Source organism: Psychrobacter piscatorii (assembly GCF_001444505.1).
Lineage (GTDB): Bacteria > Pseudomonadota > Gammaproteobacteria > Pseudomonadales > Moraxellaceae > Psychrobacter > Psychrobacter piscatorii_B.
In genome coordinates this window covers 1-57,671 of record NZ_LNDJ01000096.1, presented here as the reverse complement: position 1 = coordinate 57,671, position 57,671 = coordinate 1, and the positions used below count along the sequence as shown (strand labels likewise).

Below are 57,671 nucleotides of genomic sequence, written 5' to 3'. Positions count from 1 at the left end.
CTTTGTGAAATCCGATATATAGATTGCTATCGAGATTTTCATGCAGCAGTATCATTACCCAAGTAATCAGCAATAACAGTGCGCTGATCCAATGAAATATACGACTGCTGAGCGACCATTTTGATACGTTAGAATTATTCATGAGCGGCTCTATAGTTTTTATTAAACGTTATTTATAATTGATATTAGGGCAGCAACTCATTCAATAACAAAAAGTAATCAGCATTGCTCGGGTACTACCTATGAGGTGAAGCATAACTGAAACTTAGACGAGAATCTAGTCATCTAAATTCACCAAATGATGCGCAATTTTGTCCAAGTCTGGTACCAAATAAACATTGTCGTCAATCATAACGGTTTGATACAGATAAGAGAGCACAACGTTTTCGTCAGACTGCCCTTCTATTTTATCAACGCTAGTATCCGCAAACTGCTCGGGAAGCTCTGTATCTTTGACGTCAGAAATACGGGCTTGTAATTGGCGCAACTCACCTGCCGTTTGCAAAGCAAATCGATGCTCGGTGGTATTGCCCTCTAGTATGATGACTTTCTCTGGTGTTCTATCCTGCGGTAACAAGTGAAAGACAGCAAGATTTTGCTCTTGCCACTGATACTTGGATATACGCTCTTGATAATCGTCGACGCTCAAAATCAAACTGCTCGGAATAATCCAATCGGGTTGGTTAGATGCTGGCACGATAGTCACATCGAGCATACCATTGTTCGTGGTCAATAAACTTACCGCTTCAAACGAGTGTTTCAAAATTTGTTTCATACGTCGCTCACAATCAGTTAGCGTGAATGGCTTGCTGCCCTTTCACCAATATAATCAGTCAGTTTTTTTGCCAAATCTGTCGGACTACCAACGAAACCACAATACCCTGAGTCAATAATAGCCTGAGGTTGACTCGGACATGCACTCAGACTAGGGTCTTGCGCCCACAACTGGCTGTTGTTGTCTTGAACCATATCCAAATACTGAGAGCCATCATTGCCCATACCCGAAAATATAATATTGATTAGATCGCTACCATAAACATCACTGGTGTTTTTTAGAATCTGACCAATAGCAGGCTTATATTCACCGCTCCATGCTTGATCTAACAAGATGACCCTACCAGCTGAATCACAAACTATTTGCTTATCAATAGGGGCTATGAGGCAATGCCCTGCTCGCAAACGCTGCGAGGACGCGATAACCTCACAGCGCCAATCATTATGGCGATTGAGTATCCGTGGTAACGTACCAATCATGGTCTGATTGAAATGATGCGCCAATAAAATACACACTGGCAGTGTCGCTGGCACATTGTCTAAAAATTCTTTTACCGCACTAGGACCGCCCATAGACGCACCCAAAAATACGACATACTGCCAGCTTCTTTCAGTGTCATCGCCCTTGTATTCGGGAGTATCGATCAGGGCTGGTAGTGCTAAAAGCTTTGCAAGTTTACGTTTTAACTTACGCTGCCATTTACCATATTGCTGTGCCTCATTGAGATACGGTGCTTGGCTAAAGCCCACCAAGACAGCCGCTGATTTTGACGCGATTGTTGCGGTTGCTACACTGTCGTCGTAATCACTATCTATCAGCCAAATATCAATATCTACATTAGACAGCTCACTTTTTGCTTGCCACTGTGCTCTTGACACACAACCTACAAGGGTAAAGCCGCAACTACGTACGGTATCTGAAAAAGCCAAGCGCTGGCGATGATCCTCTGCCATCACCAGCACTTTGATATCATGATTGCTTTTTTGTCGCAGTGCTAAAACACGTGCATTATCCGTCATTAGTTAGGCTAACCTCTTCACCTAGTAGTCTTTGAATTTTTTCAAGAAGCTCTTTTTCTTGGAATGGTTTACCCATATAGTCGTTCACCCCAATCTCTAGAGCACGCTCACGATGTTTTTCTCCAGTACGTGAGGTAATCATAATAATTGGGATATGCTGTAATCGACTATTGAATCTGACCTGAGTCGCCACCTCGAATCCATCCATACGCGGCATTTCGATATCTAACAAGATCATATCTGGTGTTGTATCTTGTAGTATCTCGATTGCATCGATGCCATCTTTTGCAACCGCCACATTGAACCCTTGACGCTCCAAGAAACGAGAGGTCACTTTACGTACGGTCACGGAGTCATCGACTACTAACACCGTCGATTTGGACTCTATACGTCCTCGCTTGGCACTAGCAGATTTCGAGCTGTTCTTCACCAACTGCGCATTTCGCATTAGCGCAATCAAATCCAAAATGAGCATTACCGAACCATCGCCCATAATAGTAGCAGCTGAAATACCTGGTATATTCGATAATTGCTGGCCTAGAGGTTTCACAACCACTTCGATACGCGATCCTGCAATTTGATCAACTTGTAGTGCGATGTTTTGTCCCGTACGGTTTTTAATAATAATCAGCGGCAAACTGGTGTTGGTATTGACGACCAGTTCATTCAGTTTATTACCTGATAGAATCTCATTTAGATAGCGAACTCGGTATTCCGTATCTTCAAAGTTCAATGTAGCAGCATCTGACTGATAGTAATCATATAGCTTTTCTGGGTTAACCCGTACCACGCGCTCGATCTGTACCAATGGTATGGCGTAGTAGCGATCTGCGGCGCGCACGACCAAAGCATCAGACACAGCGACGGTTAATGGCAAACGCATCGTAAAATTAGAGCCTTTGCCAAGCTCGGAGACAACAGAGACCGCACCGCCTAACTGACGAATTTCACTAATAACAACGTCCATGCCAACGCCGCGTCCAGAGATCTGTGTCACCTGCTTACTAGTACTCAGCCCAGCATTAAAGATATATTGCATAATATCAAGATCAGAGAGAATGTCATCGTCTGCATCAATAAGACCTTGAGAGATCGCTTTATTTCTTACCGCTTCTACATCGATACCACGGCCATCATCTGATAGTTGGATGACAATCTCACTACCTTCACGATGTACCTCAAGCGTAATATTACCATTACGCTCTTTACCTGCTTTTAGACGTGCTGATGTGGTTTCGATACCGTGATCGACAGCATTTCGTAGCATATGCTCAAGCGGTGAGGTAATCCGCTCTAGAATGGTTCTGTCCATCTCATCATCAGCGTTGATGATGGTCAGCTCAACCGATTTATTCAACTCATTAGCCGTCTGCCGAACAATACGCTCAAGACGCGGTGTCAGACGCGTGAATGGTACCATACGCGAATTCATCAGCCCATCTTGCAACTCAGTCTGTGTCCGCGATAGCTGTAGCAACAGGCTTTCACTATCACGAGTCTTTTCTAATAAAGTATGGTTAATATCCACCAAATCCGAGGCAGATTCTGTCAATGATTTTGATAATTGATTCAGTGAAGAATACTGATCCATCTCGAGAGGATCGAAATCCTCATTATCAATCAGCTCATCATCTATTTGTGACAAAATCTGAGCTTCAAGCTCAATCTCCATACGGCGTAACTGATCTGCCAGTCGCTGTACCGTTGTACCCATCTCTTCGATACTGTTGGTCAAGCTACTAATACCCATATCAATACGGGCGCGGTTAATCGCTGACTCACCAGATAGATTAATCATATGTTCAATAAGACCACCTGAGATACGAATCATTTCATTACTACTAGTGCTGTCGTCCTCCTTATTGGTGTTACTGAACATAGATGGCATCTCGCTGATATCTTTTGCAAGATAGTGAGAGTCTTGATTTTCTTTGGCAATCAAAATTGCTTCACGCTGAGACTGTAGGGATTCTTTAGGAACTTGTTTGAGACTATCAGGATTTCTCCCAAACTGCTCTAACGCCTCGATCAATAGTGCAGGCGTTGGTGGATTGACATGTTGCTGAAGAATAAATACGGCATCAGCAAGCCAATCATGACTGGCAACTAGCAATTCTAATACTTTCTGAGTAGGGGGACGACGGTTACTCACAAAATCCGTATAAACCGACTCCATTTCATGAGCCAAATCAGCGATACCGGACGCAGTCACCATTCGGGCACCGCCCTTAATCGTATGCAGATCTCGCTGAAGTGCTTGTAATGCTGTGGTATTATTTGTGTCGTTCAAGAACAAATGCAGGTATTTATTACGATTGGTAAGCTCCTCCGCCTCTTCTAAGAACACCGATAATATGTCTGGATCAGGCAACCCATTAGCCCATGATTGCTTAATCATGGTATCTAGGCTGAGCAATTCTGATGTTTCGGTATTGCTAATGGCCTCATCCGCCATTACGTTTTGAATGTCTGGTTCAAAATAGTTTTTCGGTACTGGTATGATCAGCTCTACCGTTTCTGGTAAGGTTTTTTCCCTTTCAAGTACTTTTAACTGCTCAATAAGCTCTGAGGTGAAAAAGGATTTTTTATGATTCACGATATGCATCACTTGTTGCGACATCGTGTCTTGCACCATTTGCATAATCTCAAGCCACTGTGCCGTCGGCTCTCGTCTGTTTTCTACAAAAGACTCATAAACACTTTCTGCTTCGTGAGTTAGATCACCAATACTACGAATACCAGCCATCCGTGCGCCACCTTTAATAGTGTGCAAATGACGCTGTAATACTTTTAGCGAGTTGATATTAGTAATATCGTCACGCCATTTATTGAAACTCTCATCTAGGGCGTTATCAAGTTCTTGAGCTTCTTCTAAGAAAATCTCTAATAGCTCAATATCCGTATCAATCGTTTCAAATTGGATTTCAGGTGCTGAAATAGCTCGAACGACAAAGCCTTCGTCGTTATCGTCAAGGTTATCATTTTGATAGATACCTTGTAGCTCACTCATTACCTGCTGGTCTATTTTCAATGACGTACTACCAGCTAGGGCATCGAATAGCCCAATCAACTGGGCATGACCTGATAGCAGAATAGATTGAATATCTCTATCTCTCGCTTTATCAATATTATCACTCAGGTAACTATAGGCATTACCTAGCTCATTCAGAACGGTAATGAATTTTGGAAATGCTTGAGCTTTATCTATTAAACAGGTGATTTGTGAAATTTGCTGCGCGATATAGTCTTGACTGTGTTCTTTTTCAGCATGACCAAGCGCCTCCTCTAACTCCCATTCTGCATCTAATAATGTATCGATATTATTGTCTAGGAGCTCTTCAATCGTTGGCTTTCTATCAGTATTGGCGGTCGTATCAGCATCTTTAGTGGTGTATTGCTCAGCCAACATCGCTTGTAATGACGCGATGTCTTGCTGACTTTGCGAGTCTTCTACCGCAGAACTGCGCTGCTTGAGGTTTTGTTTATAATTATTCAAGTAGCCATTCATCAATTTGGCAGATTGCGCCAAAGCCTCTAAATGCTGAGCATTCATGGCCGTGTCTTGCTGTTGTAATAGCTCCAAACTATGCTCTATCGTTGCACTAACCTCACTAATAGCAGCTAAAGCACTTGAACCAGATGCCCCTCGCAACGTATGGAATGCACGTACTATCTCATCTGTTATTTCAATGGAGCGCTCATCTTGATTGTCGCTGACAAATTGATCAATATGATGAAGTAGCTCTTCTGCCTCATCAATAAATATCTTACAAAATGCTTTTTCCTCTTCACTTTGAGGCGTCAAAACAAGCTCTGCCTCTGCCATTTTTTCATTGACAGAATGAAAGCTCTGTAGCGTTGTGCTGATCACTTCGGCACTATCATCATAGACAGAATCGGTCTCGTCTATACTAGATGACAATGCTGGCTCTTGAGCTGCGTCATCTTCAGAATAACTTGTTGCTTGCTCATATAAGCGAGAGTAACTAAACGCATCACCCTGTTGCTTACTATAGGCATTGGCGCAGGCAATCCATAAGGGCACTAAAGCTGGGTAATCTTGGCTGTTATTTTCAAATGCTACTAACATTTCAGGATAAGCGGCCAATACATCTGACATCAGCTGACACATATCACTTGAGACAACAACACTATGATCCAATACGCGATTAAGCATATTCTCTATCGCCCATGCTAGCTCGGCGGTGTAGTTAGCGCCCACCATGCGACCAGAGCCTTTTAGAGTATGAAAACCGCGACGGATATCTTTTAGAGCGGCAAGGTCAGTCGATACTAGCTGCCAACCTTCATATAAAGGTACGATTTCGGCAAGTACTTCCTCGGCCTCTTCTATAAATATCTCTTTAATATCAGGATCTGCATCATTCGCATCGGCTGCTAATTGCTCAGTTTCTTGCATAAACGGAACAAGTACTGCTGGAATCTCTAAACCAGATAGCGATGCTGGTGCATTTGTATTATTGCTTTCAGAATCTGTTCCTACAGCAGCATCAACGCTCGAAAGTAATGTTTCTAACGATACATCATTCATTGAATCAGAGTCATTGATACCTAACGCTACTTCAGCTGATGTTTCAGTGATTCCAGTCTCAAACGTATCTAAACCAGCATTGACAGGCTGCTGCGCCATTAGGTTACTACTTTGTAGAATAGTAATAGCAGGATCAAAGCTTGGTAATTGTTGAGCGGCAAAATCTGTAAGTAGCACTGGCAAACGTTTCGCCGTCTCTATCACCAGACGTACGACATCGTCTGTTACAGGGAGTGTCTTATCCAACAGACGGTTAAGTAGGTTTTCTATTGACCACGCCATCTCACTGATGCTAAAGGCACCAACCATGCGGCCTGAGCCTTTTAAGGTATGAAAGCTTCTACGGACTTCGGTCAAGGGTGTTAGATTTTGTGAATCCTGCTGCCAAATAGGAAGAAAATCTTCTAAATCAGTAATGACGTCGTTCACTTCTTCGATAAAAATATCACGAATCTCTTCATCAACTTCAAAGTTGTCAGGCTTGAGTTGTTCACGAGCACGCAGCAATGCATCACTCTCTACATTAGGATTAGTATCAGTGGTATCTTGCGTTGCTATCACCGTTTCATTATCTGAACTGGTCACAGGTGCGATCTCACCACTATCATCATAACGAAGCACATTCATCGCGACTGGCTTTTGCGTCAGCCATGTATCGTTAGTTGTTTCTGGTGATTTCGCATACGCATTAAGAAGCTGTGATGCTTTCGCTGCATACTCATTTGCCTGCGTCAATAAGTTTTGATCAAAGACTTGCTGCGCAAGATAGTCGAGTAACAATTCAATCGAGGTCAGACTCTCTGCCAAGGCTTGGGTCACATCCCAGCTAAGTACAGCAACCTCATGAGTGAGCAGTTGTGTGAATATACTACCTATATTTTCTATCGTCTCACTAATGACTGGCAGTCCCATAACATCAAAAGCATGGGCAATCTTGTCAAAGTCAGCAATGACTGGTAAAGACTGGATATCTTGACGTTGTATATACTCGTTAAAGCTTTCCTTGATCTCTTCAACGGCAATACGTAGCTCACGTAAGTCACTGTCAGTAGAAACTGACTCATGTCTATCTTTATCCTTTACATCACTGCTATCAAACGCTTCAGGTATAATAGCAAAAGAAGAAGCGCCAATTTTGAGTGATATTGCCTGCTCGGTATCGTAAATAGCACTATATAGCTCTTGTAACTTGCGCTCTATGTGCCATTGCTGCTGCGTAAACTCTGTCTCTGATAAGCGTGCTTGCTCTAAATCTGTAAGGATCGATTCAACTTGCGACGCATATTGCACCCAACCTCGACTCTCAAGCTGGCTCTTTATATGTCGTAGAGGGTTTATTAGCGTATCTGGCTTATCTAGATTGAAGATAAGAGTCTCAATCTCACTGAGCAATCGCGTTAAAAAACGTGAGGTCGCAGGCTCACGCTGTGATATCTCATTAAGGGTAGATTGAGTTCGCTCGCTACTATTCTCTAGGTAGATGAGCTGAATATAGACACTGTTGATTAAGCCTTTAACAAGGCTCGAAGATAAGTGCGTGGGCTGAGTAGCAGATTCTATGACGCGATCAAGCTGACCTAATAGTGGCGCATAATATTCAGGTGATGGCGCTTCATTATGGGCAAGATCACTCAGCCACAACTCGCTCAAATACCATAGACGCTGTAAATCATTGTCTTGAGTATTCTGCCATAGATATTGACTAACTTTTTCTAAAATTTGTAGAACATGTGCCTGATTGATATTGGCAACCAGCAATTTTTGTACTTGCTGTCGCCACACCAGTAACATCTGCTGATAGTGTTGATCTTCTAAATTGGTCGTGACATTACTCGTGGGTACTGCGATCTGAATGCTATTGACAATATCTTCATGAACCATATCTTCATGAGTATCATCATTGTTTAGATGCGCATGCTGGGTATCAGTAGCATCTATAAATGCATCTGCTTCCACACCTCGTTGCGATAGTATCTGGGCAAGCTCATTAGTAGCCTTATTTATTAGAGCAGGGTTGTATTTGCCTAGATGCGTATATTGATTGAGCGCATGTTGCAATAACTTATGAGAAAACTTGCCTATTTGACAGTCTCTAGCAGACAGATTGTGACTAGCCCCCAAGCTCGCCATAAAACTCAACTTATTGGCAAGATCTGCTAGTAGAGGCAAGCGAATCATAGTCAGCGCACCACTAACTTGATAGTAGTGCGATGTCATCTGTTGATAACTGTCGATATCAGCACCTGATTGCCAGCCATCAGATATCTGTGATAATTGCTGATTGAGCAGTGGCGACAACCACTCAAGCGTCACTATGTCATTGGGCTGCTTTTTCATAGGTTTATCCTAACTCGTCTAGGCACTAATTTAGGCACTAATTTTTTGCCACACATTCACTTGTGGGTGCGCAATACGGCGCATATTCGAAGGGCGCCAAAACAACGCCTCACCTGGAGCCAATATAATATATCCCTCTACTTCACACTGCTCTGATAGCCATGCCAAAATATCACGCTGATCAAACTTGCGAAAATACAGAAGCATGTTTTGGCAGATAATCACATTTTGGAGATGCGAAGTGGGTGATTTTTGTTCAATAACATTGTGTAGAGCAAAGCTAACATAAGGTCGTAAAGCTGGCGCTACTTGCCAGTCAAACTGAGTATTGATAGACCTTTCTACTTTACTAGAAGTATCAGCCATACTCAGCTCATTACCTGCATTCTTGGTGATCAAAGGGTAAACAAACTGCTGACAATTTTGAGGAATTAATGAATACTGCCGTTGATCATATTGTCCTAATCGCGCGTTTGTAATCGCTTGCTCGCTCACATCTGTTCCCAGTATCACATGATTGGATAACTGCGCTGCTGTCAGACTCATGGCCAGTGACCAAGTCTCGTGCCCACTTGCACAACCAACGCTCCAAATGCGAAAGGGCTTACTCCTGTCATCTGTACACTTGTCTATTGCATATCGTGTGATGAAATCGATAGAAGGTTTATGACGAAAAAAGCGACTCTCATGAATGAGCACTTTGTCTAATAGCTGCTGACGAATCTCATTATTCTTTGGTAATTGGTACCAGAGCTGCTGAGTAGTGAGTCCATTTAATGTTGCTGTGTGGTCAATGGCATTGGTCAACCACTGCAGCTGCGTATTTGGCAATATAAAGCCAATCTCTTGTTCTATATATCTCTGCCATTGCTGTAAATTAGCACTATCGCCCTGTATCATCTCATCACCCCATACAGGTTCAAATATATTAGATAGAGCCTTTTCTGCTTGTATATGATTGTTCACGTCGCCTGCTATTATTAATGCTGTACGGCGTCAGAACCTATACAGCATTTTAATTAAAATCTTATACAAAAAGACGTATCGATACCGATTCAATATTCAAGCTAAAAGGTTAGACAATTTCTGATAAGGTTTGTTCAGAGTTAATCATTTCATCATCTAACAATTCATCATCGTTCGATACTTTAAAGCCAGTAACAGATTCTTGTAGTGCGGCAGCCATTTCACTCAACTCACCAATAGAGCGTGCTGTGGCCAACGTACCAGATGAGGTTTGTGAAGTAATATCTTGAATGATATTCATAGTATGAGAAATATGGCCAGCAGATTCAGCCTGCTGTAATGCAGCATTTGAGATGTTCTGAATCAAGTCAGCCAACGTGTTAGAAACGCTCTGTACCTCTTCTAGTGCTTCACCAGCATCTTTTGCCAAACGAGCACCACGTACTACTTCAGATGTCGTCGATTCCATCGACATAACAGCCTCATTAGTATCTGCCTGAATGGTTTTTACCAATGTTTCAATCTGTTTGGTCGCATTCGCTGAACGCTCAGCCAGACGCTGAACCTCATCAGCAACAACTGCAAAGCCTCGACCAGCCTCACCTGCCATCGATGCCTGAATGGCGGCGTTCAATGCCAGAACGTTGGTTTGGTCTGCAATATCGTTAATCAAGCCAACGATATCACCAATCTCTTGAGAAGACTCACCAAGGCGCTTGATACGTTTCGATGTCTCTTGAATCTGATCACGAATAACGTTCATACCTTCAATCGAACGCTGTACAACTTCTGCCCCATTATAGGCAATGGCAACTGAACGCTGAGCAACCGTCGCAGACTCTGACGCATTATTCGAAACTTGGTCAATTGACACGGTCATCTCATTAATAGCGGCTGATACACCAGCAATTTCTTGCGCTTGATGTTCAGAAGCTTCAGCAAGCTCAACAGCGTTCATCTGCGTTTGATCTGAAGACTGTGCAACTCGGTCGGCAGTACTGTTAATAACCAAGACCAATTGACGTAATTGGTCAATTGCGAAGTTTACTGAGTCAGCAATTGCCCCTGTAAAGTCTTCTGACACGGTAGCATTGACCGTCAAATCACCTTCTGCCAAATCCCCTAACTCATCAAGTAGGCGTAGAATAGCGATCTGGTTACGTTCATTTTCTTCTTGAATTTGACGAGCTCGTTCAGACTCTGCTTCTGCTTCTTGACGGCGGCGTAAGGTTTCTTTTTCAATCAGCAAACGCTCCGATCCACCACGTTGCTTAAGCAACTGATACGAGGCAAACATAATACCCAAAGCACCGATAGCAAAGACAAGTGCTGGTAAAACAATTGTTTGATTAAAGTTAGTAAAGTCTTGACTCACCGATAACACCGCGTTAGCCAACCAAACGACACAGACCACACTCAGCAGAATAAAAAATCCTAATAATAGCTTCCACGTATTATTGGTCTCTTTGCCTTCTACAGTTGTGTTGCCTGTACCAGCTACAGGTTTTCTTTTAACATCACTCATCTTGCGTATCCCTTTCAAACAATCGTCAAAGTCTTATCGTGACTGACTTTGACAATCTTGTTGTTATCAAAACAATGATTAGCAAAGCCTGTATAAATACTGACATCCCACTGTATCGTGTCAGCCGCTATTAATCTGTCGTTACCGAATAAATAGATGTTTTATTGTCGATTACTATATCGCAGCATCTGAATACTGCAGATCTTGTGCCAGCAAGCTTGGCATGAAAACGTACCACTCCTGCTCGTCTTTCAAAAACTTACCATGGTTATAAGGTGCAAATGGTGAATTGGAATCAATCGCTTCTGGGCGGTATTGTTCCTGAGTGAACTGTTCGATACCAAGCACTTGATCGACCAGTAGCCCTGAAAAGTTATTATCGTGATCGATCACAATAACTTTGCGCTGGCTTAGCTGTGGCAAGCGGCTTGGCACTTGTAAAAAGCGTGACAAATCCGTCAGAGGTAGTAGTCGTCCGCGAATATTGGCAATACCTAGCATCCAAGGCTTTACTAGAGGTAAGCTAGTATATTCTGGCATGGATAATACCTCTGATACCTGACCCATAGGAGCAACTAAGCGCTGCCCACCAATCTCAAATACCACCCCCTGCCAATCAAACTCTTGACCACCGCGGCGACCACTTTTGCGCGCACGTGCCAAGTCTGCTAGACGCAGAAGCTCAATAAATCCTCTAGAGGCCACAAGTTACTCCATCACTTTACGAATCATATTGACCAATCCATTTTCATCGACTGGTTTATTCATATACTCTTTGGCACCTTGACGCTTACCCCACACTCTATCGGTTTCTTGATTTTTGGTACTAATCATAATGACAGGTATATGAGCGGTGGTTTTACCACGAGTGATTTTTCGTGTAGCCTGAAAACCGTTCATTTCTGGCATGACCACATCCATTAAGATGACATCTGGCAGGTGATCAGCTGCCATCTGACAGCCCTGCTCGCCATTTGATGCTTCTAATACTTGAAAATTATTTTTGGAAAGCATGTCGCGAAATTTCGCCATTTCTGATGGCGAGTCGTCAATGACTAAAACGGTAGCCATAGGATTTTCCTTTATTTTCTAAAATATCTATGAGGATATATTGTTGATAAAACGACTGAAAATAATGCCCAACAACTTATTCGGGATTTATTTTTATGCTAGTCACTTAAATAGTGAGTCATTATTTTTAATCTTAGCAATCACTATATTTGAGTCTATAGAGCTGATTAACGGTACTGGTTAATCGCATCAAAAAGCTCATCTTTACTAAATGGTTTGGTCAAATACTCATCAGATCCGACGATGCGGCCACGGGCTTTATCAAATAAGCCATCTTTAGATGACAACATAATCACGGGTTTATTAGCATAATCAGGGTTATTTTTTATGAGTGCACAAGTCTGATAGCCATCTAAGCGCGGCATCATGATGTCGACAAAAATAATATCTGGGTTGTTATCAACAATTTTTGCTAAGGCATCGAAGCCATCTATAGCGGTTACGACTTCACAACCCGCTTTTTGTAGCAAGGTTTCTGCGGTACGGCGAATGGTTTTTGAATCATCAATCACCATTACTTTTAAACCTTCAAAATTATTTTCCATTATCATTATCCTATGAACGACTATTTATTCGTAACGCTCTCTGTCTATATAAAGCTCTAACAATCATCTTAAGTCATGATATCAGTCAATATGAGACCAATACAAAAGACTGAGACTTCATTAGACCTTTTATGACAGGAATACCTTTTATCAGTGTCTGCCCATCAAACACAGCGTCAACATGAGTTACTATACGCACTTTGCTCGTAATAAGCTCATAAAATTGAGTGCGATTCTTAGCTTTTTAGGCCTAATATTTTACTTCTATAACCATCAAGCAAAGTCGTATTATCTCTTAAAACACTCAAAAGTTTTTGAACTTACTTACTGTCAGTGACAACGTCATTTAAACAACGAGGCAACCAACTTTATGATATTCCTGCATTATATAGAATCAATAACCACATTGCTGAATAATTTTCTTTTGTGATAAAAATGTATCACAGTATTTCGTTATGTTTGTTTTAGCACAGTTATTGATGCTTTTCCAGTCATTAGCGAATTAATGTTCTAACTAATGAGTATCATAAACCGCTGTTCTTATTTAATAAGTCGGCAACCTCATCTATTTTCTTATGACAAACGCTTACGCTACTTAAGATTAGTAAGTATGGCGCAATTGTTCCACCGCGTATCTATTCACTATATAATGAAACGACGACTATAACGGTGACTGCTATGACAGCCTTTAAACCTTCTAAAAAAAGCCTCTACTTGCTCAGCGTTTTATTGCTTACTGCTTGTCAACCCTCACCATCTGAGAATGAATCAGTCGCTCCTGAAAACACGGCAACGGCAGACTCCCCCGTTGTCATTACCAGTGATAGTGTCACGATCACACCAGAACACATACTCAGTATAAAGTCTTCCCGTTATCAGCCAAGTCTAGGGCTGCAAGGTAGCATCGAGCCTATCAAACAAACCAAATTTGTTGCAGTACATCCCGTCAATATAGAAAAAACGTTCGTTAGCGAAGGTCAATGGGTAGAAAAAGGTACGCCTTTACTAGTTGTCAGGCGCTTGGCGGCGGTGAGTGATCCTACCGTAAAACCAGACACATCTACAGAAGCCAACTCTTCTAAAGAAGAGATAGTGACAAGCACTACCAATAATAAGAAACCAGAGAATACACCAAGTATTGACGACAATTCTGACTCTAGCTCTACTAAGGCTTTATCTGTTGATAATGATGCTAATGTAAATAATACTAATAATGATAAAAAAGAGTCGTCAGCAGCAAACCTTGTCACAGATAATAGTGACAACACCGATGGTAATGGTATAAAAGCTGCTACTAAAAAACCGAACCCACAATATAATTTGGTGACGATAACTGCTAGCTTTTCAGGTCGTGTAGAAAACCTATATGCCACAACTGGTGAAAAAATGGCGGCGCGCACGCCCCTATTAGAAATTAGTGACGAGACCAAATTGCACTTTGCGGCGACACTACCCATTCAAGCGGAGCCTCAGCTTTCAGTTGGTCAGACTGTCAATTTTACGACCGAAGGTATCACTGACAAGTTTACAGGTCAGGTCAGTAAGCTTGTGCCTACCAGCCAGCCAAAAAAACTGTTGGTGTATGTTAACGTCATTGACAATGAAGCCAGCCGTGACAAGCTACAACCAGAAATGAAGGTCACGGGGCGAGTCAATTATGGACAAATAGACGTAGGTACTATCGTGCCCAAGCGCGCCTTGCATGATGTTGACTTAATAGAGTTACAAAAACCGCCATATATGCCGCTTAAACCGTTGACCGCCAATGTCTGGATTATTGGCCAAGACCAGCGTTTGACACGCCAGCCTATTGAGGTTGTTGAGTATGATCCGACCACGCAACAATATTTGATTGCTGGTGTGAGTAACGATAGTTTAATTTGCTTGGCTGACTTACCTATTGACTCTGAAGGCAAAAAAGTCATCGTGTCATAGCCATTCACGCTGACAGTTACATTTGGTAGAAACATTAACAAAGCCTATCTTGTTTTGTAACAGCATCATTAGGCAATATAGTCGTACTATATATAGCACTATCCGAGTATTTAGGACTATTTTTATCACTACGTATTTTTATCATCATGATAGTTCAGTACTCTAAAACACCTGAAAACTTAGAGGCTCAGAGGTTTAATGGCATAGAATGTAAAAACTATTGATACTTCTATCATAGTTAAGCGACTAGCACACATTAGACCTTTGGCAAATTATAAGAACAATTAGAGGATATCCTATGAGCAAGCAGATTTTATTGATTGAAGATGATCCAGATTTAGCAGAGCTGATCAGTGATTATTTGACCATGAATTACTATGACGTCCATCATGCAGGTTTGGGTCAAGAAGGCCTTGATCTGTTAGATACCAAAGAGCGTGATATCGATTTGGTCGTACTTGATTTGATGCTGCCTGACATGGATGGTATGCAAGTATGTCAAAAAATTCGTGGCAACAAGAATAATATGACCAATAAAGTGCCTATTATTATGCTGACCGCAAAAGGGGATACAACTGATCGCGTGTTAGGTTTGGAGATGGGTGCTGATGACTATATCGCAAAGCCTTTCGAGCCGCGTGAGCTTCTTGCCCGTATCCGTGCGGTTATCCGCCGTCATGAGCAGCCAAACCAAGCAGATAGCCAGTCAGATAGCTTAACCTTTGGTCGTTTGAGTGTGTTCCCTGACAGTCACGAAGTTACTATCGATGATGAGCCTGTACGTTTAACGACACATCAGTTCCAATTACTACACTATTTTGCTACCCATTCTGGCAAAGTGCTAAATCGCGAGCAGCTTTGGCAGGCAATGCCAAACGACGACAGCTCAGACAACATCGATCGTGCCATTGATGTGCATATTTCACGTTTGCGTGCTTTGATCGAAGACAACCCACGTCAACCAAAACGCATTATCACGGTGCGCGGTGTTGGTTATCAATTTGCCACTGATCAGGTTTGATCATGAAAGATGGATTAATCGATAGAGAGCATATTAAGCTCAGTCGATATTAGTGTCCAATAACAGAGATTGTTTAATGCAGCAATTGGGTTTTCGTTCCGTATTTGCCAAACTATTTGCCAGCGTTATGCTGGCACTTATTTTATTTGCAGTTGCTATGGTGCTATTGACCCAACTGGTGCATGACAAGGACGCAGGAATCCGATCAGAGATATTGGCCACGCAGATTTTGGGTCAGATTGATCCCTTTCTGCATGAGTTAAATATCTCTATCAGTAAGGACAATCGCCTACAATCACGATTTATGCTAGCTGTTGTCAAAAAAAGCTTCGATATTTTTGATGAGTCACTACAGGCCAAAATGGGCTTGTACGACAGCGAAGGTCGGTTGCTCATGCAAACCGATAATAGCGATTTGCCGCTAGAGCTACCACCTACGCCATCTTTATTTTCACGTGTTTTTCCTTCGTTTGCAGATACATCCCCTACTAAGCAGGCTCAAGTCTATAGCAGCACTGGCTATACTCTGCTATATGAGTCGCGTTTACCTCCTAAAAAGCCCGTGCTTTCTGCAGCGCTGAATCTGTTTACAGGTACGTTGTTGCTGCTCATTATTATGGCAGGTGTTCTGTGGCTGATTGCCCGTACCATGACATGGCGTATCGATCAGTTAAGTCAGCAGATGGCTCAGTTAGGCGACGGGGATTTTACGGTTCGAGTGAACGCGCGTGGTAATGATGAAATTGCCTCATTGGCGCGTGGGTTCAACCAAGCAGCGCAAAAGATTGAGCACCTCGTTGATGCCAACAATTTATTATTGGCGCATGCTTCTCATGAGTTGCGTACGCCTATTACGCGCATTCGCTTGCAGATTGAAATGATGGATATGTTGGCTGGTGCGCTACCATCTGACACCAAAGCCAAGTTTGATAAACGCGCTCATGCCATCACTCGCGATCTATCAGGTCTCAATGATTTGGTCGAAAGTATATTGTTGGTCAGCCGTCTAGACGCAGGTCATGCCTTGCAGCAAATTGAGAACTTGGATTTATACGATTTGGTCAATCAAGAACGTCAGCACTATCCTGAAGCCACGTTGATTGGTGAGCACATCATGATTGATGGTCAATCATCAATGTTGACTCATCTCATTCGCAACCTTTTGACCAATGCCATGCTTCATGGCAAGCCGCCCGTTACCGTGTTACTGTACGGCGTTCAGACTATCGAAGATGCTGGGACTGTTCCTGATTACCTATTGCAGACCGTGCTCTCTAGCAGTTTCACCGATTATAATAGCTTGTTGGATTTTGACTCTCATGAAGAGCCGCTTGATACCAATATAGATGAGCAGGAGTCTGCTTCACCCGAAAATGCCGACTCTACTCTGAGCAATAAAGACAAAATTGATTCAGTCGAGCCAATAGCTGTCTTGCCAGCACCGCCAATCTACAAAAATGGTGAAAATCTAACAGTCGATGAAGATGTAAATGCTGATATAAGTACAGACCTTAACTTTATTAAAAATATCCCAAGTTCTGTAAAACCTGATGCTCATATTACTAGCACCGATTTAGATAAAGTGATTTGGAAGGCCGTTCCTGATTCTAAAGACACCCTAGACTTTAATAAAGACGCTAAGAAATCCGTACATAATGATTTTATCGAATCTACAGACGGAACAATCGATAATCGTGCGCACGCTCTTAAAAACGATAGCAATAGAAAAACTGACAAAGTAGCAACTGATATAACTATCAGTAAAAATGGCAGCAAAGATAAAGCGAAAAACAGCGCTAAAGCCAACACCCCAAATAATAACGAAGCCTCAGCCACACCGCGCAAAGAAGGCTTATTTGCCAAGCATCTCAAAAAGGCAAAAGCCGAGCCTGTACGTCCCCTACCAAAATATGCAGTACTAGCAGTCATCGATGAAGGTACAGGTATTCCTGAAGAAAAACGCGAAGAAGTGTTTAGTCCCTTCGTACGGTTACAGCAAAAGAATAAAGGGTCAGGGTTGGGGCTTTCTTTGGTTTCTCAGATTGTCACCGCGCATCAAGGGCGGATCACTACTGATACGCTAAACGGTCATACTCGCTTCTTAGTCGCCATACCCGTTAAACATGACCCTCATTACAATCAGCATGAGTAGTCAGCTATATTTGAAAACACGTTGTTTTGTTAATATTATTCCCACTGACACCCCTCAAACATTCCTTCCTTAATAGCTATTCATCATAAGTCAGTCACCGATGTGCATATCCAAAGTGACTGATAATATGCTATATTACCGCCCCTTATTATACGGTTATTGACTATTGTCGTTTTGATGGGCTTCTTATCTAGTAATAGAAGCATAACGACACACGATGACCATTAAAAAATTTATTGAATTTTGAGCCCTCCATGAATGACATGATTGTCTTAAACGATGTGACCAAAAGTTTTTTAAGCGACCGATCAATCAAAGACAAAGACGGCAAACCACATTGGTTTACTGCTGTTGAGCCGACATCTCTGACTATCAAACAAGGCGAGATTTTTGGTCTAATGGGCTATTCAGGCGCAGGTAAATCTACCTTGTTGCGCTTGATTAACATGCTTGAGCGTCCAGATTCAGGCCAAGTGGTGATAGACGGTACTGACTTGACCACGCTATCTGCCAGTGAACTGCGTATTGCTCGTCATAATATCGGTATGATTTTTCAGCAGTTTAATCTCATGTCTAATCAAACGGTTTTTGACAACGTAGCATTTAATTTAAAAGTGTCAGGCTATCCTAGCCGCGATATTCATAAACGCGTTATGGAATGTCTTGAGATTGTCGATTTAACTGATCGCGCTGGACATTATCCTGCGCAGCTATCCGGTGGGCAAAAGCAACGTGTCGGTATTGCCCGCGCGATTGCCCCGAGTCCAAAAGTATTGCTGGCCGATGAGCCAACCAGTGCGCTTGACCCTGCAACGACTCGCAGTTTGCTGACTTGTTTGCGCGATATCAATGAGCAACTTGGTGTGACCATCGTCATCGTAACCCATGAGATGAGCGTCATTCGCAGACTCTGTGATCGCGCAGCATTATTGCATCAAGGTCAGCTATTAGAAGTGGCCGATGTACGAGATGGTCTGATTCAGGCAACTACCCCGATTGGCAAAGGCTTAGTCGTTGAGGACTAATGAGGCAGGAGAAATAGATATGTTAACTGGTACTGAATTATCCGCCTCTATAGACAAGCTGCTTGCCCTACGCAAAGAGATTATGAGCGCGTTTGTTGATACGTTCGTGATGCTTGGTATTTCAACCACGGTCGCCATCCTTATCGGTGGGCTCTTTGGCGTATTCTTGTTTTTGTCTAGTGACCGACAATTTTTGCAAAACAAGACACTGTATGGCGTACTTGGCGCCATTACCAACTTTATGCGCGCCTTCCCTTTTGTGATTTTGATGATTGCGATGAGCCCATTTACCAAAGCTATCGTCGGTACTGGTATCGGTCCTATCGCCGCCTCTCTCGTCCTTGCGATTGCAGGTTCGTTTTATTTTGCGCGTTTGGTTGAGCAAAATTTGCGTGAAGTACCGCGCGGTATTATTGAAGCAACTGAATCGATGGGCGCCAGACCTTTTACCATCATCAAAGTACTGCTCAATGAAGCGCGCTCAGGATTGGTACTCTCGGTCACTATTCTTTGTATCAGCTTACTCTCTTACTCAGCAGCGGCTGGTATGATCGGCGGTGGTGGTTTGGGTGATTTGGCCATTCGTTATGGCTATTATCGCTATCAGACCGAGGTGATGATTTTTATCGTGCTGGTGTTGTCAGTGATGGTGATATCGATTCAAGCGTCTGGCAACTGGCTCGCCAATCGTTTAGACAAACGTTAAACCGCTTTAGAGAATACTTGACATTACGAGCGACTAGGTTTATTTTTGGCAACACTCAACCCTTATCTCAGCGCTTAAACAAGAGCAGCATTACTATTCATAATGTTGCTTTTTTAATGTTCAGACGATAAATGTTTCACTCAATTTTATTCATTATTAAGGACGTATTATGAAATTAACAGATATCAGCCGTCAGTTAGCCACCGCATTTGCCGCTGTTGGCGTATCAGGTTTGGTCTTAGTCGGTTGCAACAACTCATCAGCGCCAGAAGCGAACCAAGAGCCAGTAACCGAAGGTGCCACCGCAGAAACGACTGCGAGTACTAGTGACATCGATCCTGAACACACCAAAATTGTTATCGGTACGACTGAAGGTGATTTTGCTGATATGGTTCGTAACCAAGTAAAAGGCACACTTGAAGCTCAGGGTTATGAGGTTGAGTTAGTTGCATTTACTGATTATGTTCGTCCTAACCTTGCCTTGGCAGAAGGCGACTTGGACATCAACATTTTCCAGCACAAACCATATCTTGATACCTTCAAAAAAGAGAACAACCTTGATCTCGTTGAAGTATTCCAAGTGCCAACTGCCCCGCTTGGCATTTACTCAGGTAAAAAATCTAGCCTAGATGAAGCATTCAAAGGCATGAGTGTTTCTGCACCGAACGATCCAAGTAACTTTGCTCGTGCGTTGGTCATGATGAACGATCTTGGCTGGATTAAACTAAAAGACGGTATCGACCCATTGACTGCATCAAAAGCTGACATCGCTGACAACAGCAAATACGATATCGATATCGTTGAGCTAGAAGCGGCTCAATTACCACGCGCGCGTGATGAAGTTGACTTTGCAGTAATCAACGGTAACTATGCAACTGACTCTGGCATCAAGCTGACCGAAGCATTGTTCCAAGAGCCAAGCTTTGCTTATGTGAACTGGTCAGCGATCAAATCTGCTGATACTGGTAAGAAATGGGTTGAAGATGTCACCAACGCCTATAACTCAGAGGCTTTCAAAAAGTACGCCCATGAAACGTTCCCTGGCTACAAGTACCCAAAAATCTGGGGTTCTGACACTAGTGCAAGCATTGATACCGCAGCTAAAACTGACAGTACTGAAACGGTAGAAACAGAAGCCGCTGCTCAGTAAGACACTAAAATCATCAGTGCCCAGCCATACGGGTACCTCAATGATTATAGGCGCTCACCACTTAACCGTGGTGGGCGTTTTTTAATGTCTTCGTTTTGCTGATCTTACCTCTTTTTAAGCTTCATATCATCCTAACAAGTTATCGAGTTCACGTTACAGCCTGTTTGTCCTTTGTAGGGATGCGTCACACGCTCTTCCATTTTGCTCTAGTTTTTCTTATAGTAGACAAACTTGATTATTAGATGAGCTAAACAACTGCTAAGTTTTTCTACTAGTATCAACTGTATTAAATGTTTTGTTTAAAACCATTTTTAACTCAAGACATACTATAAATTATAAATAAAATATAGTTGATCCAATTTAAGAGTGGTACAAGGCAACCGAGTGCAGATGTATACGTCATACTTCAAGCGAGGTTAACGCTGTAACGCTTTTTTAGTGGATTGACTATAAGGATAAAAATATGAGGACTAAAAACTATAATATTCGTACCGCTGGAAAAGCCAATATTCCCGTTCTAGGACTGGGTACTTGGCAGTCAACTGGTCAAGACTGCATAGATGTGGTCAAAAAAGGCTTAGAGATGGGCTATGAGCACATTGATACCGCTCAAGCGTATGACAATGAAAAAGAAGTTGGTGAAGGTATTAAGCAATCTGGCGTGGCTCGTGACAAGTTCTTCTTAACCACCAAAATATTTCCAGACGACATGAAGTTTGAGCCAGAAAAGCTTAAAGCTGCTGCCCAAAAGTCATTAGAAAATTTGGGCGTGGACTATGTCGACCTATTGCTACTACACTGGCCTGATGACCGTGTACCATTATCTGAGACCATCCCTGCATTGTGTGAATTACAAAAGCAAGGTCTAACGCGTCATATCGGTGTCTCGAACTTTAATATTGCTAACATCACTGAAGCTGAAAAATATGCGGACGTACCTATTGTCGTAAACCAAGTTGAATTTCATCCGTTCATTAAGCAAGATACATTACAAACCTTTTTGAATAACCATCATATTTTGCTAGAAGCTTACTCACCACTCGCTCGTGGCGATGTATTTGATAACGATATCATTAAAGAGATTGCAGATAAGCACAACGTCACGCCAGCACAAATCTCATTGGCATGGATCTTATCAGACAAACACCGCGTTGCTATTCCAAAAACGTCTAACCCTGATCACTTGCAAGGCAATTTAGATGCAGTAGGCGTCGAGCTAAGTGCAGATGAATTAGAAAAAATCGGCAAGCTAGCCAGTTCTGATGGTCGTAAGATTGAGCATCCTGATTATAGCCCTGTATGGGACGACTAATCATTAGCTGAATAGCTAAATGCAATGTATTAAAAAGGCCACCGATTATCGGTGGCCTTTTTATATGTCATCAATACTTATCATCATTACTGTTGCAGGGTTTCAGTTTCATGAATTCTTTCGGCAGGATTATACTGTTCAGAAGAAGGTACTGCTACCCCATTACGATTGTTTTCTTTCATTGATTTAGCGACTTCTGGTGGCATATAGTTTTCGTCATGCTTAGCTAATACTTCACCAGCGACAAAGGTATCCCCTTGCATCTTACCGGTGGCCACGACGCCTGAGTTTTCGGCAAATAAGTCTGGCAAAATACCTTGATAAGTCACAGGTACGGTTGATTGAAAGTCAGTAATCGCAAACTCAACATTCAATGGATTGTCTGCTGCACGCTGCACACTACCAGCCACCACCATACCACCAGCACGAATACGCTTGTCTTGAGGCGCCTCACCTTGAGCGATAGCGGTCGCATCAAAATAATAGTCGGTTTGCTGCCCGATAGCATAAATAACCAATATGACTGCTACAGCTGCACCTGCCAGCGTAAACATCACCCACATCAGCTTTTTCCGACGAACTGCATTCATACCTCTACCTCGTTGATGAGTCTCTGTTTTAAATACAATTAGCCCATAAAACAGAAAATATTAAAGAAACGACGATTAGAAAAACGCTTGCAAGAAACATTGTCAAAAAATCTTTCTAATCGTAATCTTCTAATGATCATATGATAGCATTTTTCGGACAAATCAATAAGCCCTATAGCTACTCGCGAGGTCATATTTTTGTCAATAAAAGCATATAGTTTCTTACGCTAAAACCCTGATATTAATATATTTTCTCAGTCAGATTGCTTGGTGATCGGTGTGGATTTTTTGGTCGTGCGCTGTGCCTGACGTGCTTGTTGAATCGTCAGCTGCTTGATAAGCGCTTGTCTTTGTCTGCGACTATAAATAATAAAGGCCAGCATCACACCGATGGTAATCGCCCAACATGACCATACAAAGACCCCATGCTTACCCATGGCGACAAACTCAGATATGCTATAAAAGTAAGGCTGCATAGTAGGTTCCTAGCCGTTATTTGTGTTGAGCACGAATGTATTCTTTGACCCACGCTTTGCCTTGGTCACGATGTAAGATCAGCGTATTGGTACGATAAATCGCCATTGTCGCAACCAGCAAGTAACTGCCAATAATCATGAGCAGCAGCGGCATCCACATGTCTGCTGACATCTTTGGCGCTTCGGTCAGGCTAAAGGTTGCCCCTTGATGCAAGGTGTTCCACCATTCTACGGAGTACTTGATAATCGGTAAATTCACCGCACCAACAATAGATAAAATAGCAGCCGCTTTACCGCGATTGGCCGTGTGCTCAAAAGCAGCAAACAGAGCCATTACGCCTGCGTACAGAAACGCCAATATCAGCATTGATGTAAGGCGTGCATCCCACACCCAGTAAGTACCCCATGTTGGCTTTGCCCAGATAGAACCTGTAAGCAAACTGATCACACAAAGCAAAAATCCCATCGGAGCCAATGCCTGCGCGACCAGACTGGCCGTCTTAATCTTCCATACCAAATAAATTACCCCCAAGACGGCAAGGGAGAAATAGATAGAGATAGCAAGACTGGCTGCTGGAACATGGATAAAAATAATACGGTAGCTATTGCCCTGCAAATAATCAGGCGGCGCAAAAGCAAGACCCCATACGCTACCAATGAGCAAACAGAGACTGGCTAATATCGCGAGCCACTTGACCCAAGGACTAAAAATCTGAAAGAACTGCTTGGTGCCTACGGTGGTCAAGAAGCCCTGCCAAATGCGCTGCCATAGGCTAGGAGACGAGACGTTATTCAGGTTGGGCATGGGAATAAACCTATTACACAGCTTACTGGTCATGACCGACGTGGCCTATAAAAGCACACTATCAGCTCACCTGCTGGCGTTAAACACTGGATAGAATCTACAAAGAGCTGTTTACGTATTCAATTGACTATTATAGCAAAATTGCCCGTTTTCAACACGATGTTAATACATGGCGTTCAGATAACTGGATTTAGACAACTGGGTTTTTAATATCTGGCAAATACATTAGTCAATTGAGCCATGACATTTTTAGGGTCAGCGCAATGACCCACGGCATCACTAGGACGGATATAATACTTCCAGCCAGTAATAAGGCCAAGATAGGTAAGCCATTCAGGCCAGTGGCAAATAAATCAACCGCGCCTGTAGCAAAAATTAATACAGGCAGCTGCATTGGCAATGCAATCAATGGTACCAGTACCGCTCCATTTTTTAATGACAGTGTTAAGCTACTGGCGACCGCTGATAGCATCAAAAGCATCGGACTGCCTGTCACGATAGACGCCATCAATATCCACGCTTCAAACCAACTCAGCTGAAATAGCGGCACAGCAAGCAGACTAAGCAATGCCACAATACCACTGCTAAAAATCCAATGAATGACCAGTCTAATCAATACCCATAACGGTAGTGATGCTTTGGCGACGACCAATTGCGCAAGCGTACCGTTATCAAGTGCAGGCTTGAACAAGCCATCAACACCCATCACCAAGGACAGCAATGCAGCAATCCACACGGCTGATACGCCAAGACGCTGCAAAAGCGCAGGCTCACTACCGACCGCTAGTGGAAACAAGGTGATAATCACTAAAAACAGTACCAATGGGTACAACCATTGTACCGCCCCTTGCTGCTTAACTTGCCATTCACGGCGCCACAACTGCATAAACCCAATACTGCGCGGCGTTGTGACAATAACATTTGATTTTTTATTCGCGGTTATGGTTGTGCTCACTTGCATTGGACTGTCTGTCATTATTCATCCTTTTACCGATACTGATGGTACTGATAGCAGTCACATTTAGACCATGTAATCTGACAAATCGAGCATTTGATTGGCGACACCTACTGCCTGATGACTGGTCATGAGTATCGAGCCGCCAGCCTGCGCAAAGTCGCATAACCGTTCTTCCATACGTGCCACCATATCGACATCTAGCGCGGTAAACGGCTCATCAAGTAACCACAGCGGTGTGACAGCTGGCGTCAATAAATACAATCTTGCCAGTGTGATGCGCCGTGTCTGACCAGCGGATAGATGACTCGAGCTGATCGTTTCAAACCCTTGTAGCCCAACCCAAGTGAGTGCATCGTCAATATCAGTAGCGCTAGGCGTGATGCCATATAAATTCAATAAAAATGTCAGGTTTTGTGCCACGGTTAGATTTGGATGGATGCCAAGCTGGTGCGAAACATATAACGGTTGAATAGGTAGACCTGATAGACCTTGATAAGAAATCTCACCTGTTAAAACCGGTAATAATCCTGCCAGCTGCATGAGTAACGTGGTCTTTCCGGTTCCATTTGCGCCAATCAGATGACAAATACTACCCGCTGACAAGTACAGCGTCACCCCTTCACAGAGCGGTATCTCGCCGCGCTGAACCGTCATCTCATCAAGCGTTAGTACAGGCGTATCCAAAACCGTCATCAAAACCTCTGGTTATTTATCAAGCAGCAGTCAATATTCATCACAAACAAAGGTAATGTTCGTGGCATAATACCCTATGCTCACCACAAACACACAGTATAACAAATTGTCGATTACTCTTACTTCAAAAAGTACGACCTCAAAAAAATACGACCTCAAAATATGACTTCAAAACCTATGCAGACTTCACAAGATAGCCAAAATCAAATGCCAGATGCAGAGACTAATAGTGTCAATGTAGACACCAACTTGTCAAAAGCACCATTAACCAGCCGCTTGACGATAGACAGCTTGATTGACGCGCAAGTTGATTTTATGCAGCAATGGTTGCACAAGCAGGCCGAGCCTTTATCGATGGAAGCTTGGCGCTGGTTTGGTGCTCAGCCCTTAAGCAATTACATCACCTGTGACCATTTACAGCATTTAATGAAAGACTGGCTGTTAAATCAGCCAATGACTGAGGTGATGCGTACAGATATCCGTGATATTTTGCATACCATTATCTATCATCCAGTCAATGACAATGTGCCTTTGTCTGAGCTGGTCGATGACACCCAAGTTCAGACTCTTGCTAACTATATTGGTAGCCATGAGCAGCAGCGTAACGTCCTCATTCATACGCTGGTGGGTAACGAAACCTTTGCGGATCTATTGACCCAAACGCTCTATCACGCTATCAATGATTTTATGGAGACCACGCTTGATAAAGCGGGCGGTGTTGGTAAACTGATGAAGCTTGGGCGCAGCTCGTTTGAGAAAGCGACCAATAGAAACCTCGATGAAAAATTGCAAACGTATTTGCATCGCAATATCAAAGATTTGACGCGCAAAGCTGAGGCCAATGCACAAGAGCATTTGTCAAATGAAGAAGTGGCGCGTTTGCTCATCATGGGCTGGGATCGTATTAAAGACCAACCGATTAGCGAGCTACAAACTTACTTAAGCGATGAGCCTAATAACAGTAGTATCGACCATATCGAAGCGGGTATCCAGCAAAGCTACAACCGCCTGCGACTGTCACCCTATCTACACAGTTTGGTATCAGCGAGTATTGATACTTGGTATGCCAATCATCAATCCGACACGATAGCGACCATTGCGGCGAGTTTGCATATCAATGAAGAGGCTATGGCGCAATGTAGCAGCGCTCTATTACCTATCGTATACGACGCCATTGAAACGCCTTGGTTAACGGCTCATATTCGTGACATGCTAGAAGCATTCTATGCACAGCCTACTATTAAAGAAAGCTTGGCTCTCAATCACGATTAATCTATAACTTCTATTTGTTAGCATACTATTATGAGTCAACCCAATAAACTCAGCTTATGGCAAAAAATCAAACGATTATTGACGGCTTCTGCACCGCAGTCAGTAATCGATGGTATAAGCGAGCCAGCACAGTCATCACTTGCTGATAGCGACATTGATAATACTACCTCTAAAACTGCACCCAAAGACGATACTACTCAAAGCAACGAGAAAGCGCAAGCAAATGCGTCTCACCTTAAAACTGACAACCCAAGTTCAGAACCACAAAATCATAGTGACACGCCCATTGTTGACTGTCTAAACCAATACTTCAATGACAAACAATGGCACTATACGCACTATCGTCCCAAAACCGGCGACAGCCAGCAATCGCATCATTTATCCCTAAGAATGCGTCATAAAAAAATAGACTGTGGTTACCTGTTTCGTGTTCAGGAAAAAAATAAACTGTTAGCAATCTATGGCATTTTGCCATTTTTGATACCAGAGAGTCATCAGAGCGCTGCCCTACTACTCATCACTCAAATTAACTATGACATGCTTATTGGCAACCTAGAGATGGATGTCAATGATGGGGAAATACGCTACAAAAATGCGATCGATGTCGAAGCGGTTGGTATCGATACTGAGATCATTGAGCACTCACTACAAAGTGTCGTTGCGATGACCACGGTTGCAAGCGAGCTATTTGGCGACTTGATTAATAATCAGAACCCTGCTGAAGATATGCAGACATTACTGACAGAGCTGCGCCAGCAATCAGATGCACGCACATTCTTTTTACCGACGCAGTTTGTTCAGTAATGCGTCAGTTTATTCACTCATATAGTTTACGCAATGAGGCCGCACTTAGCGGTCGCTCATCTATCTATTTGCATATCCAAAAAACCATCAATATTAAGCTAGAATTCTTATGCTAAAAATTGCCTACTCTGACGTCTTTCGCTACTCTGTGCCCGAAAAGCACCGTTTCCCCATGCAAAAATACATCTTGATTCCGGAGCGCTTATTGAGTGAGGGCACGATCAGTCAAGATAACTTCTTTGCCCCTGCCTGCTTAAGCGAAGAGGAGGTTTTGACCACTCATACAGCAAAGTACTGGTATCAGCTCAAAACCCAAACCCTGCCGCGAAAGGCGGCACGAGCGATTGGGTTTGAGATGACACCGCAGTTGGTGGAGCGCGGTCGCTATATCGCCCATGCAACTTATGAGTGCGCGCTATATGCTCAGCAATATGGTGTGGCCATGAATGTTGCAGGCGGCACCCATCATTCTTTTGCCGATCATGGCGAAGGGTTTTGTGTGTTCAACGATGTCTGTATCGCTAGCAATTTATTATTAAATCGCGGACAAGCGAAGAAAATTTTGATTGTGGATTTGGATGTTCATCAGGGCAATGGCAACGCCAGCATCATGCGTGACGAGCCACGCGTTTTTGTCTTTAGTATGCATGGCGCTAAGAATTATCCTTTTCGTAAGCAAGTATCAGACCTAGACATTGAATTGGAAAACGATGCTGGTGATGACGAATATCTAGAGATATTAAAAGACACACTCCCACGCCTAATTAGCGAGGTTGCGCCCGATATGATCTTTTATCAATCTGCTGTCGATGTACTCGCTACCGATAAACTGGGTAAACTTGGCTTAACGCAAGCAGGCTGCAAAGCTCGTGATGAATATGTGCTTGAGCAAGCAAAAGCCGCTAGCATTCCAGTCGCTATTGTCATGGGCGGTGGTTATTCAGAAGATATTGAAGATGTGGTCGAAGCGCACTGCAATACCTTTCGAGTGGCACAGCAGCTGTATTTTGGTGAAATAGCTGGTTAAGGTTCAGCGCATGTATGGTGGAGACAAAAGAGTAAAATAAGATTAGCGAGGCTTATATGGCAAAAATATTGATTATTATAGGGGCTGTACTGGTCATTATCGGGGTTATTTGGCTGCTGTTTCCTAGCGCGTTTTCTTGGATAGGTAATCTGCCAGGCGATATTAAGCACACCTCAGGCAATACTCGGGTTTATTTTCCAGCGGTCACTATGGTAGTTATCAGTGTTATCGCGACCATCGTGTTAAATTTATTCAATCGCTAACCTGAAAAACACTCCCTATAGTCAACTTACTTTAAACCGAGTCAGTGCTACTGGGAGGTTGTTTGTGCTGCATCGAACGATAGCAGCACGCAAGCAAGATTTATACCAGTAGCCCGTAATAGTTGATGGTTTGATTCTGTTTATTACTGACCATACTACAAAAACGCCATCACGCCTTGCCAGCCCACGCGTATTCCAAGCACGACTAGAATCAATAAAATAAGCTGACGAAAACGCGCTTGTGGCAAATAACGACGTAGACGAATTCCGACTAAAAGCGTAACAATAGATATTACACTGAGCAAGGCTATCAGCTGCCACTCACCGCTACTCAATGCCATGATAGGCTCACGCAACACGATAATTTGTGCCACTTTGCCTAAGAAATAACACATGTTACCCACTTTGGCGATGGTGTTTTTATCGTCACTTGCAGAGAGTAGATACATCATCAGAATGGTCGACATCGCATTGGTTGAGCCGCCAATGACGCCTGCACCAAAACCAACAGCAATCAACATGGGCTTCGTATCTGGTAAGCGAATTTGTTTGCCGAGCAAGCTACTCACGACGTAAAAGGTAATGACCGCCGCCAACAACAAAAGGATATAAGCGCTATCGACCCATAGCAGTAGCTTCGCACCTAGAATACTGCCTAGCAAGCTGGTAAGCGCAAGCAGCCAATAGCGTCTGCCATAGTAGATAAAGTTTTGCCAAATGGTGCGCTCACCACCTGCTAGCCAAGTCATGACATTAACCACTAGCGAGGGGAAAATCACCAATACAATGGCATATGGCAATGGGTACATGCTAGCAAGCGCGGTAGTCGTGACGAGCGTCGCACCAAGTCCGCTAATACCGTGTAGCAGCGATGCCAGCGCAAAAATGAGCGTCAGCACTAGCATCTGAGTGCTATCGTTACCAGCTATGTTGGTCATATTGTTTATACCATTTGAGGCTCAGCGCCTATATTTATACCACTAGCTGTTTTGACGTTGAGCGATTGTTTCACCAATAATACTGGCTAACTGCTCAGCGATCTTGTCTTTGCTGGCTTTGTCTAACGTTATCGCATCACGCTCATAGCGCTCAGAGAAAAATACCTGCATGGCATTATCGTCACTAGCAAAACCAATATCTGCCCGTGAGACATCGTTACAGGCAATCATATCTAGCGCTTTTGCAGCTAGCTTACCACGCGCATAACGCTCGACATCCTGTGTTTCTGCGGCAAAACCAACGACAAACAGTTCTGGATGAGCAAGAGAAATCGTCGCTAAAATATCAGGGTTTTTAACCAAGCTGAGATTCATAGCATCTTGCGTCTTTTTAATTTTTTGCGGTGCGGCATCGATGGTACGATAATCTGCTACTGCGGCGGTCGCGATAAAGATATCTGCCTTTACGAATTGGTGTTCAGTATAAGCCTGCGGTAGTTCATGCTCATCACCGCAACCACAATCGCTATGATGGTGCTCATGAGTGTGAGAATGATTATGTTCATGTGCGTGCTCATGAGAATGGTCATGCTCATCTTCAAGATCCAATTGAAGCTCGCTATGCGTACCATCCACACATTGCTGGGCAGCGATCAGCATATCTTTGGCAGACAGCACATCAATTCGTGTGACATTAAGTGGCGTGGGCAATGCCACTTTACCACCAGCGATTAGGATCACCTCTGCGCCAGCCGCCACACAAGCGCGCGCTAAAGCAAAGCCCATTTTTCCTGAAGAATGATTGGACAAATAGCGCACAGGATCGATTGCTTCTACTGTAGGTCCTGCGGTAATGACCACTCTTTTACTTGCTAATAATTGCGGCGTCGTGTTCATTGCTTTGAACAAGAGCACTTCGGCCAACAACTGCTCAGGCTCAGGCAGCCGCCCTGCGCCCACGTCACCACACGCTTGCTCACCGCTAGCTGGCTGGATAATCTGATAGTTCATATCACGCAGGGTTTGTACATTCAGATTTACCGCAGGATGCGCCCACATCTGCTGATTCATCGCAGGAGCGATAATGACTGGTGCGGTTGTGGCAAGGCACACTGTGGTCAACAAATCATCAGCCATTCCCATAGCCAGACGTGCGAGCGTATTGGCGGACGCAGGGGCAATGACAATTAAGTCCGCCCATTTAGCCAGCTCAATGTGCCCCATCCCAGCTTCTGCCTGCTCATCGAGTAATGAGACATGCACCTCGTTACCCGTCAACGCTTGCAGAGTCAGCGGTGTGATAAATGCTTGTGCGCCTGTCGTCATAATGACGCGCACATCAAAGCCTGCCTTAATCAACAAGCGGGCAAATATAGCAGATTTATAAGCGGCGATACCGCCAGTAATAGCAAGTACAATATTGGACATAAGCGTAGCATCAATAAAAAAGTGAAAAGATAAAATTGCGCTTATAGTAACAACTATGAGATAAATTGGGTAAAATTTTCCGTATTTACCTCAGATAACAATTAGCAATTTATTCTTAAGGAGTGGCAATGGCGATTAAAGACTGGCATGAGGATGACAGACCACGCGAAAAATTATTGAAATTCGGTGCCGCTCACTTATCTGATGCGGAGATACTGGCCATATTTTTACGTACGGGTACGCAGTCACAGTCAGCGATTGAGCTCGCGCGTCATTTGATCGATCAGTTTGGCAGCCTAGCTGAGCTGCTTGCCGCACCGCAAAAAACCGTTCTTGCTTGTCATGGGATCGGTCCCGCCAAGTACGCTCAGATATTGGCATCGCTCGAGATGGGCACACGTTATCTGGATAGTAAGCTAAAAACGGGGCAAGCACTTGGGCGCTCGCAAATGGTCAAAGACTACATCAGCACCCAGTTACGCGGTGAGCATCGTGAAGTATTTGCTGTCCTCTGTCTGGACAATGCGTTGAACCTGTTAAACTTTGAAATACTGTTCACAGGCGGTATCTCATCGTGTTCCGTCTGTATCAAGCATGTACTCCGGCACGCACTAAGCCACGCGGCTAGCCAGCTCATTATTGCGCATAACCATCCTCATACCGATGCCAAGCCCTCAGCTGCTGACAATCTACTGACCTATGAGCTAAAAAAAGCGTGTGACCTACTAGATATCTCACTGGTCGATCACATCATCGTTGGACGTAACAATACCTTATCTTATGCCGAAAGCAATCTGATACCTTTTGGTTAGTTCATGACACTGACCACTCAACTGGTCAGCAAATTTGAGCTACTTGGCAAACCCTACTCATTAGAGTCTATTGGGCATGATACCTGATACATATTATCGACACAGCGTAGCACTTTGGCTATTGATAGTCATCAACATCTGTTTCATATTAGTAGCTTGTTCTATGGCAGCTGACGCAGTACGCTTTTGTTTTAGCCGTATACAGTACAAGAGTCTGCTAGCAGCACCAAGGTTATTTATGCTGCCAACTATTATATGGATAGAACTGTTTGTTATAAAACACAACAATAATCATAACGGTTCATATCTTTTTATTTTCTTATATTTCACACTTTTTATTTAGTATCCCACAGGAGATAGTCATGGCAATTGGCTTGTTTATTTTGGCAGTCATCATTCAATTAGCTGTGGTCTTGGCCATCTTTTTGCTGTCCTTATCACGAGTCACGGGCAGTATTGTTGCCCTGATCACCGTCATTGTCACTGCCATTATCAGTCCATGGTCGCTCCTCTTAGGGGTGCCCATCGCGCTACTTTGCTTGGTTTTACTCATCACTCCACTGCGCCAATCACTCATTACCAAACCTGTCTATAAGGCTTTGGGTGGTGCAATGCCGAGTATGAGTGATACGGAGCGTGAAGCACTGGATGCTGGTACCAGTTGGTGGGAAAAAGAGCTGTTTATGGGAGCGCCAAATTGGGAGGCTTTTGCCAATTACCCTTATCCAAAGCTGTCAGAGGAAGAGCAAAGCTTCATTGATAACGAAGTAGAAACGCTATGCGCTATGCTCGATGAATGGCAAATACAGCACAAAGATAAAGAGCTGTCACCTGAAGCGTGGCAATTTATCAAAAGTAATGGTTTTTTAGGTTTAATTATTCCAAAAGAGTTTGGTGGTCTAGAATTTAGCTCTTACGCGCAAAGCCGCGTGATGAGTAAAATCGCGTCGCGCTCACCGACTGCGGCAGTGACCTGTATGGTACCCAATTCGCTCGGTCCTGGTGAGCTACTAATGCACTATGGCACGGACGAGCAAAAACAGCGCTGGCTACCGGGTCTCGCCAAAGGTGATGAAGTACCTTGCTTCGGTTTGACTGGACCTGAGGCAGGCTCTGATGCAGGCGCGATTCCTGACACAGGCGTCGTCTGTTATGGCACGCATGAGGGCGAGCAGGTACTTGGTCTGCGTATGAACTTCTCCAAACGCTGGATTACATTAGCACCTATCGCTACTGTCGTGGGCTTAGCCTTTAAAATGCATGATCCTGAAGGGCTGCTTGGAGATCCCAACAAAACCGATTACGGTATCACCTGTGCACTAATCCCTGCCAATCATGAAGGCGTTATCACGGGTCCACGTCATAACCCAATCGGCTCGCCATTTATGAATGGTACGGTCGATGGCAAAGATGTCTTTATACCATTAGATTACATCATTGGTGGTGTCGAAAACGCTGGTCGCGGCTGGCGTATGCTGATGGAGTGCTTGGGCGTGGGTCGTGGTATCTCCTTGCCTGCTCTATCGACCTCAGCCAGTGAAATGACCTATCTGTCTGTCGGTGCATTTGCAAAAGTTCGCGAACAGTTCAAAATATCAGTCGGTAAATTTGAAGGTGTACAGGACGCCACCAGTCGCATGGCAAGTAATACTTATATGTTAGAAGCGTTCCGTCATTTGGTAACTTGCGGGTTAAACCAAGGCGGTACGCCATCAGTCATGACTGCAATGGCAAAATATTATGCGACCGAGACCATGCGTAGTGTGGTCAATGATGGTATGGATGTCGTTGGTGGTCGTGCCGTACAGATGGGCCCACGTAACTTCTTAGCGATACCTTATCAAGCGATTCCTGTATCTATCACTGTTGAGGGTGCCAATATTTTGACCCGCTCGCTGATGATTTTTGGCCAAGGCGCGATGCGTTGTCATCCCTATCTGTTCGATGAGCTGCAACTGCTACAGAGTGAGGATAAAAAAGCAGCGACTGAAAGATTCGATACGCTTTTCTTTAAACATTTAGGCTATACCTTCAACCGCGGTGCAAAAGCGTTTATCGCAGGTTACGTTGGTGGTAGTGATAATGCGCCACGTTTTGCTGATGCTTTTACTCGTCCTTACTACAAGCACATCAACCGCCTCAGTGCTGGCTTTGCATTGACTGCAGATATGGCGCTAGGACTGCTAGCAGGGGATTTAAAACGTAAAGAGATGCTGTCTGGTCGCTTAGCGGATATTCATAGCCACTTATTTATCGCGACGGCTATTTTGCAATTTTATGAGCATGGTAGTAAATCAGAGTCTGAGCGTTTACATGCCAAAGTAGCACTCCAAAACAGTTTATACACGATTCAAGAGGCCTTTGTATCTTTCTTTGCCAACTTCCCTAATCGCATGGCCGCCAATGTGGTGAGCTTTGTCACTTTCCCAAGTGGACGTATCTTTACGCCAGCAAGTGATGAGTTAAAACGTCAGCTGGGTGATACCTTTATGGATGATTTTGCTGCCAATCCATTCCGCGATTATCTCAAAACCATGGTTTATTACAATACCGACCCAGATGATGTGACAGGCCGTATGGAGCATGCTTATCAGACCTTGGTTGAGATCGAACCACTGTGGCAGAAGTTTAAAAAGGCAGAACATCAGGACAGTTTTGAAGGCCTTACCTTCGAAGACCATGTGGTACATGCGAGCCAAAACGGCGGTATTACTGAGGAAGAGGCAGAAGTGCTGATTCAATACAATGCCATGCGCTTTGATTCATTATTAACCGATGTATTTGATAAGCACCTATCAGAAGCTCAAGAGCGCGATAATCCACATACGCTCGAAAACGCTGTCAATCAACTAACAAATTATGCAGCGCTAAAAAAAGAAGTAAAAAACAAAAATAGCGTATCGACTGACGGAGAGATGCCAGTCACGCATGAGTTAAGTGATGCGACAAATACAGAACCACAGACTGGTGATGCCAATCCTAATCACGGCTATGAGAGCGATGGTGATGTAGAAATGGTCAGCGAGCAAGATACTGTGAAAGAAATCAAGTCACAGGCGAACTTTGAGAAATCAAATCCTGAAGCCGAAGCGCTTGATCATCGCTACCGTGATGCAGAGTCACACCTCAATGAGCGTATGAGTAACAACCACAGTCGCCACATTGCTCCACCTGATGAGGTCGACGAAAGCGCAAGTGACAAACACCACCAAACCTTAGATGATCAGACGCATCTGCCACGCGAACGTGAAGAAGATGATAAGGTATAACTAAAAGGTCAATTCAAACGCGTAAACTCATGAGTATTATGATTATTCATGACGATAAATATAAAACTTCAAAAGCCAGACTGTCTACACGCGACAGTTTGGTTTTTTTTGAAGTTGCCAAAATGCAAACGTATTTTATGACATAAAAGTGATAACACTGGTTTAATATCAATAGTTTGATATATCCATTTACCCTAAAAACTCTTTCATGAATATATTGTTTCATATCAGAAACAAACCGTTTACAATAAATCATCACTATTTTATGGGCACATAGTTGTGACAGGGATTGTTCTCTTGGAATAAAATGATAAAAAAAATCTTGCAGTGCCCTTAACTATTCTTTTATATTGTCCTCGAAAATGTGACATCAAGCGACAATCACAAGAACTTAATAGTCATAACACGCATTATAGTTAGATTGGCAAACACGGTCACATAGATTTGGGTGACGCTGACTATAGCGCTGTTATGCACACAAAGGATATGGATATGTGGAAAAATATGGGACTGACAGGCAAGATTATCGTTGCCATGGTGCTCGGTATCATACTGGGTCTATTTTTAAACTACTCAGGATTGAATGGCGAAGGCAGCTTCGTTAATACTTACATCACAAATGGTGCCTTTGCTATTATCGGCAAGCTATTTGTTAACTCGCTAAAAATGTTGGTCGTACCTTTAGTACTTATCTCACTGATTTGCGGTGTGTGTGGCATTGGTGATATCCGTCTGCTAGGACGTATTGGTACCAAAACATTTATGATCTATATGATGACAACCGCGCTTGCTATTGCAACGGCGATTGGATTGGGTGTGCTATTTGGTATCGGTAAAGGCATGAATATCGAATCTGAAGCCACGTTTGAAGCCGCATCAGCGCCGCCACTGCTTGATGTGTTCTCAAACATTATCCCATCAAATCCCATCAGTGCGATGGCAAATGGCGACATGCTATCGATTATTTTCTTTGCCATTCTAATCGGTATCAGTATTTTGATGGTGGGTAAACCTGCCAAAGGCTTGGTTCAAAGTCTAGAGCTTATCAATGAAGTCATCTTGAAGATGGTGACCATCATTATGAACCTAGCCCCTTATGGTGTATTTGCGCTGTTAGCCAAGGCGATGTCTGAGCTAGGCTTTGAGTTAATTTTGTCACTGCTAAGCTATATGGCAGTATTGGTTGGGTCTTTGGTCTTCCATTTCTTCGTTACTATGATGATTGTACTAAAAGTCTCTTCAGGTCTATCTATCAAGACCTTTTTGGCAAAAATGCGCGAAGTACAAATCTTTGCATTTAGTACGTCAAGCTCAAACGCGACCATTCCGATTACCTTGCGTACCGTTACTAAGCGTATGGGTGTGAATAACTCAGTTGCTTCGTTTACCGTTCCTTTTGGTGCCACCATCAACATGGATGGTACAGCCATCATGCAAGGGACAGCGACCATCTTTATTGCCAATATTTATGGTATTGATTTGGGCGTGACCGAATATCTAACCGTTATCTTGATGTCAGTACTGGCCTCTGTCGGTACGGCTGGTGTCCCTGGTGTCGGCTTGATCATGCTGTCTATGGTATTTGCTCAGGTCGGTCTGCCTATCGAAGGTATCGGTCTGATCTTGGGTGTGGATCGTATCCTAGATATGCTGCGTACGGCGGTCAACGTTGGTGGTGATGCGGCAGTGACTGCTATCGTAGCAAAATCAGAAGGTAAAATGGATCTGGCGCTATACAACGATCCTAACGCTGGTGCTAAAGACGTGTTCGATGGTCATATCGATGAAGACAACGAGCGTGAATTCTCTAAAGTCATGAATGATGGCATCATGGGTAGTGAGTACGATGACGTTGATCGTCGCCACTAATCATCTCTGCTAGATAGACGTTCATAAAATAAAAAACCTCAGTCACATTGGCTGAGGTTTTTTGTTGGATAACGTGTTTGGTTACTCTCATTTAGCCAAACACATATTTGGTCAACATCGCTAGACACACCAGCACAATCATCGGACGAATCAGCTTACTCCCCCCTTTGACCACCATATGTGAGCCAAAGTACGCACCGATAGTCTGGCCTACCATCATTGCCAGCCCCACCTTCCACAATACATTGCCACCCAAGATAAAGAATATCAATGAACCAATATTGGTCGATAGGTTCAACACTTTTGCGGTGCCTGTCGCTTCAATAATCTGACGACCACGCAATGCCACATTACCCAGCGCAAAAAACATCCCTGTGCCGGGTCCAATATACCCATCATAAAAACCAATCAAAGGTGCCACCCCTTTTTGCCACTTACCCTCTGATATGCGGGGAGCGGCCTCTACCTCACCAAGCCTAGGGGCAAATAAGGTATAAATACCGATAGCGGCAATCAAAAAAGGAATCAGTTTTTCGAGCAAATCAGGTGGTGACATCTGCACCGCAATGGTACCCAAGACTGAACCGATAAACGCGGCAATAATAGCCACTTTAATACGCTGCGGTTTGACGACGCCCTTTTTTATCATGGTAATGGATGCGGCCAATGCGCCAGAAGCAGCTTGTAGCTTATTGGTGCCAAGCGTGAGCACTGGCGGGATATTGGCCAGTAGCATGGCAGGTATGGTCAACAGACCGCCGCCGCCAGCAATCGCATCAATAAATCCTGCCAATGCTGCGACAGCCGCAAGCATCAAAATAATCTCTAGTGAAAAGGTTAAGTCCATAATACTGACCTACAAAATATGGTGATAAAAGAAAAGAAAGCCTCAGATACTAGGCTAAAAACTTACTAATGACACTACTATCGTTGGTAATAGCTATTGTTGATAATAGTAGTGATGAGACGATAAATTCCCTGAAAACTTCTTAAGACATGAGATAACGTCATAATGCGTCGATCATTATAGATATAAAACCGCAAAAAAAGCCAAAAACGTCACAAAGTCTGCTAGATTTAGCCAATAGTGTTCCAAATCTCTCATATAACGGACAGTTTGTTAAAAAGATTTAACGACTTACAACTATTTTGCTCATCGCAGCGCCTTTATAATGTCACTATCATTGAGACGATATAATGGGCTAATGGCGTTATTTCAGCGTATTTTATTGTCTATATTAATAAGAGTGTGAGAAACTGTTTTTGTCTGCTTGCTATATCGTCATGAATAGTAGCGTGGATATTTGAGATTATTTAGTAAATTGTACTTAGGAGATGAGGATAATATGGCAATACGAAGGATTAAGGCATTTTTTGAATTTGAGGCAGCAGGCGGTATCGTCTTAGCATTGGCTGCCGTTGCTGCAATGATCATTGCCAACTCCCCTCTTAATGTTTGGTACGAAGGTTTTATTCACGCACCAGTTGCCATTCAAATTGGTGAGTTTGCCATTGCCAAAGATGCTCACCACTGGATCAATGATGGTCTAATGGCCGTTTTCTTTTTCTTGGTCGGGCTTGAGCTCAAGCGTGAAGTATTGATTGGTGAGTTGTCTAACGTCAAGCAGATTATCCTACCAGCTGGTGCAGCACTGGGCGGTATGATCATGCCTGCGATTGTTTATCTACTCTTTAACTACAATGAGCCTGAGTTTTGGAAAGGTTGGGCCATTCCTGCGGCAACAGATATTGCTTTTGCGCTTGGTATTTTGAGCCTTCTTGGCAACCGTGTACCCAACTCTCTAAAAGTCTTTTTGGTCTCTATTGCTATCTTTGATGATATCGGTGCGATTCTAATCATCGCTTTGTTTTATACCAGTGAGTTGTCACTAGAGTCGTTAGCTTTGGCTGGACTATGTCTGCCATTCTTGTACCTTCTTAATCGTCGTAACGTCACTAGCATCACGCCTTATCTACTTATTGGTATTATCATGTGGATTGCAGTGCTCAAATCGGGTATCCATGCAACATTGGCCGGTGTGGTCTTAGCACTATTTATTCCTATGTTTGACCGCACTGATCCTGAGCACTCTCCGCTTGAAGAGCTAGAGCATGACCTACATAACACCGTCGCCTTTGGTATTTTGCCAATATTCGCTTTTGCCAACTCGGGTATCTCACTCGAAGGCGCAGGTCTTGCTGAATTATTCCATTCAGTACCACTAGGTATTGCCGCAGGTCTGTTTATCGGTAAGCAGTTGGGCGTCATGATTATGTGCTGGTTAATCTTTAAGCTTGGTATCTCAACCATGCCAAAAGGTATGAACTATAAGCAAATCTACGGCGCAGCGCTATTGTGCGGTGTTGGTTTTACCATGAGTTTATTCATCGGTGGCTTGGCATTCGCTGGCGACACCACTATGTTTGATGAGCGCTTGGGTATCATCATGGGTTCTATCGTTTCTGGTATCGCAGGTTACATCATGCTCAAAGTGAGCTTGAAAGATAATGTCAGCGGCACATCAGTCGATTTGACTCGCTCTCATTAATAGCAAAACGAGCGACTTATGAGCCTATTAGCTTATAAGTCGCTTTTTATTATCTGCAAAACCTTTTAATGAAAAATGTGTATTCAGCCAAGGTTGATTATTGTTAATGAACCCGCTGTAGCATTAGCAATAATTGTCATGTCGGCAGACGAGAATATCCAATACATCATGCCTCCCCTATCGTTAGTGCGAAAGACGCGCGTGTAAGACTACCGTTCTTATCTGATGAAATATATGACCTAAAATCTCGTATCAGTACGATACAAAGACAACGAGAGTCATTGAGTCCATCAATTAACGCTTATAAGTGATGGTTATGGATCGCTCTTACGATACGAATGTTGTTTTATAGCTGACTCATAAAGGTGTTTGATCATATGGATAAGAAAATCAGCAATACTGCAAATATTCCCACCAATAAGACGCAGCATCCATCAACAGCGTTGTATTTGCGTCATGGGCGTACGACTGCTATCGATGACCATAGTGATTTGCAAGTGTTAAAGCGGATTAAGCGATATCTACTGCCAAAAGATTTTGCTATCTCGCCTGCGCTACTAGAGGAGATAGTCGCCGGCTACGATATTGGCGATCCACTCACAGATGATTTGGCCGCTAACAATATCCGCTTTGCAAAGCCCCTACAACAGATTATCAGCGGCGGCGATGGTCTAGACCTAAATAGCGATCTCGCAACTAACGCCTCATTTAATGCACTAAACGAGCAATTTAGCAGTCATCCTGATTGGTTCGATCCCAAACTCGCTCAAATCGGTGCGGTCGCCTATCGACGCTATCCACTGATGCTCATTTGGCTACTGCGTAATGTCGCGCTGATGGCAGGTTATAGCATCCCAGCCCTATCACTACCACTCATTCAGACGGGCGCGTTGATGCACGATGCGCTACCACGGCTCATGCGTACCTATGCCTATATCTTGGCGGTGTCTGAGCATCCACAATCAGATATGGGCATGCGCAATCACTCTCAACCTATCGATCAAGTATTGGCGATTGGCTCTGAGGGCTGGCGACAATCCATCAAAGTACGTCAGATTCATACATTGGTACGGCAAAAATTACTCAAAGGTAAAGGCAATGCTGCTACAGGCGTGATACCAAACGCCGAGCAACATCACAATCCTGATGGTAGCTGGAATACCGATTATTGGGGCGTGCCGATTAACCAAACTGACATGATTGCCACCCATTTACAGTTCTCGTTGTTAATTATGCGTGGCCTACGCCTGCTCGGCGCTCGTATTAGCCCTGAGGAAGCTGAAGGTATTTTGCACTTATGGAATCTTGCCAGCTACTGGATGGGCGTTGATTTAGAGCGTCTGCCAAAAGATGAAGCGGCTAGCTGGGAATGGCTGTATACCTACTTATCAATACAGCAGCTAGACTTTAAGACGGGGCAGCCACTGGCAAAAGCCTTGCATGATCTACCGCGTCAGTTGATGGGCGAAGACAATCGACGTGGACGCTTTGTGGAGATGGTCAATGCCAGTGTGACACGCACCTTAGTCGGTGATGACATTGGTGACGGCTTAGCTTTACCAAAATCAAAGATACGCTTTGGCGTATTGTCTTCAGTGCCGATACTTTTTGCGCTTGATACTGCACGGCAGCACAATGCAACGGTTGCCCAAAAATTAGAAGCATTTCGTGCCAAGCGCCAAGACAATATGAATTGGTGGCTTAAAAAGAACGATGATTATTATAAGTAGATGATATCTATCAGCGTTTGTTTTCTACGCGGTAATACCATTCTAGCTGACGATCAAACCCAGTTTCTAGCAAACTGGCAATGACGCGCCCTGTCAGTCCCCACACCGTCTCACCATCCACTTGCCAACTCGGCGTCAATATGGTCGCGGTTTGTTCTTGCATTTTATATTCTACCGCATACTCCACCGTTGGCTGGTTGACTAACGACTCTAAATCCGCCCAAAAGATACGCGATATCTCTCCCACTTCAGGAACTAATATTAGACCTGGGGCGATGAGCGCGACAATTGGACGTACACTCATACCGCTTTTGGACGTTTGGATCGGTAGTTGTCCCAGTAATTGCACTTTATTAGGTGGCAGCGCCGTCTCTTCACAAGCTTCACGTAATGCGGTCACGACGTTGTTGCCATCACCTATCTCGTGTTTGCCGCCTACACAGGAGACCTCTCCCGCATGGCTGTTCATATGAGCGGCTCGGCGCGTCAATAATATTTTTGGTTTACGTTCATGAGTGATCGCGACCAATATCGATGCATCAGCAATGGGTGTCTGATATAAGCTGTCCAAAATACGCGTACTTTGTGAGGTGTTGCCACTCTCGTACATCGCTGGACTCGTGAGCGCATTCAATGTCTCGTGTTGTACTCGCTCGGCCAGTTTTCTAAGTGTGGGATGACGAATAAAGCTTGGGACAGCGACGCTAAACTTATTAAAAAAATCAATTTTTTCGGGTACGGTCATTATCAAATCCTATGAGTGGTCATTTCCATATTACTCATGAAAATACCGATACCAGCATAACAGGATAACCTGTCGCTAGTATGGCAGCCTTTTTTATTAATCAGATTATCGCTTTTGTAGATGTATCTCATATTTACGCTATTTCCGACAAAGTGCGATTTATTGATGCATCAGCTGACTGTTATACATATATGTGGTCACCATGATAAATATAAACCGGCTTACCGCTTGTGTATAAGCTTTGTTATATAGACTGAGCCTCTATCCAAGTGAGCCTTTCAACTAAATGTCTATTTTTTTGCCGCGTCTTTACACCTTTCTAAATCACTCAATATCTCATACTGTCTGTTTCAGACGGTGATCGTTTTATTAATTAAGATTTTCTCAATATCCTTTTTGCTTGGTACTTATCAATGATAATAAGTATCATAACTGCATCTTTAAATTACCAAACATTAACCGAGTAATATTTCAAAAAATGCATTTGGGCATTATGATGGCTGCTAGCAAGACTATGAGGCGGACATCCTAAAATAGCACTATAAAAATACTGATGCCAGCGTCATAGGATTGCTGTAATAACAATAAACAATACCTCAAAAGAACAAAGGATACAGATTATGACAGACCAAATCGACAACATGATGCCACCTGCTGAATATATCAATGATAACTATAAAGGCTCAGGAAAACTGGCTGATAAGCGCGTTTTAATCACTGGCGGAGACAGTGGTATCGGTCGCGCAGTGGCTTTTCATATGGCACGTGAGGGTGCCAAAGTTGCCATCCTTTATCACTCTGACGAAGAGAGCGCAAATGAGACGCGTAAAGGTATTGAAGCAGAAGGCGCAGACGCGTTGGTATTGCAGGGTGATACAGCAAATAGTAGTAGTTGCAAAGAGGCAGTCGAGGCGGTCGTGGCACAATGGGGTGGCATTGATGTGCTAGTCAACAATGCTGGTATGCAAAAGCCGTATCATGATTTGTCTGAAGTCAGTGATAAAGACTGGCAACAGCATTTTGATGTCAATATGGCAGGAATGTTTTATGTAACCCGCGCCGCCCTTGAGCATATGAAAGAAGGCGATAGCATCATCAATACCACCTCCGTTAATGCGTATGTCGGCAATGATGTATTGGTGCCGTACACCGCAACCAAAGGCGCTATCGTTGGCTACACTCGCGCGTTATCGCGACAACTACTTAGTCGCGGTATTCGCGTTAATCAGGTAGCACCGGGTCCTGTGGTGAGCGAGATTCAACTGGTATTTAAAGACTTTGATAAAGATATTTTAGAATCGATGTCCTCACCAATGGGGCGTATGGGTCAGCCACGCGAGATGGGCGCTGCCTATGTATTTCTTGCTTGCCAAGACAGTAGCTTTGTGACTGGTCAGACCTTGCACATAAACGGAGGCATGATCACCAATGGCTGATATCATGGATTCTCCTGACTCCTCTGACCTGCTATCTGTCTGTTGGGCAGATAGCAGTACTCATCGCCGCTGGTTGCTTGCTGAAGGACAGCGTCTACTTGATGCCAAAGCGCGCGTGCCATCAGGGTTTGCTACTTTGGGTCATGATGGGAGCATGGTAGATGACACAGCAAAGAGCATCATCACTGCGAGGATGGTGCATTGCTATGCGCTAGCGGCACTAATGGGTATACCAGGTGCAGCAACACTTGCTGACCATGGCCTAGATGCGTTGCTCGATGGCCCATTGCGCGACTCGGTACATGGCGGTTGGTTCAGTGATGCTTCCTCAACTCATGAAAACCCATCACGCAAAAACGCCTATCTGCATGCGTTTGTCGCGCTTGCTGGCGCGTCTGCTAGCATTGCTGGTCGCCCGCGCGGTACAGAGTTGATGGAGGCTGCAATAACAATCATTGATCAGCATTTTTGGTTAGAAGATGAGCAATCAATGCTGCCTTCTTTTGCCGCTGATTGGGCTGATCCCGAAAATTATCGCGGCGCCAATTGCAACATGCATACGACCGAAGCCTGCTTAGCACTGGTAGATGCCACGGGTGAAACGCGCTGGCTAGACCGCGCACTACACTTAGCCAAGCGCTTCGGTCATGATATGCCTAGTACTTACGATGGTCGCCTACCTGAACATTTTGATAGTGAGTGGAATCTGTTGCACAACTACGATGCGAATGAACCTTCTGATGACCTGCGTCCTTGGGGACTCACACCTGGTCACTTTGCAGAATGGGCAGGACTGCTGCTCAAGGTTGAGTCTGCTTGTATCGCGCATGATTATGACGTACCTGATTGGCTGCTACCTGATGCCATCGCATTATTTGATAGCACTATCGATCGTGGCTGGGCACCTGACGGTCAGCCCGGCATGGTTTATACCATTGGCTGGAATGATGAGATTTCAATACCAAACCGTCCTTACTGGGTACAGGCTGAGATGGCTAATACCGCACTAATGCTATCGCGCCGTACGGATGATCCGCGCTTTGAGTATTACTACCGCTTAGCTTGGGATTATATTGCCAGTACTTTGATTGATCTTGAGCACGGGGGCTGGCGTCATGAGGTAGATGCAGATGGCAACTTAAGTACGGTCATATATCCGACGCGCGAAGATCTTTATCATGACTTTCAAGCCACTGTAACGCCATTGATTCCTATCTCTGCGTCGGTAGCTGGTGGACTACGCACACAAATGCTCAAAATAAAAACCTAATTGCTATGACCTAATTGCTATGACCTCATTCCTATGTAGGATATACTCGATAATATAAGAACGCTTTGATGGCAATTAAAATGCGCTGTCAGAGCGTTTTCGTTGTAATCATAAAAATTAAATAAAATAACTTTTTCGTTAAAAGTAAAAGGATATCCTCAAAAGTATTTGTCACTATCGCTGCTGTATACAAAAGCAAACATCAGAGCGGCAAAAAAACTTTTAAGATAATTGGACATACAATATTTACTAATAAAGGTAGTTGGTATGAGCTATTGTCTCCAATGCGGTCATAAAGCAGAACGAAAAATCCCACCTACAGATAATATGCCGCGCTTGGTGTGCCCCAATTGTCACTATATCCACTACGAAAACCCAAAGGTTATTTGTGGTTCGCTAGTCGTACACGAAGACAGAGTCCTACTGTGCCGCCGAGCGATCGAGCCGCAATATGGGCTATGGACGATACCTGCAGGTTTTATGGAAAACGGCGAAACCATGGCTGAAGGCGCCGCACGCGAGAGCTACGAAGAAGCTGATGCTATCGTACTGAATCCGCATCTATACTGCATTTATGACCTACCAGATATTGGGCAGATCTACTCTATTTATCTCGCCGATCTAAAAGATGGTGCGTACGGTATTGGCTCAGAAAGCCTTGATTGTGCGCTATTTAGTGAAGAAGATATTCCATGGGATACGCTCGCCTTTGAGGCCATTCGCCTTACCTTAAAAAACTATTTTTCTGATCGTAAGCAGTATAACGAGTTGTCAGAATTCCCGATCCATCAAGACAAAATCGGCAAAGATTTGAGTATCAAACGGTACTAAGCAAATACTACATACAAAAAAGCCAAGCATCATGCTTGGCTTTTTATATTTAACTTTTAATAAAGAACAAACCTAATTGTCTTAGCTCTTAATTCTACATACTTCAAAACCAAGACCTTTCACCGTCTCTTCTTTATCATAAGGTGCTAACACGGCACGTACATGGTTTTGACCTTGCAGATATTGCTTGGCAACACGCTGCAAGTCATCGATAGTCACGGCTAGGATAGCGGCGCGCATTTTACGTTGCCAGTCAGCACCGCGATGATGCAAGTTGGCAAAGCACGCCTTAATCGCTTCTCCTGCAGGCGAGCCCGGTTTATCCATACCGGATATAATACCCAAAATGGCTTCTTCTAATTGCTCATCGGTTTGTGGCTCGTTTAAGATCCACTCGATACTGGCCTCAAAATGCTCAAAGGTTTCAGCGCACTGCGGATCGCGGTAACTAAAGAATTTAAACGCACATGCATTGGCGTCATAGCCCGCACCGCCGCCATAGGCACCGCCGCGCTCACGAATGGCACTGTGCAAGTAGCCATTACGTAGGTAAGGCGCTAATACCATGAGTGCCGCAGTATCAGGATGGTCAGCCGCTGGTACCGTATAAGCGCTGGCATTATGGTAAACGTTGGTCGGTACTAACCACGCTAAATGGGCAACATCAAGAGCAACCCCATGCTCGCTCGCTTTGACTGCGTCTTTTTCACCATTTAGAGCAGTGTCTAAATGCAGATTTGCAAACTCACTTGGAATGTTAGCTTCAGTGTTGATTACATTCTCAGCAGCTTGTGGTGCTTGGCTATCTTTCCAACTATCGACGATTAAGCCACTCAAGCGTTCCGTTTGCTCGGCTTCACAAATGATGACGGCATGCTTAGGTAAGCTGATCAAACGTTGATGCAAGTCCATCAAGCTCGTTGCCAATGTATCCCACTGTGCATCATCAGTACTGGCATGACCCAAGAACGCTTTTAGTGCGTTTAGTGCTGGTAAACCACTACGCACATATTCTAGCTGCGCTTGACGACTCATACCGCGACTGGCGGTTTGCATTGCATATGAGTGACCAGAACCTGCCAAATTAGATTGCCAGCTGGCTTGACGCTGCTGCAAGATTTCTTTGATGCGATCATGCTCAGTAAAGATGCTGTGTTCCATCACTTCTTTGAGCAAATCAATCGCTTCAGGTTTGCGGTTGAGCGCGCGCGTTGCCACGACAAAGTAGCTGCTAATCGATTGACTATCATCCACGTGGGTACGCTGGCTGATACGCGCGGTCACACCCGAAGAATGCGCGGCTTGCTTGGCCTGCATCTCATGAGCACTCATCGAGTCAGTACCCAGCTCTGATAGTAGGCTTAAATAAATCGGTAGCAATGGATGATTGATCACCTCGTTCACAGGCAAACTGCTGGTGTCCTGATTGCCAATGGCTTCAGTGAGCGGTACGATCACCTGATAGTAATAGATACCATTGGTGCCCGCTTCATATTCAAATAGCGTACTATCTTGCCCGCTCAGACGCACCTGCTTTTGGGTGCCTTCTTTAAAGCTAATATCGGTTGGTACGTCTTCTAGACCTACCTTTGGCAATAAGCTCAAATCATCAGGCGCGGCTTGGCGTGCGGCCAGATCTAATGCTTGTTGCTTTAAAATAGCTTTGTCATCAGCAGTCAGATCCATCTCAATGGTATCTAGACGCACTTGCTCTGCTGCAGCAAGGCGCGCTGATTTTTCGCTATCTGGCGTCATGGTCACGCGTACACGGTGCTGATTGTCCAGCAGATGCGTTTTGATTAAGTTCGGTAGCCACTGCGGATCGACCACTTGCTCGCGCAACCACTGTAGATGCTCATCCACTTCCCACACATCGATAGGGTTACCATCATGAATGGCAGTACTAAAGCCCTCTAACATCAGGTTTAGACCATAAGGAATGCTATCACCGCCGATGTGACGCTGATCAATTTCAATCTGATGCAGAATGGTCTCAATCGTTTCGTCATCAACTGGCGCGCTTGCCACCTCAGTCAGCAGATCAATGATGCCCTGCTCGACCGCTTCGGCATGCTCTGGGTTAGAGCCGCGCAGTCCCGTATAAAAGACCATTTCATAATGACTGTCATCCAGCCCTAATAGCGGACTTGGCGCTTTGCCCAGTGGATGGCTGTCCAAATAAGCACGTAGTGGCGAGCCTGAATGCTCAATCAGTACGCCTTCGAGCAAACGTAATGCCAAACGCTGCTTAGGATCAGTGATCGACGGCAACAACCAAGCGACCACGTGATGGGTCTGATCTGGACCGGCTTCATCAGCAGTGTACGTGTCAACTGCACTAATAGGTGCAGACAAACGCTGCTCTGGACGCGAGACGTGTTTTTTACCTGCTTCGAATTGAATCAAAGCATCTTCGTGTATTTTAGCTTGCGTCTCAGCAACAGGAATATTACCAAAACTCATGATGACACTATTCGATGGGTGATAGTGACTCTCATGAAAAGCTGTCAGCTCAGTATGCGTTAAGTCAGGAATCTGAGCAGGATCGCCACCTGAATTATAGTGATAAGTCGTCGTTGGGAATAGATGATGCGCAACTGTATGATAAAGCTGATCAATCTCGCCACTCATCGCCCCCTTCATCTCGTTAAAGACGATACCTTTAAACTGTGGCTTATCGTTTTCGTCCAGCTCTACGCGGATGCCTTCTTGCGCAAAATCAAGCGAGTGGATATTGGGAAAAAACGACGCATCAAGGTACACAGCAAGCAAATTAAAATAGTCATTTTTGTTTTGCGTGGCATACGGATACGCCGTCCAATCAGCTGCGGTCATCGCATTCATAAACGTATTCAATGAACGTTTAATCATCGAAAAGAACGGGTCACGTACTGGGAATTTTTTAGAGCCACACAATGCCACATGCTCCAAAATATGCGCCTCGCCTTTTGAGTCCATCGGCTGAGTACGAAAACCCACCAAAAACGCATTTTCATCGCTTGGGTGCGCTAAATGATAGTGCATCGCGCCTGTCTTCACATGCTGACTGATCAGCACATCCATCGATAGCGCCTCAATATGGCGATGCTCAATCAGCTCAAATGCTGGATGCAACGTGAGATCAGCAGTAAATGGGGTATCAGTCATAGTTATCCTTATCGCTTACAATGCGTATCGTGTGCCCTGACTATCAGGGTAAATAGAGTGGTGAAAATTATTGAACTATTAGTCGTAAAAATGGCTATTAAAACATTTTGACTTACAATCTCTGAAAAAACTGAATGCTAAAACCCAATACTGGCTTTTGAACTCAATTATGCAGGTATTTATATTGGCTATATTGGCTAAAAAAGAATTGGCTTAGCGCTATTAGTGGGGTTTGGTCGTTGATAAGTCAAGTCAGCAATCAGGCAATACTCTATAGCGTAGTCAACATTGATATCTTGATGACCAAACACAATTCCAACAAAAGCCACATTCAAATGATGGTCATATCGCTTAACAGAGACCGTTTGCACTGCTACCATGAAGTTCACTACCAATAGGAGCACCTCATGAGCTACCAACACGTTTTACTGGTTACTGACTTATTATCCGATGCAGACAAGGTTGCTCTAAAAACCAAACGTATACTAGCAGGCTCTCCTAAGGCCAGACTGTCTGTCCTGCATATTGTGGAAGACGATATGGTGCGCTTTGGGTATGAATTAGTACCTTCCTCTAGCCTATCAGGCGATGTCCATAATGAAAAATGGCAAAAAGCGCGAGCTAAGCTGGCGCAGTTTTTGGCACGTAACGAGCTAGAAGCAGTCAACTCTGAGGTGACAGCTGCCATTTCTAACAGTAAAGGTATTGTTGACTACTGTCATGAAAAAAAGGTCGACTTACTCATCATTGGGCGTCATGAACGACACGGTATCGCTGCTTGGTTAGTCGGTGCAACAGCCGATAGTATCTTGCCAAACGTCCCTTGCGACAGCCTAGTCGTCAAGCTTGATGAGCCAGTATCAGAATAAGGGGTCTGGCTCAACATTCGAGTTAACCTGTTATTTGTTAGCGCTGCACTCGGGTGTTGTTCTATATCGAAGTCTATGTCACAAAGATAGACAAGCATTACTTAACAGCGCTCTATAGTAGTGCTATAGTAAATACTATCTGACATGAGGAAGACGTTATGAGTTACGAACATATTTTACTGGTCACCGACTTACTCTCTGATGCGGATATCGTCGCGCAAAAGGCCAAGCGCATCGTTGAAAACCGTCCCGGTTCTAAGTTGTCTGTACTACATATTGTCAAAGATACCATGGTGGGCTTCGGCTACGAGCTGGTGCCTGCGTCAAGTCTTTATGATGAGATTGATGACGAACGCTGCCAAGAAGCACGGGCAAAACTGGCACAATTCCTTGAACGCAACCAGCTCAATGCGGCAACGTCAGAAGTCACTACCGCTATCTCTAGCAGTGAAGGTATTGTCAGCTACTGTCATAAACACGACGTCGATCTGTTGGTAATTGGTCGCCATAAGCGCACGGGCATTGCCGCATGGATCAGTGGCGCGACAGCAGATAATATCTTGCCTAACGTGCCTTGCGACAGCTTTGTAGTAAGGCTTGATAAACCGGTTTCGACGTAGTAATTTGCTTTGGCTATATGGAATTATTAGTTAACCAAAAGCGCCCTATCATGATTGATACGGCGCTTTTTTATTCCTTATATTTTGACATTACCTCAGTTAATCTTGTTGGATAATATCTATAAACGTCTGCCAAATGGGGCTTTGATGACGGGCTTTGTGCCAGACCAGCCACCATGTCCGCGATAGATCGATTCCTGCAACGCTTACTTGCACCAGCTTATCTGTTGCAAGCTCTGACTCAATCACGTGCTGTGATAGGCAGCCAAGACCAATGTCTGCACTCACCATATGTTTGATGGCTTCTGATTGGTGTATGGCCTTTACCACTTCTGCATTGGGTAGATACTTTAGCAACTGCTCATCGATAATCTGCCGTGTGCCCGACCCTGCCTCACGTACGAGTAGCGGCAACTGTGCTAGCTGATTAATAGTCAGCTGATAGCAGCCCTTATCTTGGCTATAGGTAGAGACGTTCTTTAACCATTTACTATCACGTTTGGCAAATATCATCAGCGTATCCGTTCGCCATTCGCGCTGCTCAATGGCTTTCATGTCTATCGGACGCGGCATCCCTTCTACTAAAGCAATATCGATATTGAGCTGCTCAACCTCACTCACCACCTCCTGAGTATTGGCAATATACATATCGACATTGGCATCTGGTAGCGCCTCATATAACTTACCAAGCAATGATGGCAGCACATAATTGCCAATCGTGGTACTCGCCCCGATATGTATCTGCCCCGCCTGATATTGGTGATAATGTTCAAGCGTGAGCGATTGCCCCAAGATAGCCTGTGCCTGTATATAAATAGGATGGGCATTGGGATGCTGATTAAGCCTGCGACCGACGCGCTCAAACAATGGCATCTGTAATCTAGACTCAAGCTCTGTCAGTGCGCTACTGACCGCTGACTGTGACAGGTGCATCTCTTCACTGGCACGGCTGGTGCTACCTGTCTGGTAAATACTGACAAAAACAGCGAGCTGCTTAAGTGTAATCTTTGGCAATGTCTGTACAGATTTTTTCATGTTATTGATGATGCCTTATGTCATTTTTTAGTCTGTCTTATTCGCTATACATGTCTTTTTTTGCTACTCATGCGCGGTATATCTATTTCTACCGTAAACACTAACCTAAAATATCGATAGTTTATATCTTATTAATCTGTTTTTATTATAAATATAGTCAGCTTATACTGTCTACTCATAAGCTTATGCTTATTTTAATATCAGTAATAGGATATGCCTCTTATGCATACACTAGCCAAATCAGTCAGTCGCTCAGTGAGTAACTACATTCCAAGCCAACGCCACTTGGCGGGTTTGGCTGTGGTACTGATCGGTGGTTTGTTTTGCTTATGGTTAAACACGAGTTTGAATATGTGGTCAAACGGGCGTATCGTTGGCTTATCCTCTTTAACGCTCGCGATCTTGCTGGGTATGATATTGGGTAATACCATTTATCCCAATTTCACTGAGCGTCTAAACGGCGGCGTTTGCTTTGCTAAGGGTCAGATTTTACGCCTCGCGATTATGTTTTATGGGTTTAAGCTGACTATGACGCAAGTGGCGAGCGTCGGTATGCCAGCGATTATGACCGATGCACTCGTATTGACGACGACCTTTATGCTGACCTATTGGTTAGGTACTAAATGGTTAAAAGTCGATAAAGAAACGGTCATTTTGATTGGCTCGGGCGCAAGTATTTGCGGTGCTGCTGCCGTCATCGCCGCAGAGCCAGTGGTCAACGCGCAAGCCCACAAAGTCACCATTGCTGTGGCAACGGTCGTGGTATTTGGTACTATTGCGATGCTGCTCTACCCTTTTTTATATCAGCTTGGTTGGTTACGGCCTTGGCTCAGTGCCGAGCAGTATGGCATGTACACGGGCTCAACCGTACATGAGGTGGCGCAAGTCGTGGTCGCAGGCAATGCAATCAATACTGAGATTGGCGATACCGCTGTCGTGACTAAGATGATACGCGTTATGATGCTCGCGCCTTTTTTGCTCGTATTATCATTTGCGCTAACCAAAGATCGCCCCGTAGATAATGCCGCTATAGACGATGAGGACAGTAAAAACGAGGCAGCGCCATTTATGACCCGCGTCAAGCAAGTCAAGGTGCCATGGTTTGCGTTTATTTTTATCGCTATTGTCTTATTGCATACTTGGATACCAATGTCTAAAAGTATCGAGCAAAGCATGGTTATGCTAGATGACATATTGCTGACGATGGCGATGTTTGCGCTAGGTTTGACTACTCATCTAAGCGCGATTAAGCAAGCGGGCGTTAAACCTTTGATTTTAGGAGCGGTGATGTTTGGCTGGTTAATACTGGGCGGTGGTCTGATCAATATCGGTATTAGCTTTATATAATAAGTCAATTGCTCACGCTTATTTACTTACCTCAGTACCCAGTACAAAAATGCCTCTAACTATCCATATAGTCGGAGGCATTTTTATATCTGTCGTTTCATTTAATACCAAATCACAGACGAAAAAAAACGAACCCGAAGGTTCGCTTTTTTACATCTTTTCATCTATCTGTCTATAAAGACAAATTAGATAGCAACGATGTTATGTGCTTGTGGGCCTTTTTGGCCTTGAGTTACAGTGAACTCAACTTCTTGGCCTTCAGCCAAAGTTTTGAAACCTGAGCCTGAGATTTCGCTGTAATGAGCGAAAACGTCTGCGCCGTTTTCTGGAGCAATAAAACCAAAACCTTTAGCTTCGTTGAACCACTTAACTGTACCTTTTTGAACGTCTGACATAGTCATAACCCTGATATTTAATTTATTTGTGGTCTAATAGACCGATAACGCTTGCAAATAGCTACTGAACGATAAATATTAAAACGAAGGATTATAACTAATACTACGAGGTAATGATTTGGTGCAGAACTGCTCTTAAGCTTGGATGTATTATAGGGGGAACATCCTAGTATCGCAAGCCTTATCTCAGGTTTTATGTAACTGGACTTAACTATTGCCCTATATATTGGCGACTTTATTTGGCATTTGGCAGACGAAACAAATAGACGGCAACCCCGCTACAGACCAGTGCTACCAGCCATGCCGCCCATGTCATATCAGCGGGCAGACGATAAAACAACATGGCAGTCGATATCGCCATCATGATGGTCGCAAGCCACTTAGCATAAAGCGGCACGGCATGATTTTCTTCCCAATCACGGACGTATTTGCCGAAGTATTTGTGATTGATTAGCCAAAAATGAAAGCGCCGCGAGCTACGCGCCCAGCACCCTGCCGCCAGTAATATAAAAGGCGCAGTCGGCATGACGGGCAGTAATATCCCAATAATACCTAAAATAAAAAATACCCAGCCAAGCGTCACAAAGGTCCAGCGTATCATTGGACTTCTGGATTGGTTGGTCTTAGGCCTATGATAAAACGCTTTTTTATTATGGGTCATATAAGTGATGTCGATGGACGGTGCGGTGAATGATTTTGGTAGCCATCAAAAGTATTTACATGGCTACTTGTATGAATAACCAAGCATGCAATATCACCAAAAATTGTACAAGCCCATTTATACAAGCTTTTTGCTATCGATCAGTATCGTTGGTTAGTGATTGGGTAAGTACCAATGGCAAATACTGCGCTCTTCTATTAACACGTCGATTGAAAGCGCTTATAAGATTAAAAGCGCTTATAAAAAGCCGTCACAAATGAGAACTGTTATAAAGGGCGGTTAACGAGCGTCAGTCATCACCTTTCATTGTCATTCCTGATACGCTTGCATCACCGCTTACAAGTCGTCTATGATGATGCAGTAGCCATCGATAATAGCCATTAGCAGTACTGATCAAAAATAATGCAGCACTACTCAATCTTGTCGGGGTGCTTTGCTTTTAACCTTGTAACGATTGTTAAAACCATCGCTGAGACACACCCGTGAACCTGAAGCAGTTAGCACTGACGTAGGAAACAAGCATGACAGACCCTAAGCAGTCTATGAATAAGAGAAACCTCTACCTGACGCGCTGATCTGATAGCGCCTTACATGTTGAGATTTTGCCTTTCTTGTTTTGCCTTTTTTGTTTTGTTTAAACAGCATCAGTCTGATTGTTTTCTATCATTAAAAAGGAAACAACCATGCAGTCAACCACCAAATTGACCCTTACCCTCGAATGGTTCTTAAACCCTGATCACCTGCCCTTTATCGCGGGTGTGACCACAGGTGCGTATGAGCAGGCAGGGCTAGATATCACCATCATTGAGCCTGATGACCACTATGATGGCTTTGCTGAATTGCAAAATCAAAGCATCGATCTGCATGTGAATGAGCCAATTCATCTGTTTGAGCATTACGCGCCTAATCTGCGTGCGCTTGGCTGTTTTTTTGAGACCGATGGCGGCATATTGATGCAGCAATCCAGCATGGATAAGCTCAAGAACAATCAGCCGATTCGCATTTGTACCCCGTCGGCTGAAGAAAAGACCAATCGTATTGGCTTTGAGATATTAGCCCGCTATGCCAAAAAAAATGGCTTTAGTATCAGCCGTGACAATGTGAGCTTTGTGCAAAAGGACTTCTATCATATAAAAAACCTGCAAGAAGACCCAAGTCTCGATGGTGCATGGCTGTGCTTTTATAACTTTGAAGGCGTTGAAGCGACTCATGAAGGGCTAGACTTTACGTTTATCGATCAGCATCTGTCACCTTATCCGAACTTTTCGGCGTTAGAAATCCTCACGACGGATGAGATCTATAGCGCAAAAAAGGACGCGATAGATACCTTTATCCAAGTGACCAACCAGATGACTGAGCTGTGTAAAAATGATCCAGAGACTGCTCACCGTATGTATTATAACTATAGTAAAACCGAAGCCGATGTGCTGATGGATGCGATCATTGATAATACATTGGGCAGATTGATTACACCAATCAAGCCCGATGCAGATAAGTGGCAAGAGCTACGCGAGATGCTAGCCGAAATCGATATCGTGACCTTAACCGACGAGCAATATCAGTCGCTGTGGGCGTTGTAGACATCTTAGCAGTTAAGATATTTTGAGTAATAAAAAACCGCCATAGTGTTTGCTGTGGCGGTTTTTTAGGTTTTGAATTAAATTAATATAAGAAGCTGATATCCATCTCTATCGAACTTTGGCGGGTGAATTTAAGCGTGATGGGTGCAGTGTCATCAATAGCAGAGACCATCCCGAATTCTGTGTAACTGCCCTTTAGATTAAATGCTTACTGATACGATCATCAAACATAATCATAAAGCGATTTAAAGCAGACGTCCAGTTACGGATGGGCATCGACCACTTTTTAGAGGCCTGCTGGGTTGCCAGATATACTACCTTGAATGCTGCCTGATCAGATGGGAACACCTTACGCTTATTCACTGCCGTCCGAATCACACTGTTTAGCGACTCTATCGCATTGGTGGTATAAATCACTTTTCTGATGTCTTTCGGATACTCAAAGAACACCGTTAAGCCCTCCCAGTTATTGCGCCAAGACTTGATGACATGCGGGTACTCTTTGCCCCATACTTCATCAAAGTGCTCAAGGTTGGCCTCTGCCATCTCAAGTGTATCAGCACCGTAGATGGCCTTTAAATCAGCTGCTACGGCCTTCTTGTCCGTCCAAGGTACGAACTTCATCGAATAGCGCACCATATGCACGATACACAGCTGAACCTGAGCGTTAGGGTAGACCGTATTGATGGCATCAGGGAAGCCTTTTAGGCCGTCTACACAGGCAATAAGAATATCTTGAACCCCGCGGTTTTGTAGCTCAGTGAGAACACCAAGCCAGAATTTAGCGCCCTCGTTCTCTGATAGCCACATGCCAAGCAGCTCTTTTTTACCATCAAGAGCAACGCCTAAGGCCAGATAGATAGCTTTGTTGATGATCTGCTTGTCCTGACGAACTTTGACGACAATGCAGTCTAAGTAGACGATAGGATAAACACTGCTCAGTGGCCGGTTCTGCCAAGCGGTGATGTCATCCAAGATGTTGTCAGTGACTCTGGAAACCAAGCTGCTTGAGATGTCGACGTCGTAGATGTCCTTGATGGTTTCGACAATCTCAGTAGTGGTTTGACCTTTGGCGTAAAAGCTGATGATTTTGTCATCAAGACCTGAAATACGGGTTTGATGCTTACTGACAAGTACAGGCTCAAAGCTACTGTCGCGGTCTCTGGGGGTGGAGATCTCAAGCTCGCCTGTGTCACTGCGGACGGTCTTTTTAGTGTGCCCGTTGCGCTTATTAGGTTTATCGGCTTTCTCATGCTTGGGGTAACCGAGATGATCTTCCATCTCGGCTTCAAGTGCGGTGTCGATAAAAGATTGCATGAGCTGCCTCTGAAAGTCTTTGATGTCATCGAAGCTTTTCATGCTGCTGGCCATTTGCTCAGCCAGTTTCTTGATGTCAGATTGGTTAGTCATTGCTTATTCTCCTGTTAGTGGATTATAAGCAGTTACACACTTTTTAGGAAAGGCTCCAATAGCAAGGTTACTTAAAGGCGCGCGTTGTCCAACTGTGAGATGGTTCATGGTGTTCCTTACGTTCATACAGATAATTATAGTAATAATAGCGTATAAAAAAGCATTTTTACTAGTTTACAAGCATAGGTTAAAGCATTTAAATTTATAAACTCTTACGCGGACAGTAGACTATTCAAATTAAAGTAATCTATTTTGTATTATAAAACGCTTCAAAAAAACCTTGTCTTTTATCTTCGTTAGACAAATCAAATACGCAAGAATGATTCTCTGAAGGTTCAACAACTTCGGAAAACAAACGACAATACAAATTATCAGAGTTAATATTCACTATAACTCCCGTAAAATCAAGAGCAAAAACATCTTCTAAAATTTTATAACTCTTATTAGGAAAGTTATCTTTATATATTTTATTATACTTAGGTTGAAAGTATTTAATCATTGCAGCCTCTACTATACTAACCTGAACCTCTTTGCAAATATCACTTTCATATATACTATTAAACCTATCAATATTTAAATTCCTATTATCTATCTCAATGTTTTTATTCATACCATTAACTTGAGAAATAAAATTATAATCATCAAAATTCATAGTAAGCACATATATTAGACTTCTTGCATAAGTCATTTCTAGCCCTTGTAACTCCGTCAGTGGCAGTCAATAAACTGGTACTTTTGCAAGAGATCTATT

The 57,671-nt window shown here is 43.8% G+C and carries 46 protein-coding genes, 1 pseudogene and 1 riboswitch (1 of these 48 running past the window's edge); of the genes and pseudogenes, 23 read left to right on the top strand and 24 right to left on the bottom strand.

The window, feature by feature from the left end:
* From AS194_RS10575 to pilG, 9 genes and pseudogenes are all read right to left on the bottom strand, one after another.
* Window positions 1-142: the 5' portion of a cytochrome b gene (locus AS194_RS10575; protein ID WP_058025480.1), read on the bottom strand. 380 nt of this gene lie to the left of the window's left edge; 142 of the gene's 522 nt are visible here — the first part of the coding sequence; its start codon is at window positions 140-142; its stop codon lies beyond the left edge, outside the window.
* Between the two features lie 135 nt (window positions 143-277).
* Window positions 278-775, bottom strand: coding sequence for a hypothetical protein (locus AS194_RS10570; protein ID WP_058025479.1), 498 nt, complete (start codon window positions 773-775; stop codon window positions 278-280).
* Window positions 776-792: 17 nt separating this feature from the next.
* The gene (locus AS194_RS10565) at window positions 793-1,794 is read right to left on the bottom strand and encodes a chemotaxis protein CheB (RefSeq protein WP_058025478.1); all 1,002 of its coding nucleotides are present in this window, start codon (window positions 1,792-1,794) and stop codon (window positions 793-795) included.
* Window positions 1,784-8,683 carry an Hpt domain-containing protein gene (locus AS194_RS10560; RefSeq protein WP_058025477.1) on the bottom strand — a complete coding sequence of 2,300 codons (6,900 nt, stop codon included), beginning with the start codon at window positions 8,681-8,683 and terminating at the stop codon, window positions 1,784-1,786. The genes AS194_RS10565 and AS194_RS10560 overlap by 11 nt, the downstream gene beginning before the upstream one ends.
* Before the next feature lie 30 nt (window positions 8,684-8,713).
* Window positions 8,714-9,649 carry a CheR family methyltransferase gene (locus tag AS194_RS10555; RefSeq protein ID WP_058025476.1) on the bottom strand — a complete coding sequence of 312 codons (936 nt, stop codon included), beginning with the start codon at window positions 9,647-9,649 and terminating at the stop codon, window positions 8,714-8,716.
* Between the two features lie 109 nt (window positions 9,650-9,758).
* Window positions 9,759-10,832: pseudogene (locus tag AS194_RS10550) on the bottom strand (methyl-accepting chemotaxis protein); the annotation flags it as partial.
* Window positions 10,833-11,348: 516 nt separating this feature from the next.
* Window positions 11,349-11,879 carry a chemotaxis protein CheW gene (locus AS194_RS10545; RefSeq protein WP_058025474.1) on the bottom strand — a complete coding sequence of 177 codons (531 nt, stop codon included), beginning with the start codon at window positions 11,877-11,879 and terminating at the stop codon, window positions 11,349-11,351.
* Window positions 11,880-11,882: 3 nt separating this feature from the next.
* A complete protein-coding gene (locus AS194_RS10540) occupies window positions 11,883-12,245 on the bottom strand; it encodes a response regulator (RefSeq protein ID WP_058025473.1) in 363 nt (120 codons plus the stop codon).
* A gap of 167 nt (window positions 12,246-12,412) precedes the next feature.
* Window positions 12,413-12,790: a twitching motility response regulator PilG gene (gene pilG, locus AS194_RS10535; protein ID WP_057761576.1), complete on the bottom strand. Its 378-nt coding sequence runs from the start codon at window positions 12,788-12,790 to the stop codon at window positions 12,413-12,415.
* Between the two features lie 678 nt (window positions 12,791-13,468).
* Between pilG and AS194_RS10530 the strand changes: the two genes are divergently transcribed.
* The 7 genes from AS194_RS10530 to AS194_RS10500 all read left to right on the top strand — a co-directional run bounded on the left by AS194_RS10530 (window position 13,469) and on the right by AS194_RS10500 (window position 22,091).
* Window positions 13,469-14,725: an HlyD family efflux transporter periplasmic adaptor subunit gene (locus AS194_RS10530; protein WP_058025472.1), complete on the top strand. Its 1,257-nt coding sequence runs from the start codon at window positions 13,469-13,471 to the stop codon at window positions 14,723-14,725.
* 298 nt (window positions 14,726-15,023) lie between these two features.
* Complete coding sequence (locus AS194_RS10525) at window positions 15,024-15,746, top strand: response regulator transcription factor (protein ID WP_058025471.1); 723 nt, start codon at window positions 15,024-15,026, stop codon at window positions 15,744-15,746.
* Window positions 15,747-15,822: 76 nt separating this feature from the next.
* Complete coding sequence (locus AS194_RS10520; RefSeq protein WP_058025470.1) at window positions 15,823-17,898, top strand: sensor histidine kinase; 2,076 nt, start codon at window positions 15,823-15,825, stop codon at window positions 17,896-17,898.
* 254 nt (window positions 17,899-18,152) lie between these two features.
* Complete coding sequence (locus tag AS194_RS10515; RefSeq protein WP_058025469.1) at window positions 18,153-18,923, top strand: methionine ABC transporter ATP-binding protein; 771 nt, start codon at window positions 18,153-18,155, stop codon at window positions 18,921-18,923.
* A gap of 19 nt (window positions 18,924-18,942) precedes the next feature.
* The gene (locus tag AS194_RS10510) at window positions 18,943-19,629 is read left to right on the top strand and encodes a methionine ABC transporter permease (protein ID WP_058025468.1); all 687 of its coding nucleotides are present in this window, start codon (window positions 18,943-18,945) and stop codon (window positions 19,627-19,629) included.
* A 169-nt stretch (window positions 19,630-19,798) separates the two neighbouring features.
* Window positions 19,799-20,779: a MetQ/NlpA family ABC transporter substrate-binding protein gene (locus AS194_RS10505; RefSeq protein ID WP_058025467.1), complete on the top strand. Its 981-nt coding sequence runs from the start codon at window positions 19,799-19,801 to the stop codon at window positions 20,777-20,779.
* A 463-nt stretch (window positions 20,780-21,242) separates the two neighbouring features.
* Window positions 21,243-22,091 (top strand): aldo/keto reductase, encoded by an 849-nt coding sequence (locus AS194_RS10500; RefSeq protein ID WP_058025466.1) that lies wholly within the window; start codon window positions 21,243-21,245, stop codon window positions 22,089-22,091.
* Window positions 22,092-22,177: 86 nt separating this feature from the next.
* On the opposite strand, the gene ccmE is transcribed toward AS194_RS10500, so the two are convergent.
* The 5 genes from ccmE to ccmA form a co-directional block, all read right to left on the bottom strand.
* Window positions 22,178-22,681, bottom strand: coding sequence for a cytochrome c maturation protein CcmE (ccmE, locus tag AS194_RS10495; RefSeq protein WP_058025465.1), 504 nt, complete (start codon window positions 22,679-22,681; stop codon window positions 22,178-22,180).
* 254 nt (window positions 22,682-22,935) lie between these two features.
* On the bottom strand, window positions 22,936-23,157 hold the full coding sequence (gene ccmD / locus AS194_RS10490) for a heme exporter protein CcmD (protein ID WP_058025464.1): 222 nt from the start codon (window positions 23,155-23,157) through the stop codon (window positions 22,936-22,938).
* 16 nt (window positions 23,158-23,173) lie between these two features.
* The gene (locus AS194_RS10485; RefSeq protein WP_058025463.1) at window positions 23,174-23,962 is read right to left on the bottom strand and encodes a heme ABC transporter permease; all 789 of its coding nucleotides are present in this window, start codon (window positions 23,960-23,962) and stop codon (window positions 23,174-23,176) included.
* A gap of 229 nt (window positions 23,963-24,191) precedes the next feature.
* Window positions 24,192-24,848, bottom strand: coding sequence for a heme exporter protein CcmB (locus tag AS194_RS10480; RefSeq protein ID WP_058025499.1), 657 nt, complete (start codon window positions 24,846-24,848; stop codon window positions 24,192-24,194).
* Between the two features lie 135 nt (window positions 24,849-24,983).
* Complete coding sequence (gene ccmA / locus AS194_RS10475) at window positions 24,984-25,613, bottom strand: heme ABC exporter ATP-binding protein CcmA (RefSeq protein ID WP_058025462.1); 630 nt, start codon at window positions 25,611-25,613, stop codon at window positions 24,984-24,986.
* A 162-nt stretch (window positions 25,614-25,775) separates the two neighbouring features.
* On the opposite strand from ccmA, the gene AS194_RS10470 reads away from it, so the two are divergent.
* The 4 genes from AS194_RS10470 to AS194_RS10455 all read left to right on the top strand — a co-directional run bounded on the left by AS194_RS10470 (window position 25,776) and on the right by AS194_RS10455 (window position 28,979).
* Window positions 25,776-26,885, top strand: coding sequence for a hypothetical protein (locus tag AS194_RS10470; RefSeq protein ID WP_058025461.1), 1,110 nt, complete (start codon window positions 25,776-25,778; stop codon window positions 26,883-26,885).
* Window positions 26,886-26,915: 30 nt separating this feature from the next.
* On the top strand, window positions 26,916-27,689 hold the full coding sequence (locus AS194_RS10465; RefSeq protein WP_058025460.1) for a YbjN domain-containing protein: 774 nt from the start codon (window positions 26,916-26,918) through the stop codon (window positions 27,687-27,689).
* A gap of 109 nt (window positions 27,690-27,798) precedes the next feature.
* Window positions 27,799-28,716 (top strand): histone deacetylase, encoded by a 918-nt coding sequence (locus AS194_RS10460; protein ID WP_058025459.1) that lies wholly within the window; start codon window positions 27,799-27,801, stop codon window positions 28,714-28,716.
* Window positions 28,717-28,772: 56 nt separating this feature from the next.
* Window positions 28,773-28,979, top strand: a complete 207-nt coding sequence (locus AS194_RS10455) for a DUF2905 domain-containing protein (RefSeq protein WP_058025458.1) — start codon at window positions 28,773-28,775, stop codon at window positions 28,977-28,979.
* 155 nt (window positions 28,980-29,134) lie between these two features.
* Here the strand turns inward: AS194_RS10455 and AS194_RS10450 are convergent, their stop codons facing one another.
* Together AS194_RS10450 and coaBC are read right to left on the bottom strand one after the other, a co-directional pair.
* Window positions 29,135-29,917 (bottom strand): sulfite exporter TauE/SafE family protein, encoded by a 783-nt coding sequence (locus AS194_RS10450; RefSeq protein WP_058025457.1) that lies wholly within the window; start codon window positions 29,915-29,917, stop codon window positions 29,135-29,137.
* 42 nt (window positions 29,918-29,959) lie between these two features.
* A complete protein-coding gene (gene coaBC, locus AS194_RS10445) occupies window positions 29,960-31,345 on the bottom strand; it encodes a bifunctional phosphopantothenoylcysteine decarboxylase/phosphopantothenate--cysteine ligase CoaBC (RefSeq protein ID WP_058025456.1) in 1,386 nt (461 codons plus the stop codon).
* Window positions 31,346-31,473: 128 nt separating this feature from the next.
* Between coaBC and radC the strand changes: the two genes are divergently transcribed.
* The 3 genes from radC to AS194_RS10430 all read left to right on the top strand — a co-directional run bounded on the left by radC (window position 31,474) and on the right by AS194_RS10430 (window position 37,295).
* Window positions 31,474-32,157 carry a RadC family protein gene (radC, locus tag AS194_RS10440; RefSeq protein ID WP_058025455.1) on the top strand — a complete coding sequence of 228 codons (684 nt, stop codon included), beginning with the start codon at window positions 31,474-31,476 and terminating at the stop codon, window positions 32,155-32,157.
* Between the two features lie 362 nt (window positions 32,158-32,519).
* Entirely contained in the window at window positions 32,520-35,426 is a 2,907-nt protein-coding gene (locus AS194_RS10435) for an acyl-CoA dehydrogenase (protein ID WP_083499668.1), read from the top strand.
* 492 nt (window positions 35,427-35,918) lie between these two features.
* Window positions 35,919-37,295, top strand: a complete 1,377-nt coding sequence (locus AS194_RS10430) for a dicarboxylate/amino acid:cation symporter (protein WP_058025454.1) — start codon at window positions 35,919-35,921, stop codon at window positions 37,293-37,295.
* A 91-nt stretch (window positions 37,296-37,386) separates the two neighbouring features.
* On the opposite strand, the gene AS194_RS10425 is transcribed toward AS194_RS10430, so the two are convergent.
* Window positions 37,387-38,142, bottom strand: a complete 756-nt coding sequence (locus tag AS194_RS10425; RefSeq protein ID WP_058025453.1) for a TSUP family transporter — start codon at window positions 38,140-38,142, stop codon at window positions 37,387-37,389.
* 499 nt (window positions 38,143-38,641) lie between these two features.
* Between AS194_RS10425 and nhaA the strand changes: the two genes are divergently transcribed.
* Both nhaA and AS194_RS10415 read left to right on the top strand, forming a co-directional pair.
* Window positions 38,642-39,844: a Na+/H+ antiporter NhaA gene (gene nhaA, locus AS194_RS10420; protein ID WP_058025452.1), complete on the top strand. Its 1,203-nt coding sequence runs from the start codon at window positions 38,642-38,644 to the stop codon at window positions 39,842-39,844.
* A gap of 377 nt (window positions 39,845-40,221) precedes the next feature.
* A complete protein-coding gene (locus AS194_RS10415; RefSeq protein ID WP_058025451.1) occupies window positions 40,222-41,574 on the top strand; it encodes an oxygenase MpaB family protein in 1,353 nt (450 codons plus the stop codon).
* Window positions 41,575-41,584: 10 nt separating this feature from the next.
* On the opposite strand, the gene AS194_RS10410 is transcribed toward AS194_RS10415, so the two are convergent.
* Window positions 41,585-42,319, bottom strand: coding sequence for an NUDIX hydrolase (locus AS194_RS10410; RefSeq protein ID WP_058025450.1), 735 nt, complete (start codon window positions 42,317-42,319; stop codon window positions 41,585-41,587).
* A gap of 620 nt (window positions 42,320-42,939) precedes the next feature.
* Here AS194_RS10410 and AS194_RS10405 point away from each other — a divergent pair.
* The 3 genes from AS194_RS10405 to AS194_RS10395 all read left to right on the top strand — a co-directional run bounded on the left by AS194_RS10405 (window position 42,940) and on the right by AS194_RS10395 (window position 45,856).
* Window positions 42,940-43,755, top strand: a complete 816-nt coding sequence (locus AS194_RS10405) for an SDR family oxidoreductase (RefSeq protein ID WP_058025449.1) — start codon at window positions 42,940-42,942, stop codon at window positions 43,753-43,755.
* 4 nt (window positions 43,756-43,759) lie between these two features.
* A complete protein-coding gene (locus AS194_RS10400) occupies window positions 43,760-45,025 on the top strand; it encodes an AGE family epimerase/isomerase (protein WP_058025498.1) in 1,266 nt (421 codons plus the stop codon).
* Between the two features lie 267 nt (window positions 45,026-45,292).
* Complete coding sequence (locus AS194_RS10395) at window positions 45,293-45,856, top strand: NUDIX hydrolase (RefSeq protein WP_058025448.1); 564 nt, start codon at window positions 45,293-45,295, stop codon at window positions 45,854-45,856.
* 81 nt (window positions 45,857-45,937) lie between these two features.
* On the opposite strand, the gene AS194_RS10390 is transcribed toward AS194_RS10395, so the two are convergent.
* The gene (locus AS194_RS10390) at window positions 45,938-49,003 is read right to left on the bottom strand and encodes an insulinase family protein (protein ID WP_058025447.1); all 3,066 of its coding nucleotides are present in this window, start codon (window positions 49,001-49,003) and stop codon (window positions 45,938-45,940) included.
* 407 nt (window positions 49,004-49,410) lie between these two features.
* Here AS194_RS10390 and AS194_RS10380 point away from each other — a divergent pair, with 407 nt between their 5' ends.
* Together AS194_RS10380 and AS194_RS10375 are read left to right on the top strand one after the other, a co-directional pair.
* Window positions 49,411-49,872 (top strand): universal stress protein, encoded by a 462-nt coding sequence (locus tag AS194_RS10380; protein ID WP_058025445.1) that lies wholly within the window; start codon window positions 49,411-49,413, stop codon window positions 49,870-49,872.
* Between the two features lie 158 nt (window positions 49,873-50,030).
* Window positions 50,031-50,492 carry a universal stress protein gene (locus tag AS194_RS10375; protein WP_058025444.1) on the top strand — a complete coding sequence of 154 codons (462 nt, stop codon included), beginning with the start codon at window positions 50,031-50,033 and terminating at the stop codon, window positions 50,490-50,492.
* A 99-nt stretch (window positions 50,493-50,591) separates the two neighbouring features.
* Here AS194_RS10375 and AS194_RS10370 read toward each other — a convergent pair whose 3' ends face one another.
* Window positions 50,592-51,527 carry a LysR substrate-binding domain-containing protein gene (locus tag AS194_RS10370; protein ID WP_058025443.1) on the bottom strand — a complete coding sequence of 312 codons (936 nt, stop codon included), beginning with the start codon at window positions 51,525-51,527 and terminating at the stop codon, window positions 50,592-50,594.
* A gap of 222 nt (window positions 51,528-51,749) precedes the next feature.
* Between AS194_RS10370 and AS194_RS10365 the strand changes: the two genes are divergently transcribed.
* Entirely contained in the window at window positions 51,750-52,874 is a 1,125-nt protein-coding gene (locus AS194_RS10365) for a YeiH family protein (RefSeq protein ID WP_058025442.1), read from the top strand.
* Window positions 52,875-53,059: 185 nt separating this feature from the next.
* Here AS194_RS10365 and AS194_RS10360 read toward each other — a convergent pair whose 3' ends face one another.
* Both AS194_RS10360 and AS194_RS10355 read right to left on the bottom strand, forming a co-directional pair.
* A complete protein-coding gene (locus AS194_RS10360) occupies window positions 53,060-53,269 on the bottom strand; it encodes a cold-shock protein (RefSeq protein ID WP_025644841.1) in 210 nt (69 codons plus the stop codon).
* 235 nt (window positions 53,270-53,504) lie between these two features.
* Window positions 53,505-53,930, bottom strand: a complete 426-nt coding sequence (locus AS194_RS10355) for a YbaN family protein (protein ID WP_058025441.1) — start codon at window positions 53,928-53,930, stop codon at window positions 53,505-53,507.
* A 414-nt stretch (window positions 53,931-54,344) separates the two neighbouring features.
* A riboswitch (TPP riboswitch) is annotated at window positions 54,345-54,462 on the top strand.
* Between the two features lie 151 nt (window positions 54,463-54,613).
* Between AS194_RS10355 and AS194_RS10350 the strand changes: the two genes are divergently transcribed.
* Entirely contained in the window at window positions 54,614-55,510 is an 897-nt protein-coding gene (locus tag AS194_RS10350) for an ABC transporter substrate-binding protein (RefSeq protein WP_058025440.1), read from the top strand.
* Window positions 55,511-55,705: 195 nt separating this feature from the next.
* On the opposite strand, the gene AS194_RS10345 is transcribed toward AS194_RS10350, so the two are convergent.
* Window positions 55,706-56,920: an IS256 family transposase gene (locus AS194_RS10345; protein WP_058025439.1), complete on the bottom strand. Its 1,215-nt coding sequence runs from the start codon at window positions 56,918-56,920 to the stop codon at window positions 55,706-55,708.
* A gap of 247 nt (window positions 56,921-57,167) precedes the next feature.
* Complete coding sequence (locus tag AS194_RS10340; RefSeq protein ID WP_152978633.1) at window positions 57,168-57,572, bottom strand: hypothetical protein; 405 nt, start codon at window positions 57,570-57,572, stop codon at window positions 57,168-57,170.
* Window positions 57,573-57,671 lie beyond the last annotated feature (99 nt).

Bases quoted from the DNA above. Each gene is read 5' to 3' on its own strand.
- AS194_RS10380 (WP_058025445.1), top strand. From the start codon at position 49,411: ATGAGCTACCAACACGTTTTACTGGTTACTGACTTATTATCCGATGCA.
- AS194_RS10350 (WP_058025440.1), top strand. From the start codon at position 54,614: ATGCAGTCAACCACCAAATTGACCCTTACCCTCGAATGGTTCTTAAAC.
- AS194_RS10520 (WP_058025470.1), top strand. From the start codon at position 15,823: ATGCAGCAATTGGGTTTTCGTTCCGTATTTGCCAAACTATTTGCCAGC.
- AS194_RS10390 (WP_058025447.1), bottom strand. From the start codon at position 49,003: ATGACTGATACCCCATTTACTGCTGATCTCACGTTGCATCCAGCATTT.
- AS194_RS10370 (WP_058025443.1), bottom strand. From the start codon at position 51,527: ATGAAAAAATCTGTACAGACATTGCCAAAGATTACACTTAAGCAGCTC.
- AS194_RS10570 (WP_058025479.1), bottom strand. From the start codon at position 775: ATGAAACAAATTTTGAAACACTCGTTTGAAGCGGTAAGTTTATTGACC.
- AS194_RS10405 (WP_058025449.1), top strand. From the start codon at position 42,940: ATGACAGACCAAATCGACAACATGATGCCACCTGCTGAATATATCAAT.
- AS194_RS10345 (WP_058025439.1), bottom strand. From the start codon at position 56,920: ATGACTAACCAATCTGACATCAAGAAACTGGCTGAGCAAATGGCCAGC.
- AS194_RS10340 (WP_152978633.1), bottom strand. From the start codon at position 57,572: ATGAATTTTGATGATTATAATTTTATTTCTCAAGTTAATGGTATGAAT.
- AS194_RS10470 (WP_058025461.1), top strand. From the start codon at position 25,776: ATGACTTCAAAACCTATGCAGACTTCACAAGATAGCCAAAATCAAATG.
- AS194_RS10455 (WP_058025458.1), top strand. From the start codon at position 28,773: ATGGCAAAAATATTGATTATTATAGGGGCTGTACTGGTCATTATCGGG.
- AS194_RS10530 (WP_058025472.1), top strand. From the start codon at position 13,469: ATGACAGCCTTTAAACCTTCTAAAAAAAGCCTCTACTTGCTCAGCGTT.
- AS194_RS10510 (WP_058025468.1), top strand. From the start codon at position 18,943: ATGTTAACTGGTACTGAATTATCCGCCTCTATAGACAAGCTGCTTGCC.
- AS194_RS10435 (WP_083499668.1), top strand. From the start codon at position 32,520: ATGGCAATTGGCTTGTTTATTTTGGCAGTCATCATTCAATTAGCTGTG.
- AS194_RS10410 (WP_058025450.1), bottom strand. From the start codon at position 42,319: ATGACCGTACCCGAAAAAATTGATTTTTTTAATAAGTTTAGCGTCGCT.
- AS194_RS10515 (WP_058025469.1), top strand. From the start codon at position 18,153: ATGAATGACATGATTGTCTTAAACGATGTGACCAAAAGTTTTTTAAGC.
- AS194_RS10430 (WP_058025454.1), top strand. From the start codon at position 35,919: ATGTGGAAAAATATGGGACTGACAGGCAAGATTATCGTTGCCATGGTG.
- AS194_RS10500 (WP_058025466.1), top strand. From the start codon at position 21,243: ATGAGGACTAAAAACTATAATATTCGTACCGCTGGAAAAGCCAATATT.
- AS194_RS10365 (WP_058025442.1), top strand. From the start codon at position 51,750: ATGCATACACTAGCCAAATCAGTCAGTCGCTCAGTGAGTAACTACATT.
- AS194_RS10400 (WP_058025498.1), top strand. From the start codon at position 43,760: ATGGATTCTCCTGACTCCTCTGACCTGCTATCTGTCTGTTGGGCAGAT.
- ccmD (WP_058025464.1), bottom strand. From the start codon at position 23,157: ATGCAGCCTTACTTTTATAGCATATCTGAGTTTGTCGCCATGGGTAAG.
- AS194_RS10395 (WP_058025448.1), top strand. From the start codon at position 45,293: ATGAGCTATTGTCTCCAATGCGGTCATAAAGCAGAACGAAAAATCCCA.
- AS194_RS10480 (WP_058025499.1), bottom strand. From the start codon at position 24,848: ATGCAGTTGTGGCGCCGTGAATGGCAAGTTAAGCAGCAAGGGGCGGTA.
- AS194_RS10450 (WP_058025457.1), bottom strand. From the start codon at position 29,917: ATGACCAACATAGCTGGTAACGATAGCACTCAGATGCTAGTGCTGACG.
- AS194_RS10355 (WP_058025441.1), bottom strand. From the start codon at position 53,930: ATGACCCATAATAAAAAAGCGTTTTATCATAGGCCTAAGACCAACCAA.
- AS194_RS10560 (WP_058025477.1), bottom strand. From the start codon at position 8,683: ATGAAAAAGCAGCCCAATGACATAGTGACGCTTGAGTGGTTGTCGCCA.
- AS194_RS10540 (WP_058025473.1), bottom strand. From the start codon at position 12,245: ATGGCTACCGTTTTAGTCATTGACGACTCGCCATCAGAAATGGCGAAA.
- ccmE (WP_058025465.1), bottom strand. From the start codon at position 22,681: ATGAATGCAGTTCGTCGGAAAAAGCTGATGTGGGTGATGTTTACGCTG.
- radC (WP_058025455.1), top strand. From the start codon at position 31,474: ATGGCGATTAAAGACTGGCATGAGGATGACAGACCACGCGAAAAATTA.
- AS194_RS10565 (WP_058025478.1), bottom strand. From the start codon at position 1,794: ATGACGGATAATGCACGTGTTTTAGCACTGCGACAAAAAAGCAATCAT.
- coaBC (WP_058025456.1), bottom strand. From the start codon at position 31,345: ATGTCCAATATTGTACTTGCTATTACTGGCGGTATCGCCGCTTATAAA.
- AS194_RS10525 (WP_058025471.1), top strand. From the start codon at position 15,024: ATGAGCAAGCAGATTTTATTGATTGAAGATGATCCAGATTTAGCAGAG.
- AS194_RS10465 (WP_058025460.1), top strand. From the start codon at position 26,916: ATGAGTCAACCCAATAAACTCAGCTTATGGCAAAAAATCAAACGATTA.
- AS194_RS10425 (WP_058025453.1), bottom strand. From the start codon at position 38,142: ATGGACTTAACCTTTTCACTAGAGATTATTTTGATGCTTGCGGCTGTC.
- AS194_RS10415 (WP_058025451.1), top strand. From the start codon at position 40,222: ATGGATAAGAAAATCAGCAATACTGCAAATATTCCCACCAATAAGACG.
- AS194_RS10485 (WP_058025463.1), bottom strand. From the start codon at position 23,962: ATGCCCAACCTGAATAACGTCTCGTCTCCTAGCCTATGGCAGCGCATT.
- pilG (WP_057761576.1), bottom strand. From the start codon at position 12,790: ATGGAAAATAATTTTGAAGGTTTAAAAGTAATGGTGATTGATGATTCA.
- AS194_RS10375 (WP_058025444.1), top strand. From the start codon at position 50,031: ATGAGTTACGAACATATTTTACTGGTCACCGACTTACTCTCTGATGCG.
- nhaA (WP_058025452.1), top strand. From the start codon at position 38,642: ATGGCAATACGAAGGATTAAGGCATTTTTTGAATTTGAGGCAGCAGGC.
- AS194_RS10505 (WP_058025467.1), top strand. From the start codon at position 19,799: ATGAAATTAACAGATATCAGCCGTCAGTTAGCCACCGCATTTGCCGCT.
- AS194_RS10360 (WP_025644841.1), bottom strand. From the start codon at position 53,269: ATGTCAGACGTTCAAAAAGGTACAGTTAAGTGGTTCAACGAAGCTAAA.
- ccmA (WP_058025462.1), bottom strand. From the start codon at position 25,613: ATGACGGTTTTGGATACGCCTGTACTAACGCTTGATGAGATGACGGTT.
- AS194_RS10460 (WP_058025459.1), top strand. From the start codon at position 27,799: ATGCTAAAAATTGCCTACTCTGACGTCTTTCGCTACTCTGTGCCCGAA.